At 53.5% G+C, this 56,966-nt stretch carries 64 protein-coding genes and 1 riboswitch (2 of these 65 only partly in view); of the genes, 55 read left to right on the plus strand and 9 right to left on the minus strand.

All coding sequences use genetic code 11. From position 1 onward, the window contains the following. A protein-coding gene (locus tag E308F_RS14355) for a hypothetical protein (protein ID WP_062283200.1) crosses the window boundary here: on the minus strand, positions 1–236 show its 5' portion. 82 nt of this gene lie to the left of the window's left edge; the window shows 236 of its 318 coding nt (coding positions 1–236); its start codon is at positions 234–236; its stop codon lies off the left edge, out of view. A gap of 222 nt (positions 237–458) precedes the next feature. Between E308F_RS14355 and E308F_RS16010 the strand changes: the two genes are divergently transcribed. Together E308F_RS16010 and E308F_RS14360 are read left to right on the plus strand one after the other, a co-directional pair. Continuing rightward, positions 459–689, plus strand: a complete 231-nt coding sequence (locus E308F_RS16010) for a hypothetical protein (protein WP_216364565.1) — start codon at positions 459–461, stop codon at positions 687–689. 347 nt (positions 690–1,036) lie between these two features. Then, on the plus strand, positions 1,037–2,494 hold the full coding sequence (locus tag E308F_RS14360) for a hypothetical protein (RefSeq protein ID WP_141265583.1): 1,458 nt from the start codon (positions 1,037–1,039) through the stop codon (positions 2,492–2,494). 133 nt (positions 2,495–2,627) lie between these two features. Here E308F_RS14360 and E308F_RS14365 read toward each other — a convergent pair whose 3' ends face one another. Continuing rightward, entirely contained in the window at positions 2,628–3,584 is a 957-nt protein-coding gene (locus E308F_RS14365) for a DUF4351 domain-containing protein (protein ID WP_141265584.1), read from the minus strand. Between the two features lie 144 nt (positions 3,585–3,728). Between E308F_RS14365 and E308F_RS14370 the strand changes: the two genes are divergently transcribed. The 3 genes from E308F_RS14370 to E308F_RS14380 all read left to right on the plus strand — a co-directional run bounded on the left by E308F_RS14370 (position 3,729) and on the right by E308F_RS14380 (position 4,690). Continuing rightward, positions 3,729–3,950: a hypothetical protein gene (locus tag E308F_RS14370; protein ID WP_172613391.1), complete on the plus strand. Its 222-nt coding sequence runs from the start codon at positions 3,729–3,731 to the stop codon at positions 3,948–3,950. Then, a complete protein-coding gene (locus E308F_RS14375) occupies positions 3,925–4,272 on the plus strand; it encodes a type II toxin-antitoxin system Phd/YefM family antitoxin (protein WP_253256377.1) in 348 nt (115 codons plus the stop codon). Before E308F_RS14370 ends, E308F_RS14375 begins: the two co-directional genes overlap by 26 nt. 79 nt (positions 4,273–4,351) lie before the next feature. Beyond that, positions 4,352–4,690 (plus strand): putative toxin-antitoxin system toxin component, PIN family, encoded by a 339-nt coding sequence (locus E308F_RS14380; RefSeq protein ID WP_253256524.1) that lies wholly within the window; start codon positions 4,352–4,354, stop codon positions 4,688–4,690. A gap of 286 nt (positions 4,691–4,976) precedes the next feature. Here the strand turns inward: E308F_RS14380 and E308F_RS16330 are convergent, their stop codons facing one another. Genes E308F_RS16330 through E308F_RS14390 form a run of 3 tightly spaced genes read right to left on the minus strand, consistent with a single transcriptional unit; the run spans position 4,977 to position 5,648 of the window. Then, the gene (locus E308F_RS16330; RefSeq protein ID WP_146127160.1) at positions 4,977–5,117 is read right to left on the minus strand and encodes a type II toxin-antitoxin system VapC family toxin; all 141 of its coding nucleotides are present in this window, start codon (positions 5,115–5,117) and stop codon (positions 4,977–4,979) included. Positions 5,118–5,163: 46 nt separating this feature from the next. Further along, on the minus strand, positions 5,164–5,388 hold the full coding sequence (locus E308F_RS16335) for a PIN domain-containing protein (RefSeq protein WP_216363809.1): 225 nt from the start codon (positions 5,386–5,388) through the stop codon (positions 5,164–5,166). Then, positions 5,376–5,648 carry a YlcI/YnfO family protein gene (locus E308F_RS14390; protein WP_141265586.1) on the minus strand — a complete coding sequence of 91 codons (273 nt, stop codon included), beginning with the start codon at positions 5,646–5,648 and terminating at the stop codon, positions 5,376–5,378. Before E308F_RS14390 ends, E308F_RS16335 begins: the two co-directional genes overlap by 13 nt. Before the next feature lie 131 nt (positions 5,649–5,779). On the opposite strand from E308F_RS14390, the gene E308F_RS14395 reads away from it, so the two are divergent. From E308F_RS14395 to E308F_RS14525, 26 genes are all read left to right on the plus strand, one after another. Next, positions 5,780–5,968 carry a hypothetical protein gene (locus E308F_RS14395; protein ID WP_141265587.1) on the plus strand — a complete coding sequence of 63 codons (189 nt, stop codon included), beginning with the start codon at positions 5,780–5,782 and terminating at the stop codon, positions 5,966–5,968. A 309-nt stretch (positions 5,969–6,277) separates the two neighbouring features. Next, complete coding sequence (locus tag E308F_RS14405; RefSeq protein ID WP_141265588.1) at positions 6,278–6,550, plus strand: AbrB/MazE/SpoVT family DNA-binding domain-containing protein; 273 nt, start codon at positions 6,278–6,280, stop codon at positions 6,548–6,550. Next, entirely contained in the window at positions 6,538–6,936 is a 399-nt protein-coding gene (locus E308F_RS14410) for a type II toxin-antitoxin system VapC family toxin (RefSeq protein ID WP_141265589.1), read from the plus strand. The genes E308F_RS14405 and E308F_RS14410 overlap by 13 nt, the downstream gene beginning before the upstream one ends. Further along, on the plus strand, positions 6,926–7,123 hold the full coding sequence (locus E308F_RS16340) for a hypothetical protein (RefSeq protein WP_141304191.1): 198 nt from the start codon (positions 6,926–6,928) through the stop codon (positions 7,121–7,123). Before E308F_RS14410 ends, E308F_RS16340 begins: the two co-directional genes overlap by 11 nt. 174 nt (positions 7,124–7,297) lie before the next feature. Next, on the plus strand, positions 7,298–7,675 hold the full coding sequence (locus tag E308F_RS14415) for a hypothetical protein (RefSeq protein ID WP_141265590.1): 378 nt from the start codon (positions 7,298–7,300) through the stop codon (positions 7,673–7,675). Positions 7,676–7,801: 126 nt separating this feature from the next. Beyond that, positions 7,802–8,038 (plus strand): FitA-like ribbon-helix-helix domain-containing protein, encoded by a 237-nt coding sequence (locus E308F_RS14420; protein ID WP_141265591.1) that lies wholly within the window; start codon positions 7,802–7,804, stop codon positions 8,036–8,038. Further along, a complete protein-coding gene (locus tag E308F_RS14425; RefSeq protein ID WP_141265592.1) occupies positions 8,035–8,478 on the plus strand; it encodes a type II toxin-antitoxin system VapC family toxin in 444 nt (147 codons plus the stop codon). The genes E308F_RS14420 and E308F_RS14425 overlap by 4 nt, the downstream gene beginning before the upstream one ends. 91 nt (positions 8,479–8,569) lie before the next feature. Beyond that, positions 8,570–9,817, plus strand: a complete 1,248-nt coding sequence (locus tag E308F_RS14430; RefSeq protein WP_172613976.1) for an SEC-C domain-containing protein — start codon at positions 8,570–8,572, stop codon at positions 9,815–9,817. Between the two features lie 127 nt (positions 9,818–9,944). Then, positions 9,945–10,997: a GNVR domain-containing protein gene (locus E308F_RS14435; RefSeq protein WP_141265594.1), complete on the plus strand. Its 1,053-nt coding sequence runs from the start codon at positions 9,945–9,947 to the stop codon at positions 10,995–10,997. A gap of 64 nt (positions 10,998–11,061) precedes the next feature. Further along, complete coding sequence (locus tag E308F_RS14440; RefSeq protein WP_253260488.1) at positions 11,062–12,255, plus strand: uridine kinase family protein; 1,194 nt, start codon at positions 11,062–11,064, stop codon at positions 12,253–12,255. A 100-nt stretch (positions 12,256–12,355) separates the two neighbouring features. After that, on the plus strand, positions 12,356–13,234 hold the full coding sequence (gene flgL, locus E308F_RS14445) for a flagellar hook-associated protein FlgL (protein WP_141265596.1): 879 nt from the start codon (positions 12,356–12,358) through the stop codon (positions 13,232–13,234). A gap of 54 nt (positions 13,235–13,288) precedes the next feature. Then, entirely contained in the window at positions 13,289–19,324 is a 6,036-nt protein-coding gene (locus E308F_RS14450; RefSeq protein WP_141265597.1) for an IPT/TIG domain-containing protein, read from the plus strand. A 3-nt stretch (positions 19,325–19,327) separates the two neighbouring features. Then, entirely contained in the window at positions 19,328–21,856 is a 2,529-nt protein-coding gene (locus E308F_RS14455) for an S-layer homology domain-containing protein (RefSeq protein WP_141265598.1), read from the plus strand. 83 nt (positions 21,857–21,939) lie between these two features. Next, positions 21,940–23,589, plus strand: a complete 1,650-nt coding sequence (locus tag E308F_RS14460; RefSeq protein ID WP_172613389.1) for an S-layer homology domain-containing protein — start codon at positions 21,940–21,942, stop codon at positions 23,587–23,589. 18 nt (positions 23,590–23,607) lie between these two features. Beyond that, positions 23,608–24,033: a flagellar assembly protein FliW gene (fliW, locus tag E308F_RS14465; protein WP_141265600.1), complete on the plus strand. Its 426-nt coding sequence runs from the start codon at positions 23,608–23,610 to the stop codon at positions 24,031–24,033. A gap of 159 nt (positions 24,034–24,192) precedes the next feature. Further along, positions 24,193–24,432 carry a carbon storage regulator CsrA gene (gene csrA, locus E308F_RS14470; protein WP_141265601.1) on the plus strand — a complete coding sequence of 80 codons (240 nt, stop codon included), beginning with the start codon at positions 24,193–24,195 and terminating at the stop codon, positions 24,430–24,432. A gap of 76 nt (positions 24,433–24,508) precedes the next feature. Further along, on the plus strand, positions 24,509–25,156 hold the full coding sequence (locus E308F_RS14475; RefSeq protein ID WP_216364566.1) for a Uma2 family endonuclease: 648 nt from the start codon (positions 24,509–24,511) through the stop codon (positions 25,154–25,156). Between the two features lie 277 nt (positions 25,157–25,433). Next, a complete protein-coding gene (locus tag E308F_RS14480) occupies positions 25,434–26,405 on the plus strand; it encodes an NAD-dependent 4,6-dehydratase LegB (RefSeq protein WP_141265603.1) in 972 nt (323 codons plus the stop codon). A gap of 282 nt (positions 26,406–26,687) precedes the next feature. Further along, positions 26,688–27,719, plus strand: coding sequence for a UDP-N-acetylglucosamine 4,6-dehydratase (inverting) (gene pseB / locus E308F_RS14490; RefSeq protein WP_141265604.1), 1,032 nt, complete (start codon positions 26,688–26,690; stop codon positions 27,717–27,719). Further along, a complete protein-coding gene (gene pseC, locus E308F_RS14495; RefSeq protein ID WP_141265605.1) occupies positions 27,716–28,945 on the plus strand; it encodes a UDP-4-amino-4,6-dideoxy-N-acetyl-beta-L-altrosamine transaminase in 1,230 nt (409 codons plus the stop codon). Before pseB ends, pseC begins: the two co-directional genes overlap by 4 nt. Further along, complete coding sequence (locus E308F_RS14500; RefSeq protein ID WP_141265606.1) at positions 28,936–29,667, plus strand: cytidylyltransferase domain-containing protein; 732 nt, start codon at positions 28,936–28,938, stop codon at positions 29,665–29,667. Before pseC ends, E308F_RS14500 begins: the two co-directional genes overlap by 10 nt. Then, positions 29,664–31,220 carry a UDP-2,4-diacetamido-2,4,6-trideoxy-beta-L-altropyranose hydrolase gene (gene pseG, locus E308F_RS14505; protein ID WP_141304188.1) on the plus strand — a complete coding sequence of 519 codons (1,557 nt, stop codon included), beginning with the start codon at positions 29,664–29,666 and terminating at the stop codon, positions 31,218–31,220. The genes E308F_RS14500 and pseG overlap by 4 nt, the downstream gene beginning before the upstream one ends. Before the next feature lie 34 nt (positions 31,221–31,254). Further along, complete coding sequence (pseI, locus tag E308F_RS14510) at positions 31,255–32,307, plus strand: pseudaminic acid synthase (protein ID WP_141265607.1); 1,053 nt, start codon at positions 31,255–31,257, stop codon at positions 32,305–32,307. Positions 32,308–32,664: 357 nt separating this feature from the next. Then, positions 32,665–33,777 (plus strand): flagellin, encoded by a 1,113-nt coding sequence (locus E308F_RS14515; protein WP_141265608.1) that lies wholly within the window; start codon positions 32,665–32,667, stop codon positions 33,775–33,777. Positions 33,778–33,779: 2 nt separating this feature from the next. Next, positions 33,780–34,448 (plus strand): hypothetical protein, encoded by a 669-nt coding sequence (locus E308F_RS14520; RefSeq protein WP_216364567.1) that lies wholly within the window; start codon positions 33,780–33,782, stop codon positions 34,446–34,448. Further along, positions 34,445–36,361, plus strand: coding sequence for a motility associated factor glycosyltransferase family protein (locus E308F_RS14525; RefSeq protein ID WP_141265610.1), 1,917 nt, complete (start codon positions 34,445–34,447; stop codon positions 36,359–36,361). Before E308F_RS14520 ends, E308F_RS14525 begins: the two co-directional genes overlap by 4 nt. On the opposite strand, the gene E308F_RS14530 is transcribed toward E308F_RS14525, so the two are convergent. From E308F_RS14530 to E308F_RS14540, 3 genes are all read right to left on the minus strand, one after another. Next, a complete protein-coding gene (locus E308F_RS14530) occupies positions 36,342–37,232 on the minus strand; it encodes an endonuclease (RefSeq protein WP_141265611.1) in 891 nt (296 codons plus the stop codon). The two genes, E308F_RS14525 and E308F_RS14530, sit on opposite strands and share 20 nt — an antisense overlap. A 210-nt stretch (positions 37,233–37,442) precedes the next feature. Continuing rightward, on the minus strand, positions 37,443–37,700 hold the full coding sequence (locus tag E308F_RS14535; protein ID WP_141265612.1) for a type II toxin-antitoxin system VapC family toxin: 258 nt from the start codon (positions 37,698–37,700) through the stop codon (positions 37,443–37,445). Positions 37,701–37,873: 173 nt separating this feature from the next. Further along, complete coding sequence (locus E308F_RS14540) at positions 37,874–38,128, minus strand: type II toxin-antitoxin system Phd/YefM family antitoxin (protein ID WP_141265613.1); 255 nt, start codon at positions 38,126–38,128, stop codon at positions 37,874–37,876. A 150-nt stretch (positions 38,129–38,278) separates the two neighbouring features. Between E308F_RS14540 and E308F_RS14545 the strand changes: the two genes are divergently transcribed. From E308F_RS14545 to E308F_RS14565, 5 genes are all read left to right on the plus strand, one after another. Further along, the gene (locus E308F_RS14545; protein WP_141265614.1) at positions 38,279–38,641 is read left to right on the plus strand and encodes a flagellar protein FlaG; all 363 of its coding nucleotides are present in this window, start codon (positions 38,279–38,281) and stop codon (positions 38,639–38,641) included. A gap of 13 nt (positions 38,642–38,654) precedes the next feature. Continuing rightward, entirely contained in the window at positions 38,655–40,103 is a 1,449-nt protein-coding gene (gene fliD / locus E308F_RS14550; protein WP_141265615.1) for a flagellar filament capping protein FliD, read from the plus strand. A gap of 117 nt (positions 40,104–40,220) precedes the next feature. Next, positions 40,221–40,637 (plus strand): flagellar export chaperone FliS, encoded by a 417-nt coding sequence (gene fliS / locus E308F_RS14555; RefSeq protein ID WP_141265616.1) that lies wholly within the window; start codon positions 40,221–40,223, stop codon positions 40,635–40,637. Positions 40,638–40,639: 2 nt separating this feature from the next. Beyond that, positions 40,640–41,128: a flagellar export chaperone FlgN gene (gene flgN, locus E308F_RS14560; RefSeq protein ID WP_141265617.1), complete on the plus strand. Its 489-nt coding sequence runs from the start codon at positions 40,640–40,642 to the stop codon at positions 41,126–41,128. A 41-nt stretch (positions 41,129–41,169) separates the two neighbouring features. Further along, positions 41,170–41,373, plus strand: coding sequence for an AbrB/MazE/SpoVT family DNA-binding domain-containing protein (locus tag E308F_RS14565; RefSeq protein ID WP_141265618.1), 204 nt, complete (start codon positions 41,170–41,172; stop codon positions 41,371–41,373). A 40-nt stretch (positions 41,374–41,413) separates the two neighbouring features. Here the strand turns inward: E308F_RS14565 and E308F_RS14570 are convergent, their stop codons facing one another. After that, positions 41,414–41,983, minus strand: coding sequence for a Uma2 family endonuclease (locus E308F_RS14570; RefSeq protein WP_141265619.1), 570 nt, complete (start codon positions 41,981–41,983; stop codon positions 41,414–41,416). 283 nt (positions 41,984–42,266) lie between these two features. Continuing rightward, positions 42,267–42,402: riboswitch (cyclic di-GMP riboswitch) on the plus strand. A 161-nt stretch (positions 42,403–42,563) separates the two neighbouring features. Here E308F_RS14570 and flgB point away from each other — a divergent pair. The 19 genes from flgB to fliP form a co-directional block, all read left to right on the plus strand. Beyond that, positions 42,564–42,962: a flagellar basal body rod protein FlgB gene (gene flgB / locus E308F_RS14575; protein ID WP_141265620.1), complete on the plus strand. Its 399-nt coding sequence runs from the start codon at positions 42,564–42,566 to the stop codon at positions 42,960–42,962. Between the two features lie 2 nt (positions 42,963–42,964). After that, complete coding sequence (flgC, locus tag E308F_RS14580) at positions 42,965–43,390, plus strand: flagellar basal body rod protein FlgC (protein ID WP_141265621.1); 426 nt, start codon at positions 42,965–42,967, stop codon at positions 43,388–43,390. A gap of 338 nt (positions 43,391–43,728) precedes the next feature. Continuing rightward, on the plus strand, positions 43,729–44,040 hold the full coding sequence (gene fliE, locus E308F_RS14585; RefSeq protein ID WP_141265622.1) for a flagellar hook-basal body complex protein FliE: 312 nt from the start codon (positions 43,729–43,731) through the stop codon (positions 44,038–44,040). A gap of 177 nt (positions 44,041–44,217) precedes the next feature. Next, complete coding sequence (fliF, locus tag E308F_RS14590) at positions 44,218–45,795, plus strand: flagellar basal-body MS-ring/collar protein FliF (RefSeq protein WP_141265623.1); 1,578 nt, start codon at positions 44,218–44,220, stop codon at positions 45,793–45,795. An 11-nt stretch (positions 45,796–45,806) separates the two neighbouring features. Beyond that, positions 45,807–46,817 carry a flagellar motor switch protein FliG gene (fliG, locus tag E308F_RS14595; protein ID WP_141265624.1) on the plus strand — a complete coding sequence of 337 codons (1,011 nt, stop codon included), beginning with the start codon at positions 45,807–45,809 and terminating at the stop codon, positions 46,815–46,817. Continuing rightward, entirely contained in the window at positions 46,807–47,631 is an 825-nt protein-coding gene (locus E308F_RS14600; RefSeq protein WP_172613977.1) for a FliH/SctL family protein, read from the plus strand. Before fliG ends, E308F_RS14600 begins: the two co-directional genes overlap by 11 nt. Then, positions 47,628–48,938 (plus strand): flagellar protein export ATPase FliI, encoded by a 1,311-nt coding sequence (gene fliI / locus E308F_RS14605; protein WP_141265625.1) that lies wholly within the window; start codon positions 47,628–47,630, stop codon positions 48,936–48,938. Before E308F_RS14600 ends, fliI begins: the two co-directional genes overlap by 4 nt. A 61-nt stretch (positions 48,939–48,999) precedes the next feature. Continuing rightward, a complete protein-coding gene (fliJ, locus tag E308F_RS14610) occupies positions 49,000–49,434 on the plus strand; it encodes a flagellar export protein FliJ (RefSeq protein ID WP_141265626.1) in 435 nt (144 codons plus the stop codon). A 39-nt stretch (positions 49,435–49,473) separates the two neighbouring features. Continuing rightward, positions 49,474–51,015, plus strand: a complete 1,542-nt coding sequence (locus E308F_RS14615) for a flagellar hook-length control protein FliK (protein ID WP_141265627.1) — start codon at positions 49,474–49,476, stop codon at positions 51,013–51,015. Positions 51,016–51,079: 64 nt separating this feature from the next. Then, complete coding sequence (locus tag E308F_RS14620) at positions 51,080–51,517, plus strand: flagellar hook capping FlgD N-terminal domain-containing protein (protein WP_253260489.1); 438 nt, start codon at positions 51,080–51,082, stop codon at positions 51,515–51,517. Between the two features lie 56 nt (positions 51,518–51,573). Continuing rightward, complete coding sequence (locus E308F_RS14625; RefSeq protein ID WP_141265629.1) at positions 51,574–51,942, plus strand: TIGR02530 family flagellar biosynthesis protein; 369 nt, start codon at positions 51,574–51,576, stop codon at positions 51,940–51,942. A gap of 74 nt (positions 51,943–52,016) precedes the next feature. Next, positions 52,017–52,847 carry a flagellar hook-basal body complex protein gene (locus E308F_RS14630; protein WP_141265630.1) on the plus strand — a complete coding sequence of 277 codons (831 nt, stop codon included), beginning with the start codon at positions 52,017–52,019 and terminating at the stop codon, positions 52,845–52,847. Between the two features lie 397 nt (positions 52,848–53,244). After that, the gene (locus E308F_RS14635) at positions 53,245–53,460 is read left to right on the plus strand and encodes a flagellar FlbD family protein (RefSeq protein WP_277997536.1); all 216 of its coding nucleotides are present in this window, start codon (positions 53,245–53,247) and stop codon (positions 53,458–53,460) included. A gap of 3 nt (positions 53,461–53,463) precedes the next feature. Then, a complete protein-coding gene (locus tag E308F_RS14640; protein WP_141265631.1) occupies positions 53,464–54,279 on the plus strand; it encodes a motility protein A in 816 nt (271 codons plus the stop codon). A gap of 27 nt (positions 54,280–54,306) precedes the next feature. Continuing rightward, positions 54,307–55,035: an OmpA family protein gene (locus E308F_RS14645; protein WP_141265632.1), complete on the plus strand. Its 729-nt coding sequence runs from the start codon at positions 54,307–54,309 to the stop codon at positions 55,033–55,035. 48 nt (positions 55,036–55,083) lie between these two features. Then, complete coding sequence (locus tag E308F_RS14650) at positions 55,084–55,548, plus strand: flagellar basal body-associated FliL family protein (RefSeq protein WP_141265633.1); 465 nt, start codon at positions 55,084–55,086, stop codon at positions 55,546–55,548. A 12-nt stretch (positions 55,549–55,560) separates the two neighbouring features. Beyond that, entirely contained in the window at positions 55,561–55,935 is a 375-nt protein-coding gene (fliN, locus tag E308F_RS14655; RefSeq protein WP_141265634.1) for a flagellar motor switch protein FliN, read from the plus strand. 2 nt (positions 55,936–55,937) lie between these two features. Then, on the plus strand, positions 55,938–56,348 hold the full coding sequence (locus E308F_RS14660; protein WP_141265635.1) for a FliO/MopB family protein: 411 nt from the start codon (positions 55,938–55,940) through the stop codon (positions 56,346–56,348). Next, positions 56,338–56,966: the 5' portion of a flagellar type III secretion system pore protein FliP gene (gene fliP, locus E308F_RS14665; protein WP_141265636.1), read on the plus strand. It continues 34 nt past the right edge of the window; 629 of the gene's 663 nt are visible here — the first part of the coding sequence; the start codon lies at positions 56,338–56,340; the stop codon falls past the right edge of the window. Before E308F_RS14660 ends, fliP begins: the two co-directional genes overlap by 11 nt.

A 56,966-nucleotide genomic window follows, 5' to 3' on the forward strand; every position in this document is an offset into this window, starting at 1 on the left:
CTGTGGGTTTCGAAGTCTGTCATAGTAGGAACTACTTTTTTTTGGAATTCTTCATAGTTCATGTTATATTTTGCTTCTAGCCTTTTGATTTGTTCCTCGGCCTCTTTGATTTGATGTTTTAATTGGATGGTTTTCCTTTTAGCTGTAAGGTCAATGGCGTCCACGATTAAAGCTTCGCGTTCCCGAGGAGGTAGTTTTACCAACCACTCGGGTGCTCGTATTTCTATCCGTTCCACTGGTAACCACCTCAATTATTTAGGTATATTCAGTTTAAAGTAGCTTTATCATTAAGTCAAGTAAGGTCACGATTTAGATTAGCCACTTCCTTTAGCCCCTGGTAGAATGAGGGGCGAAAGAGGTGGGCATCATGGCCAAAGTGACGGCGCCCCTGATGTCCCTGGATGCCAGCGGCGCCCTGGGGAAGGCCCTGGTTTTTTGCCCGGCGTTATTTTGTGCCCGTGAACCCCAATACGGAGAACCAGGAAAGGGTCCGCAGCTACTTCACTAAGGGGGTGACCAGCTGGCAGGGAGAGAGCCCTGAGACCAGGGCCATGTGGAACGCGGCCGTGCGCGGCCGGCCGCTGACGGGGCTTAATTACTACCTGGCCCAGTATATCAAGTACCTTTCCGGCCATAACGGCCAGGCCCCGGCCATGTACTTTTTACCTTCGGGCCAGCAGCAGTCCTAAAAGATTAAGCTATGGAAGCGGCAGGGCCGGAGGCTTTGCCGCTTCTCCCCTCTGCAGGCTAAAGCCTTCCTTGTGCAGGAGCGCCTGTCATTGCCTTTACCAGCAGGATATCAAGCCACATTTTCCATTCGTATGGAAACCGCCACGAAGGAACTTTCTATAATTTGTCGAATATCCCATTATAGCCTTGATAGGGGGGCATCATGAATAGTGCTCTTGCTAAAACCGGCACCTTTCATGGAGCAAACAAGTTGTAAAAACGTGGGATCAGTTTGTAGTAGTATCTTTGTACGACCGCTTTTGGCCAGTGTGGCACCCTTTTTTTGATATTCCCGAGGGGGGTACTGATGGGCATCTATCTGGGGCTGAGGGTTTTGCCAGATGAAATCGGGGCGGTGGAATGGGAGCGTTTTTATGACGCAGCCAAACAAGTGATCCAGGCCTTTGAACCGCAGCCGGTGCGCCTTACCGAAGAAGAAAAGTTTGGCTTTACGCGGCTGGTTCTTACGCGTAGCCCGGAGGGCCAGGATCACAAAGGCCGTTTTCTGGCCGTAGTCGGTGATGCCCAGACATGGGAGTGTGCTGAGCAATTTCATATCTACCGCGACATCAGGGTCTACCGGGAGATGCGAAAACGCCGAGCGGCTTCCGCCGCGTTGTCAAGGAATGCGCGTCATATTCTCCTGCGTGAAGAAGAAGGGGTTGATGTATTTTTTGCCAAAACCCAGTCCCACCCCTATCATGATTTGGTTTGGTGCCTCGCTACCTTGGCTGAGAATGAATTCGCCGGCTTGGCCCTGGCCCGAGGCGATCTCAACGCGCGCAACTGGCTAACCGTACATGCCTGGCTGAGGCAGGTTAGCGGCAGGCCTCTCGTCCCGCCCTTGCTTCTGGATGTACAAAGACTTTGGGATATCCTGGGTACTGAGCTGGATGGGATAGACCTGGCCCGAGCCGTGTCCGAGCGTATGGTAGACAAGGCACCCCTTTACAGACTCCTGCGAGATAAGGACCCCGACCTTCTGGGCAAGTTTTTGGCCGAAAGTCTACGTGAGTATCCTGCACACACCATGGGTGCCCTGCGTACTTGTATGGATTTTCTCGACAGCGTCGGGGATCTGGCCCTTTTAGTGAAGGTGGCCAGTGTGGATCCGGCGGGACCTCGATGGGAAGTGGATGAGGTCTTGCGTATTGTCGTTGCCCTGGGGGCCTTTACACCCCAGGGACGGGCTCCGGAAAGCAGTCTGGCCGCCGGTTTTCTCCCGGCCGAGTTTCGTCCGGACTTCTATTGCACTAACTTTTACGTGCAGCCGGAAGAAGCCGCGCGCCAGGTGGCCGGTATCATCGGGCGCCCGGTAATCGACATTGAGGAGATCATTTTCCGAATACAACGCGAAGAAGCGGCGCGGATGATCCCTGGACAGGTACGGGGAGGTAAGACAGGGAGGAATGCCGGGGAGGAACTTCCCCTGGAAGAGGCAAAGGTGGAGATACCCTACCCTGAGCAACTAATCAGCGGACTAAGGGAGGAGATGATTCGCAAGGGTTTCAGTTGGGACGAGACGCACCTGAGGCGCCTGATGCTGGCCATGATGGCCAAAGCAGGCATTATGCTTCCCGAAGAAGCGTGGGCGGCATTGGATTCTGAAACTGATCCGGACATCCTGGGCTTCTTGCCATTTCTTCTCCATGGTTATCAGGGTTCGGCAGCGGAGAGAGAAATGTTATGCCATCTTTTTGCCAATCTGGGCGAGATCAAGCAGTGCTGGAAGAGTGGACGACCATGGATTTACAACGTGGATTAACGGTACCAGACAGGTGGTTAACTATACGTTGATTATATGTTATGATATATGATTCTAAAGTCTCTGGCTTACTCTTTTTGCTATCTTTGGGGAGGAAGCAACCTGCAATAACTTCAGTGGAATAAAGGACCTTTTACTGCAGGTAGTCTTCCAATTCGGACAGGTCGTTGATGTCGAAGATGTTGTCGATCACCTGCTGTAGTACGTACGCGTCCTGCTCCTTGATCCTGGCCACGTACTCCCTGGGAAGCCTGCGGAACTTTTTGCTCAAGAGTCTGATGGCTACGTCTACCAGAGACTCCTGCCGGCCCTCTTGCCGGCCCTCTTGTCGACCTTCTTGCCGGCCTTCTTGCCGGCCTTCTTGCCAACCCTCCTGCCGGCCTTTTATCAGGCCCTTTTCAAATATCCTCTGGTAACCGGCGGACTCTTCGATGTTCAGCACTTGTTCCACCTCCCGGAAAATAAGCTCGATCACCTGCCGGTCGTAAACCAGGCCGGCGAATATCTCTGCCCGCAGGAGCACGGCCTTTTTGGTCTCCCGGTCCAGGTCGCTGTTTAAAATATCCTCTGCGCACTGCCGGAGAAATTTCTCCCCCTCTTTCTTGCGCCTCTCCCTGTCCGCCAGGGGCAGCAAGGAACGCAGCTGCTGATGCGGGTGGTTTTTTAGCTCCTCATAGGTTATTTTACCCAGGTCGACCAGGCGGTAACGGTAGTCCAGCATGTTTTCGTTTCCCAGGCGGTAGTGCAGTTGGCCGGCCATGTTCATTTCCCACTGGCCGAAGTAGATAACCATCTGGTAGACCGGCAGGCGGTAGGTTTTGTGGATTTCCAGGGCGTAGCGCAACATGCGGTAGGGCATCTCGTCGTCGTTGCGGCTCTGGAACTCCAGGTGGATGACCATAGCACCCTGATCGCTTTTGGCCTTTACCACCAGGTCGGAAACCCTGGTTTCCACCTGGGGGAACTCGATTTTCAAGTCGCTGACTACCGTTGCTGGGATGTCGCTGAAGAAGTTGATGAGTTCCTCCGTCCCGCCGGCAAACAGGTCTTTAATTATGGTATCGTACTGGTTACCGCTTTTTTGTTGCAAACAAACCACCGCCTGATTTAATTTTACCAGTGGATTATCGCGGGGGCAAGAGCGCTTTTTTGTAGCTGGCAGGGAGAGAGCTGGGGCATGCGGTGTCCTAGGTCATTGGGAGATGGGCGCAGCGCTTGGCATGCAGAAAAAGCGATGAAACGTTACCTGGCAGGGGTTAGCATCGGCGAGCAGGCTCTGCCGCCAGGCTTTAACGGCCTGCTTCCTTGGAGCTGGATAGATAATCGTCCTTTTCTGCACGCCCTGCACGGATTGAATAACGTCGGCGGCTTGACTCTCCTCCAGGCGGCTCTACACTGCGGCGTACCCTACTTCGTTTTTTCCTCCAGCCTTGACCGGATTAAAAATATATACTAAGCTTAAAGAAAATGTTAATGTAACCATTAATGGGGGTGTTAAAATGGAACGCATTGCCGGCATAAATGAAGTCCGCCCGAAATTAACTTCCTTCATTGAATCTCTAAAAAATGATTCCCCGGTAGTTATTACAATCAACAGTGAACCTAAAGCTGTACTCCTGGATTACGAGAAATACCGGCTCTTGCAAAAAACCGCCGAAGAAAACAAAAGGTTGGCCTTAAAAACAGCCCTGGCTAAGATTAGATCCAGAGCAGCTACAAATGGTCTTACCCAGGCGGATATAGAAAAAGAAATTAAGGAGTACAGAGAGGGCAAATGAAAGTAGTTTTAGATACGAATGTAGTTATATCAGGCCTGTTGGCACCGGTAGGGCCGCCGACCTTTGGGCAGACGGGAAAATCGAAGTTGTAGTCAGCCCCGCGGTTATAACGGAGTATATGGGGGTTTTTCTCAGACCAAAGTTTGCCAAGGCCGGCACCGTGGAAGAAAGGCAGCAATTATTAGAAGGTTTTATTAACCTTGATAACACAATTTTGGTATTGCCTGATGTAGAAGTTAACGCTATTAACGCAGATCCAAGTGATAACCGTTTTTTAGAGTGCGCCAAGTCGGGGAAAACCAACTGCCTCATCTCTGGTGACAGCCATCTGCTTGCCCTGGGGGAATATGAAGGGATCCCCATAATCACCCCGAAGCAGTTTATAGAAACATTTTCTTTTGAAGAGTTGGCAACATAAAGGGGAAAGAGCGGAGGAATTTCTCGCTGCTACCGGCCTAACCGCAGAAGAATTGGCCCATATGGAAGATAAGCATCTACTGATGCCTCTTGAGAATAATGTGTACAATGACGATGACTTGATGGCCGCTAACGCACCCGGTATTTAGCGCGGATTTCTGCCCCCAGAACGGCCATTTCCGCTGACGAAAGGTTGGTCAACGCCCTGCTGCCCACTTCGCTTGGCCCATTTGTCCGGTCAACAACGTCCATCGCCTGGCAGTGGGAGCGGAAGCGGTAAAACTGGACTATATTTCTGGAGCAGAGATTTGTATCGCTTTTTCAAGGCTTAAGGTTAAAGAGGGAGGGAAATCTTTAAGGTTTGATGTGATTACCTTCACACCTTTTATTGCTGCAGTGGCCGCGATAAGACTATCAGCCATACTCATTGTTTTTCCTTCTGCGGCCCATTCCCGCCTTAGCGTTGCTGCGAATTCAGCAATTGTACTGTCGACGGGGAAGTTCCCAATTTTCAAGAAGAGTTTTCACGATTTTTTGGGCTTTAGGCGTTCGTGCTCCTGTTAAAAGCTCATGATAGACTATCACACTGCTAACCGCTGCGCCTGATAAAATTATTTTTTCCAACCAGTTACTGACTTTCGCGGCAAGTCTGCCGGTAAGATGATCGATTAAAACACAGGTGTCTATCAAATATTCCATAGAGACGTCTCCTTATCTTTACCGCGCAAGCCTTGAACCCATTTTGTTCCTCCAGTTTTCGTCCATTCGGGAGCATCCTCATGCGCCAAAGCGCCCCGGGTTTCTCTGAAGGCTTTAACTTGCATTTCCCGACGCAGTTTTTCGGTTACAGCTTCGACGATAAAGCTGTTGCGGTTTAGGCCGCGCTCTTTAAGATAGACCGTCATTTTATCTATCACTGTTGCGGGAAACCTTATATGGATCATTTTTGTTTCGGGCATTTTATAACACCTCCTGTTATTATACAATATAACAGATTATAGAAATAGAGACAACATGTAATTTAGCCTGTCTGGCTTAAGGATTACCATATAATAATGCTAGCAAAATGATAGCACAGGGGGTGCTGGTTTTGCCCGTCATCCTTATCCGTTTATGTTGGTTACCTGAAGGAAAAAGACCGGGAAAGGGAAGGGGAGCCGTCTGGCGGCAGTTCCAGGCGCAGGCCAGGGTGGAAGAGCTTTTGTTCCTGGCGCTGTCGGGCTTCCGGGCGAAGAAGGAAAATCCGCGTGCGCCTCGGCTGGGTGCCGGTCCACGATGACCTGGAGGGCATCATCTACTCCGCCTGGCAGTGGGAGCGGAAGAGGAATAGCGTCCCGGCTAGGCCCGCGACTATTTCACCCAGGCGGTGACCAGCGAGTAAGAGACCAGCGTGTAAGAGGATAGTCCTAAGATTAGGATCATGTAGAAAGCGACCGTGTGAAGCCTGTCGCTCCCGGCCTGCTAGGCCCTGTAGTATTTTTTGGAGATGCCCTCCACAGTAAACTTGGATTTTGCTTGTAATTATAGTGCTAGTAATGGTATACTTCTGGTAAGAAAATCTTTCTGGAAGTAAGGAGAAGGATGCTTCATGTCCAACCCCTTAGTGCGCTTAACTAGTAAAGGGCAGATGACTATTCCCCAAAGTATCAGAGAAACTTTGGGCCTGAAGGCAGGCGATTATTTGACCATCGTGGTTGATGAAGATGAGATACGTTTGAAAAAAGTCCAGCCAGTGAAGCCCTTGAGTAAAGAAGACCCTATATGGAAATTAGTTGGTGCCGGTAACAGTGGCCTTAAAGATGTCGCTGCCAAACATGATCATTACCTGGCTGAAGGTGAAGTAGAAAGATGGAAAAAATAATGGTAGATACCAGTGCTGTTTATGCCCTTATTGACCGTTCGGACGATTTGCATGAGAAGGCTAAGAATCTCTTTAAGAAATTAAGCGAAAAGGATGTTGATTTAATATTAACAAACTTTATTTTGGCTGAAACCCATGCTTTAATTTTGAGCCGTATAGGTCATGAACTGGCCCGTGAATGGGTAAAAAATTTGGTTTGGAAAATTGAACGTGTTAAAGAAGAAGATGAGAAGCGAGCCAGGGAAATCATAATTGCATATAAAGATAAGTCTTTTTCTTATACCGATGCTACTACCTTTGCTGTTATGGAACGACTAAAGCTGAATGTAGCTCTGGCCTTTGATAACCATTTTACCCAGTTTGGCTGGCAGTGTCTTGACGTTTGAGGAAGAGCCAGAACTCATATGTAAGTATGCGGCTTTCCAGCAAGTCGGTGACCAGGAAAGCGTTGGAGTGGTATGTAGAAAGAACGTTGATTGGACGGATGCCTTTATTGCCGACGGAATGGAAGCTGGAAACCGGATGGAGATATATTCTTACGATCGTCATTTTGATAAGTTTCCGGAAATTTAGAGGATTGAGCCCTGATACCTTGTTATATTTATTGCCTTGAGTTGGATATAACCGGCACCTTTCATGGAGCAAACAAGCTGTAAAAACGTAGGATCAGTTTGTAGTAGCTATCTTTGTACGACCGCTTTTAGCCAGTGTGGCACCCGTTTTTTGATATTCCCGAGGGGGGTACTGATGGGCATCTATCTGGGGCTGAGGGTTTTGCCAGATGCAATCGGGGCGGTGGAATGGGAGCGTTTTTATGACGCAGCCAAACAAGTGATCCAGGCCTTTAAACCGCAGCCGGTGCGCCTCACCGAGGAAGAAAAGTTTGGCTTTACGCGGCTTGTTCTTACGCGTAGCCCGGAGGGCCAGGATCACAAAGGCCGTTTTCTGGCCGTAGTCGGTGATGCCCAGACGTGGGAGTGTGCTGAGCAATTTCATATCTACCGCGGATTTACAACGTGGATTAACGGTATCAGACAGGTGGTTAACTATACGTTATCATTATCGAGCAAGCAAATTAAATTAAGTCATGGAGGAATACAGGCAGTTTCTGGCCCAGCCGCGTAGCGTAAAACAGTTAAATGCCGAGCTGGAAGCAAAAGTCCAGTTGTTGACATAAAAGCTTATGTTAGACTATTACATTGCTTAATGTTATAATGATGCTATCAGAATGATAGCAGAGGGGTGTTGGCTTTGCCTGACGTCCTTATCCGTAATGTTTCCAAAGAGGTTTTGGCAACTTTGAAGCAGCGAGCAGCGGCAAAAGGCAGGTCTTTGCAGGTGGAACTGCATAAAATTCTGGAAGAGGCTGCAGGTGAAAATGATTTGGATGGGGTGAAAATGGCGGCCGATATAAGGAAAAAGCTTTTGGCGGGAGGAAAAAGTTACAGCGACAGCGTTGAGCTGATCAGAGAGGACAGGGAAAGGTGAAAATCTTTGTCGTAGACGCCAGCGTCGCCGTAAAGTGGTATATCCCGGAACCTCACTGGGAGGCGGCTGTTGAGCTTTTGGAGAGAGCGGGTAAAGGCGAATGCCGTTTGTGGGCGCCGGAATTGATTTTTGCGGAAATAGGGAATGTCCTCTGGAAAAAGTGCACGCGCGGCGAGATCGACACGGAAGACGCACGCAGGATATTGGCGGCGATAACTCAAAAATTCCCTGCAAGGGTCGCTGAGATCCAGCCTCTTCTTCCTGCCGCTTTTGAGATCGCTAATGGCTACAGGCGTTCTTTATACGACAGCCTCTACATCGCCCTGGCCGTGGCCAAAAATGCGGTGTTTATTACGGTAGATAAAAAGCTGGCCAACGCTTTGTTACCCATTTCCCTGGGGCCGTATGTCCGGCTTTTGCAGGATAATGGACTATTATAGAGCGATAATATCAGTTATAATTTCCTGGGTGATCATAGCAGTTTGCACCAGCAGCGGCTTGAAAAGACGTTGTAGGAAAAGGGGTATTGGAATGCAGATTTATCAGGTTGAAAGAAATGATTTTTGCCCCTGCGGCAGCGGGCGCAAGTACAAGAAATGCTGCCTTCCGGCTGTAGAGGAAGCCACGCGGGCTGTCGGCCGCGAAGTAGGTCAGGGCCTTACTGCTCACGGCCAAGAGGTTTTGGCTACTGTTGGATTTATCTGCGGCTTAAAATGGAGCGAAGAGACAAAACCCCTTGAACTCTCACGAGTGGGACGGCTTCTGAAAGAAGCCTGGGAAGAAGAGGATAATGCTTCGGAAAAAGCTTTTGGAGATTTTCTGGAAAACATCAGAAATAATTATATACGCCTGCTGCAGGAAAAGCCGCGGTTACGCATGACGCGCATCCCTCCCGACATCCTCCTTGAAATCGAAGCCCATCAGGAATCGGAGGAAGAACTAAAGGAGTGTTTGGCGCAAGTCGTAGCGGAAATGGTTAATGACGATGATTTTATAAGCGGTTGCATCATCGACATAGCCTATTCGCTGCACTACGACAGTTATACGGACGAGGAAATGAAAACCCTCCTTTCCGGTTTAGGCATGATTATTAACAAAGATACCCGTGAGGGATTTATCGAGGCTATCATGAGCGTCACTATGGAAGAATTTGATGCAACTATGGAGAAAATAAAGGCCCTGCAGGATTCTACCAGCGAAGAAGATCCGGAGTTTATAAAGAAACTGATGGAGATTTTAGAAGATCATATAGCCTTTGGCGATTATTTTTACACCAAACTCCTCAGGGGTTCCATAACGGCCATGGAGGCCATTATAAAAAAAGAGATAAAGTTAAACGTTCCTTTTTATGCTCTGGCCCGCGGTGTCTATACTCTAAAAAAGATTCCTGGCCTGTTTGAAAACGATTGGATAGCAGAGTGCCTGTGGGAAGAGAATGAGGCCGAACACTTTTTGCCCGCTATTTACCAGGTATTAGAAGAAAACAGGGCGAGTTTAAAAGATGAAGCCCTAGCGGAATCTCTAGAAAAATTCATCTTTGCTTCGCAGGTTGGCGTGGTCATAAATAATCCGGAATTAATCGAAAAACTTTATCATCTGTGCGTGTATAATTTCCTCAAGAATCCCCTTGAAACAGCTCCGGATACAGGCGGGGTATTTACCAGTATTGAAGATTTGTACCAGGAAGAAAAGGTTATCCGCTACGCGGAAGCCCTAAAAGCGAGGGGATTAGAAAAGGAAGCGGATTACGTGTTGGCCCAGTTTAGGACTTATTTATAATCAGGCAGGACCCTTGTACAGGGGTGAGGACAAGCGGGTGAGTCTCAAGCCTTTTATCCAGTTGCAAGGAAAAACAGCCCAGGAACGCCGGGCTGAGTGGCGCCAGTGGAAAAAGCTGGGGTACCGGGTGGCTGAACCCGACGGAATTACCATCTTCCATGAAAAAGAGGCTATCCGTCGGCTGGTGCTGGAAGCTTTTAAAAACATCGACGCGGACGTTTTTCTTTTTGGCTCTCAAGTAAGTGGCGCTGCCGATCCTTACTCTGATTATGATGTAGGGTATAATACCAATATGCCTGTACAGGGATCTATTCTAGCAACTTTAAAACATGAATTAGAAGAATTGCCTATACCTGGGAAGCAAAATATGCAAGCTCAGAGGCTAAACCAGGTGAGTTCCACCATTGAAGCCCAGCAAAATAAAGAAGAAGAAAAGCTAAATCAAGTCATGGAGGAATACAGGCAGTTTCTGGCCCAGCCGCGTAGCGTAAAACAGTTAAATGCCGAGCTGGAAGCAAAAGTCCAGTTGTTGACAGATTTCAAAACAAATCTGAGCAAAACCCAGGTGGAGCTGGAAGGCACACGCCGTGCCCTGGAAGCTGCAGAAAAGGAGTTGGCAGAAACGCCTACCACTTTGAAGACCGTAAAGGTGGTAGGTGATGATCCGTTACTGTTGAATATAACTGAAAGTAAAACCGGCCGTCCGTCTCAAGAAGTAGCCGGTCTTAAGCTGGAAGATGAAGAACCCAATCCAATTTATCTCTCTTTGGCGACGCAGGCCAATACATATAGGATGCAGGTAGCCCAATTACAGGAAAAAATTGCTTCGCTGCAGGAACAAATCAGAAAAACGGAAAAGGAGTTACAAGAACTGCATGGCGAATTGGCCGAAAAACAATTGATAGATGATAAGTACCAGGTTCAAATCAAAAACTTGCAGGAAAATTATCGTTCCCTAATGGTTCGCAGTGAAGATGCACGTGTAGCCGGTTCTTTGGATACCAGCGTCCAAACACGTTTAATTGCTCCCGCGGTCGCACCCACAAGTCCTGTAAAGCCGAGAAAATTGTTGAATACAGCAATAGCCGTAGTATTGGGCCTTATGGTAGGAGTTTTTACCGCCTTTTTCTTGGAAGCGTGGAATGCACCGGTCTACAGGAAAGGGGAAATTGTTGAATAAAGCCGCCCGTGTGATGGTAGATACTGAGAATTGCTTTAGTGTAAGGATATTTACTTTGCAGGGCATGACCGATAAGCTCAGGTTATTAAAGTATATAAATCTTCCCCGCATCAATCTTTATCGATGCGGCGATTTATATGATTATTTTTACGGGCCTATGGTGCCGTCCATGGGTTATTTAAAAGTATTCGACCTGCTTTATTATGACCCCGGCTTTATTTTGATGTATCCCCAGGCCGGAGACCCTTTTCACATACCACCCTTTCATGACCTCCCCAAGCTCGCCAGGATTTTTAAAGAGGCCGAGGAATGGGCTAACATCCTAGACGTTGGCGATGTTGGAGCGTTGAACGATAAAGTTGTGTCGGGAGAAATCAATGAAATAATCCTGGTAAATGAAGGCCTGCATGAAAAAAAGATTGCCAATATCGCCGACATGATATACGCGGGCAAAGATAAAATAAAAATTGTGCTTATTGCCGGCCCGTCTTCTTCAGGTAAGACTACTTTTGCCAGGAGGTTGTCAATACAGCTAAGAGTTTTAGGATTAAAACCTTACCCGCTGTCTTTGGACGATTACTTTGTCGACAGGGAACATACGCCAAAAGATGAAAGCGGGAATTACGATTTTGAGTCTATCAGGGCGCTGCACCTGGAGCTCTTTAACCAGCACCTTGCGGCCCTTTTAAATGGCGAAGAAGTAGAAATACCGCGGTTTAATTTTCGCACGGGATTGAGGGAATGGATCGGCAGGAAATATAAAATGGAAAAGGATGCCGTACTTGTGATTGAAGGCATTCACGGGCTAAATGAAATTTTGACTTCATCCGTGCCGCGCGAAAACAAATATAAAATCTATATCAGCGCCCTGACCCAGTTAAATATAGATAACCATAACCGCATACCCACTACTGACAGCAGGCTGATGAGGAGAATTGTTAGGGATTACCTGTACCGGGGCCGTGATGCCGCAACAACCATCCTTACCTGGCCGCAGGTCAGGGCAGGGGAAGAGAAAAATATTTTTCCTTACCAGGAAGAAGCCGACATTATGTTTAATTCTGCCCTGGTATATGAAATGTGTATTTTAAAGAAATATGCTGCACCTCTCCTGAGGGAGATACCCGTGAGCAGCCCGGCCTATCTGGAGGCTAAAAGGTTATTGACTTTTTTAAGTTATTTCCTGGAAGCCGAAGAAAATGCGATACCTAACAACTCAATTATAAGGGAGTTTATCGGTGGAAGCTGTTTTGAGTAACGTAAGGGGCTTTGTGCGTAACGGTTCATTGCACGGCCGGTAAAGTTCACCCCCTTGGTGCCGATATATTGGGATGAGGATATTTTATGGGGTGAATTAGGTGCGCATCACCAACCGCATGCTCGGGCAGAACGTCATCCGCAACATCAACCGCAACCTGGAGATCATGTCCCGCACCCAGGAACAGATGGCTTCCGGTAAGAGGGTTAACCGCCCCTCCGATGATCCCATCGTCGTCGCCCGGGTACTGGCCTTTAAAACCGCTATCGCCGCCAATGAGCAGTATAAAAAGAATATGGAAGACGCCAGGGGGTGGCTTGATGCCTCGGAAAGGGCTCTGGACATGGCCACTTCGACCCTTCAGCGCGCCCGTGAGCTGGCCGTCTATGGTGCCAACGGGACCATGCCGGAAGAATCCATGAAAGCCCTGGCAGAAGAAGTAGATCAGCTCATCGGTGAGATGGTGCAGATAGCCAACACTTCCTACGGTGGTCGTTTCCTTTTCGGCGGTAGCGTGACAACGGAGGCACCCTTTGATAGCGCGGGCAGTTATAAGGGGAATACTGACGCCCTTGAGTGGGAAGTTGCCCCCCAGGTGGTGTTGACGGTAAATGAAAACGGTGCGGCAGTCTTCAAGCAAAACGGCAACGATGTCTTCCAGTTGCTGGCAGATTTACGCGATTACCTGAAGGCTAACGATAATAATGCCGTCTCCGATACCCTCGACCGCTTCGACAGGGCCATCGACCACATCCTGGACATCCGCGCCGTCCTGGGTGCCAAAAGCAACCGCCTGGAGATGGCCACTGCGCGCCTGGATGATACCCAGATCAACCTTACCAAAACCATGTCCAAGCTGGCAGATATCGACCTGGCCGAAACCGTTATGAATTATAAAAACCAGGAAAACGTCTACCTGGCTTCCCTGGCCACAGGCGCCATGGTCCTGCAGCCAAGCTTGATTGATTACCTGCGGTAAAACCTGCCTTTAGCCCTTGCTTTTAGTCGCGTAAAACGGGAAGGAGAACCGGCGTTGAATTATAGACGAAGGACCGGTCTTATATTGCTGCTGGCAGCGGTAGCAATATTTTTTTCCTGCGGGAGGGCCATGGCTGCCGCAGCACCACAGATAACCGCTATTTCCCCGGCCAACGGACCTATTACTGGCGGCACCTGGATTAGCGTCAGCGGATCCGATTTTGCCGTTGGCGCTTATGTTTATTTCGGCTCCAACCCGGCTGCGGAAGTAATTTTTCGCAGCTCAAGCAAACTCGATGTTAAGACCCCTTCCAGTCCAACCTCCGGCCCGGTAGATGTCAAGGTAGTCAATCCTGACGGCCAGGAAAATATAAAAGTGGCAGGTTTTCGCTACGACCCGGTTATAACCGAAGTAACAACAGCGGAAGGCCGCACAGGCAGTACCGTCGGCGGCCAGGCAGTTACCGTCAAGGGCAGCGGTTTTCAAAATAACCTGGCCCTTTACATTGGTAACAACCAGGCAACGGAAGTGACTGTTTCTTCCGACGGCACAACCATCACCGCCCTGACGCCGCCGGGAACGGTGGGGAAAGTAGCAGTTAAAGTGGTCAATCCTGACGGCGGTACCGGGATTTTACCGGAAACCGACGAGAAAACCTTCGCCTACCGCTTGAGCCAGCCGGCCGTCACCAGTGTTTCTCCCGGCAGGGGCACCTGGATGGGCGGTACGGAGGTAATTATCCGGGGCCAGGAATTAAGCCCGGCAGGTGTTGTCCGTTTTGGCGGCACACCGGCTGTTGTTAAACAGGCCAACGGCATTACAGAGCTGGTGGTGGTGACGCCTCGCGGTTCGGTGGGCATCCAGGATGTCACTGTTACCAATCCCGACGGCCAGACAAGTGCCGTTACCGGCGATACAAAATTCGAATTTATCATCACCCCGGTTGTTGACGCAATTACACCAAACTACGGCAGCCCCCTGGGGGGGACGGAAGTAACCATTACCGGCAGCAATTTCCCGCCGGCAGGGCAGGTCGGCGTTACCTTCGGAGGCATAGAGGCCACGGTAACCGAGGTGGCTGATGGATATATTAAAGTGACCACCCCCGCCGGCGCCCCGGGTGCGGTGGATGTAGTGGTATATGACACGGCGGATATAGATAAGGCTTACAGGGTATTCCAGGGTTTTACCTATGTGACGGAAACGAGCAGCCCGGTTATTACCGGCATCACTCCCAGCGCGGGCAGTAAAGACGGGGGTACGGCGGTTACCATTACCGGCAGCGACTTTCGCGCCGGCGTTGACGTCCCCCTGAAGGTTAAGTTCGGCAATATCTATGCGGAACAGGTGACGGTAAAAAGTACTACCGAACTTCTGGTTATTGCCCCTCCCAGCCCGGTAACCGGGCCCGTAGATGTTACGGTAGAGAACCCTGATGGAGGAAAGTTCACCCAGCCCGACGGGTTTACCTACCTGGCGCCGGAACGGGTGCTGCTGATAACCAGCATAACGCCGAACCAGGGTTCCATGGAAGGTAATACACCGGTTATCGTTAACGGAGCCAACTTTATCGATCCCGCCGATCCTGCCGTCGAAAGCATTGAGCTCACTATTGGCGGCAACGCGGTAAAAAGTCTGACCTGGGACCCGGAAAACAAAGCGTATCAAGCCGTTACTCCTCCAGGCTATGGTACCCAGGACGTTATTTTAATAATCAAACGCTGGCAGGACGCCAATTTAATAACAGAAAAGGCTGTTTTGCCCGGCGGCTTTACCTATAAGGTGCCGGAAAGCCACCCGCGTATTACTAAAGTAGAACCTGCCGGGGGCCCCCTGTCGGGCGGCACCTTGATTACCATTTACGGCAGTGATTTCCGGGCGCCGCAGGCAGGGGAAACGGTCCAGGTTTATATCGGCAATCTGCCGGCCACCAATGTCCAGGTGATCGATAATACCCGGATTACCGCTGTCACACCGGCATCACCGGCAACGGGCATCAGAAATGTTACCGTAATCAACCCGGATTTAGCCACAGCGGTTTTACTCAACGGCTTTACCTACGTCGCTAACGCCATGACGATTGTCAGCGTTACCCCCGACAGGGGGCCGGTAGACAGACCGACTTTGATTACTATTACCGGCGCCAACTTCAATCAGGATAAGGACGAGCTGGGCAATATTAACATAGTGGTAGAAATAGGTACCCAGGAAGAAGGCTTTTTACCTGCTACCAATATCAACGTCAGCCAGGACGGCTCTACCATCACGGCAGAGACGCCCATTGCCACCGCCGGCACCAAGGACGTGGTGGTGCGCAACCGTTTTGGCAGCGCCACCCTGCCCCAATCCTTTACTTATTATGTGCCGCCCAGCACGCCGGTGATAGCAGGAATAAATCCATCCCTGGGGCCGACCACCGGGGGCACGCCCATCACCATCTATGGCGATAGATTCCAGGCGAAGGCTACCGTTACTATCGGCGGGCAGGCGGCAACCGGGGTAGAGGTAGTCAGTCCTATGGAAATTCGCGCTCTGGCGCCACCAGGCCTGCCCGGGAAACAAGATGTTGTTGTCACCAACCCCGACGGCGGCGTGGCCGTACTGCCCGGGGGATTTACTTACATCAGCCACCCGGTGCTGGACGGCGTCTCACCCGGCCGCGGCAGTGTCGCCGGCGGCACCATTGTCACCCTGCACGGCGCCGATTTTTATCCCGGCATGCAGGTGTATTTCGGCAGCATCACCGAAGTAGTTTACGGTACGGTAAGCGGCGGTGTGTTCCAGCAGGTACCGGAGGCGGACGTCCAGGTTATCGACCAACAAACGGCAAAGGTCCGCCTCCCGGCATGGCCGGAGGGCGTCGATCCGCAAGACGGCTTAAAGGTAGACATAGCAGTAGTTAACAGCGATGCCAGTTTGAGCAGCGACGGCGGGAGCTTTATAGCCGGGGATATCTTCACTTACTTCCAGCCCTTAACCTCCCCCCGGGTGGACCAGGTTACGCCCAATTTTGGTCCTGCCCAGGGCGGCAACGAAGTCCTGCTTACAGGCAGCGGTTTCCAGCCGGATGTAAAAGTCTATTTCGGCTGGGAAGAAGCCCGGGTCCTGGAGGTGACTCCCAATCAGGTCCGGGTCATCGCCCCGGCCAACGCCCCGGGCTTATACGATGTCACGGTAGTCAATGTTTACGATACAGGTATTTTTATCAAAGAAGATGCCTACGAATACCGCCAGCCCCTGACCTCACCCAGGATTACCGGAGTTTTTCCATCCCAGGGGCCGGCCCAGGGCGGGACCCTTTTGACCATCAGCGGGGAATATTTCTGGCCGGGAGTGCGGGTGTTTGTCGGGACTAACGAAGCCTTCCTTTATGTAAATAACGAAGGGCAGATAGTACCAAAAGAGATGGGGACACAAATTATTAGTCCCCTGGTGGCTTCCGGCGGCAAGGCCATTTATGTCCACACCCCTGAAGGACCGAAAGCAGGGGATAACTACCTTGTCGGGCCAGTAGACGTAACTATTGTCAATCCCGACGGGGGTAGCGCTACCCTGCGGGGCGGGTTTACCTACAAACTCCCCGATAGCCAGCCGGTCATAACCGGCGTCAGCCCGGCAGCAGGGACGACTAAGGGAGGCACCCCGGTGACCATCAGCGGCAGCGATTTCCGGGAGGGCCTGCAGGTATATTTTGGGGGTGCCGTCGCTACTGTCAAAAAGATTACCGCCGGCACCATCGAGGTGGTGACACCGGCCCATGATCCCGGCGCCGTGGACGTGACGGTGGTCAACAAGGACGGCGGCGTGGCCGTGGCTTACAGGGCTTTTGAGTACCTTGTACCGGGCAGTGAGCCGGTGATAAAAAGCGTAGAACCCCAGGCCGGCAGCGTCCTGGGCGGCACGGCGGTGACCATCAGGGGCGAGGATTTTCGTAACGGGGTCAGAGTCTTCTTTGGCGGCGTTGAAGCTGCCAGCGTTATGCGGGTTGATTACCAGACCATTACGGCCGTCACCCCGCCTTCCGCCGCCGGGACTGTGGACGTTACGGTGGTCAATCCCGATGCCGGTTCATATACCCTGCGTCAGGCCTTTACCTACCAGAGTTCGGTACCCCGGATCGATGCCGTGGTGCCGGAGCGCGGCCCGAGGGAAGGCGGCATTAGAGTAGTCATCCGCGGCGCCGATTTTATAGCGCCGGTGCAGGTCTATTTTGGCACGGTAGCGGCGGCAGATGCCGTGGTAAGCGAAGGCGGCAGCATGATTGCGGCGACCCTGCCGCCGGCGGCCCAGGGGCGGCTGGGTTCAGTAGATGTCAGGGTCGTAAACGGCGACGGCGCCGAGGTAGTGCTGCCGGAAGCCTTTACTTATGTAGTTCCAGACAGCCGGCCGGTCATTACCGGCATTGAACCTGCCAGCGGCAGCACCCTGGGCGGCAACTGGGTCACTATTACCGGCGAGGACTTCCGCGAGGACCCGGAAGTTTTCATCGGCGGCCAGCCGGCCCTGGAGGTAAAGCTTGTTGACGGGCAGACCCTGCGGGTGAAAACGCCGCCTCACAGCGAAGGACCCAAAGATGTTACCGTAACCAATTATGACGGCGGTACTGCTACCCTGGCGGCGGCTTATACCTACAAAGTGCCGGAAAGCCAGCCGGTGATTAAAAAGGTGGAGCCCAACCGGGGGCCTCAGATGGGCGGCACGGCCATCACCGTTACCGGCCTGGATTTCCGCGAGGGATTAAAGCTTTATATCGGCGGGGCGCCGGCCCAGGAAGTACGCCTGGTGGACTACAAAACCATCACGGCGGTGACCCCGCCCGGGACCGAAGGACCGGCCGACGTGACGGTTGTCAATCCCGATGCAGGCACCTATACCCTGCCGAAAGGCTTTACCTATTATCACGTGGAAGCCCCGGTTATTGACTCCATTACCCCCAGCGAAGGGCCGGCCACCGGCGGGACGGTCATTAGCATCAGCGGGAGCAAGTTCGCCCGGGGGGCCACCGTCCTCATCGGCGGTACTGCGGCCCTGGTTGTTGAATGGGTGAGCGATACCCTGATTAAAGCCACCACCCCTCCTGGAAACGCCGGGTGGCAGGAGGTGCGGGTGGTTAATTCCGACGGGGGCTGGGGTGCCCTGGAGCAGGGCTTTCGCTACCTCAAACCCAGGGGGGTGCCGGACGCGCCCTCGGGGTTCAGGGCCAGGGAGGTTGACGGCGGGAAGACCATAAAACTGACCTGGAGCGAGGTGGAATTTGCCGACTACTATGAGATCTGGGCCAGCAAGACACCAGGCGGCCCCTATGAATTTTTAACCCGCACCAGGGAGACGACCTTTTATAGCGAGGCCCTGCCGGAGGAAGCCGGCTATTTCTTCCGGGTGAGGGCGGTCAATGAGCTCGGCTATTCGGATTTTACCGAAGAAGAGTACGCCGAGGCTGAGGAAGAAGATGATGCCGACGAAGAAAATGATGGCGAACAATCGTACCCCGGAGAGGTAGACAGCGTAAAAATTATTACCGGCCGGGGCACCGTGGAAGCCACTTTAAACCGGGAGGGGCTTTTATCCCGGGACTACCGGCTGGACCTGGCTGCTGACGGGTCAAGGAACAGCCGGCTGTACATCGTCAGGGTAGCTGCCGCGGTGGCCGGGGAGGCCAGGGGCAGTTTGAGCATTAACACCGGGGAGATTAGCATGGCTTTGCCGGGTACGGCCCTCACTGAGGTCTACCGGAGCACCCTGGCAGGCTCCGATGAACAGGATGCTTGGGTGGAAATTATCCTGGAGGACAAGGGTCAGGGAGAAGCCGAAGCCCTCCTGAAAGGATTGCCGCCGGGAGCGCGGGTTGTGTCCCGCGTCTGGAGCATCAAGCTCCAGGGGCGGGTCGGGCGCCACCTTTATCCTCTGCTTTATTTCCCGGCGGGAACCCTTCTCTCCTTTACGTTACTGCCGGCGGCAGCCGGCAAACCCGTCATGTATTTCTGTACTCCCTATAACGTCAACTGGCAGCCCGTGAGCACTTTGTATGCGCCGCGCGTTGCCCGGCTGCATTTACCGGGGAAATATGCCCTGGTTGATTTGGGGGAGTAAACGATGCCATACCATAAATATCTTGCCGCAGTCCTATGCCTGCTGATATTGTTTGCCGCCGCCGTGCCGGCGGCCGCGGCCCAGGAAATAACCGGGGCAGGTTCCCAGGGGACATATTTAACGGGACAGGGCTCAGATGTAACGGCGGAATTGGTTACCGGCCAGACCTTTCGCGGCCTACCCTACCCGCAAAAGCGGCTGGCGGCGGTGCGCTTTACCGATACCCGGGGCCACTGGGCCTTTTTGCCCATTTTACGCCTGGCGGCCCAGGGCATTGTCCACGGCCGCGGCGGCGGGCTGTTTGCCCCCGAGGCGGCGGTGACCCGCGCGGAGGCTCTGATACTGCTGGCGCGGGCGGCGGGGTGGGAAGGTTCGGCCGCCACGGCGGCAGGTCAGGCAGTTGCCGCCGTGGTCCCGGCCGCGACCTGGAACCTGTTAACGGACCGGGAAAAGGCCTTTACGGCGGAAGAATGGCAGCAGCCGGCCCCACGCCAGGAGGTGGCGGCCTGGGTGGGACGGGCCCTGGGCGTGAGCCCGGCAGCATCTGGATTATATCCCTGCCTGGGCGCCTTTAGCGACGGGGATGAAGTCGACGATGAGCTAGCTCCCATGGTGGAAGCCGTCCTGCAGCGGGGCCTGATGACGGGTGTACGGGCAGGTGCCTTTGCCCCCCGGCAGGCAATGACCAGGGGGGAAATGGCAGCCCTCCTGGACCGCCTCGACAACGAGCTGGCTGCCGGCAGGGGTTCCCGGCGGGTAGAAGGCCAGGTAATGGACCGGGTGGAAACCTGGTCGGGCAACGGGGAGAAGATCATCACCCTGCGGGTAGCTACCTTTGCCGGCCCCGTCATCAACCTGGAGATCAAAAAAGATGCCGGCGGGAACTCCCTGTCAGATTTTATACTCTATAAAGCCGGACGTTTAACCCTGGGGCAAGAGCTGTCCGGGGGCGAGGCCGTCCGGCTCATCCTCCAGGGGGAATACGTCCTCCTGGCGGAAAGCACTGCCATGGCCGGGTCCCTGCGGGGTATGGTCCTGGCAGCCGGGGAAAAAGAACTGCTCCTGGTGGACGACCAGGGCCGGCAGTACCGCTATGCCGTCAGCCCCCACCTGGCGGTAGAAAGCAGGGGGTACAGCAGCGACCTCCCCCTGCCGGGCCAGGTAGTCAGCCTCACGGTCCAGGACGGCACCGTTACCCGGATAGTCCCCCTGGATGGAACAGGTACACCGGCATACATCCCGGGCGACACCAGGGTTGTTACCGGTTACGTGCGGGAAGCAGAGGCCGGTGCGATAGTAATAGTCGATGCGACCGGAAACGAAGAAACGTTCAAAATAACGGGGTCTACGACCATTAGCCGGGCCGGGCGCGCGATAATGCTCGCCGACCTGAAGACCGGTGACCCGGTCAAAGTGCAGGTTGATGCCGCCGGGCAGGCTCTTGGGATCCAGGTAGGGAACAGTACCGGCCGTCTGGGTAAGATATTGAAAGGAAAACTGGACCGGATAAATTCCTTTGACAACAAGATTGTCCTCCGGGATACCAGTGAGTTTTACTACGGTGCCTGGCTGCCCGGTGAGCCCCTACGGGTGGTGAGCCTGACCCGGGAAGCGGCAGCTTCCCTGGCCGGGACTTCCCGCGACCTGCTGGTACCCTACGGCCCCTATACCGGTGAAGTGATTGTAGTCCTGGCGGGAGGTCCCCAGGGTGAGGTTGGCGTTAAGGCCGTAAAGGTGGATGCTTCTACCAGGTTATTGGAAGGCTATCTGGATTATCTTTCCCTGGGGGGCAGGGAAATGCTGCTGGCCGGTGCCGTAGACCCTGTTGCCTTTACCCGGGAGAGTATAATCATTAAAAACGGCCGGCAGGTTGAGGCAGCCGACTTGGAGCTTGGCGATTACCTGTTTACGGTAGCGGCAGCGGTTCCCGGCGGTCGCCAGGCAGTGCTGATCTTCAGTGAAGATATTTTACCTTCCTCCTGGCGGCTCTACCGTGGGCGGGTAGAAGCCGTATCCAAAGAGGGCTTTGAGCTGGAAGACGTGGAAGAGATGGGCGGCCAGGACGACCGGCTTTACGACTGGGAAGAAACCGAGGATTACAGCATGGAGTTCCAGCTGGACTGGGAACCGGTTATCATGGACGAAAGCGGGACTTTGAGCCTGGACGAGTTTGTTGAGGCCCGATTTACCGGGAAGTATGATGGCTACCAGGCCTATACCCTGGTCCGGGAAGAAGAGGCCCGGGGTCTCCTGGTCCTGCCCCGGAGTGCCGTAGGCCCCACCATGACCAGCCTGGGCCGCCTGCAGGAAATAGACCCGGATAATGGAACTTTGACCTTGACGGCCGTCCGGGATTGGAGCCCGGGCTACAGCCAGTGGCAGGATCGTGATTATTCCCTGGAGCTGGATGCCCGGACGGCCCTGGTAGTGAAGGGGAGGGCCATGGCGGCCCTGGAAGACTTGCTCCCCGGCGATAACGTCTATGTCATCCACGACCAGAAGCAGGCCCTGGTGGTAGTGGCAATGGATTAGGTATGGAAATAGCCGTCTATGCGTCCGGCGACTTCCTGGGAAAAAGAAGGTACCAGCCGTAATATTTTCAGGTGAGGGTAGAGGTGGTTGGTGTGGTTGAAAACCGGCTGAGGGACAAATTTTGCTGGCTCATCTTTTGGGGTGCATTCTTCACTATATATTTACTGCATGCCCTCCCGGCCGCTGCCGTCGATTTTTACCGTTTCCAGGGCGGCATCAAGAACGAAAAGGAATATGCCGAAGTCCTTTACCTTACCGGCGAGCCGGTACTCCTGAAGGGTACGGTGCAGGAAAATACCAGCCCGGCCAGGAACGGTAAAATCACCAGCAGGGTTACCTTTAAACTGGAAAACAAAGAAAAGGGCATCAAGCTGAACCGGAGCTTGAACTTTGCTACGGAAGTAGAAAAAAATGGAAGGCAGGAAGTAAACACTACCACCCTGGAACGCTTCAACGAAACAATCACTGTGGGAAAGGACAGGTACACCCTGCATGACTTTCAATTCTCCCGGTCAGAGCTTTTGGACCACCAGCCGGCGGTTGATTATAAAAGCGGCAACTGGACGGCCCGGAAAGTCTACAGCCTTAATAACGACCAGGCCAGGGTGACTGTGGAAACCTGGGGGCAAACAGTAGGTTACAGCCATGCCTGGGGAAGCACCGAGACCAGCCAGGAAGAAGGCACGGTGTTTTTCAGCGGCAAGGTGGCTCTGGATAAGGAAACCCTTGTTTCCACTACGTGGAGCAGCAGTTTCCACCAGGACCTTTCTTACCGGCGCACCCGCTACCTGGAATACCAGGCCAACGAGCCCCTGGCCATCAGCTTTGCGGGGGGCTACGTCGAGAATACCCGGACCACCGAAACCCTGCATTACCGGGGCAGTTTTCCCGACCTGGAGAACGGCGTACTGGCCAGCAGCCGCTGGCTGAAGAAAGAGGGCAGTTACGAATTAAATGGCCTTGCCGGCAAAAACTGGTTGTGGGTGGCGGACCTGGCCGACATCCGCGGCCACTGGGCCGAGGCGGATATTCGCCAGATCTACGGTTTAGGCGCCTTTGAGGAAGAAGGGGATTATTTCCGGCCGTCGCTGCCCTTCTTCCGCGGCCAGTTTGCCCGGGCCCTGGTCGCAGTGCTGGACCTGCCCCTGCCGGACGAAGATTCGGGAGCAGCCCGGCTGCCGGGTGCCAGGGGGTTGACCACCGGCCGCATCCTGACGGGTCAGGGCGGCACGACTTACACCCGGCCGAACCTTACGGGCCGGGCCGGGCAATCGTCCCTGTTAGCCGGCAGGCTGGGCCAGGCCGCCCAGCCCCAGGAAAAACCCCTCTTTGCCGATGTCGCCACGACTGATCCGGCCTATAAGTATTACAAAGCCGTCTATGAAGCCGGAGTAATGACCGGTACGGGGCCGGGCCTTTTTGGCCCTACCGAGCCCCTGACCAGGGCCGAAGCCCTGGTCATCCTGGTACGGGCCCTGGGCCTGGAAGGCCTGGCGCCGGCAGGCTATGTGCGGACTCCCTTCCAGGATGACTGGGATATACCTGCCTGGGCACGAGCTGCCGTCTACGTGGCCAGTAAAATCGGCCTGATCCAGGGTGACGAGTACGGCTTCCTGAAGCCCAACGAAACCCTTACCCGGGCCGAAGCGGCAGTATTTCTCAACCGTTTTATCCACTATCTCCAGGAGGAAATGACCGCCGATTACCGGGAGCGGGTGCTGAATTTTAACTAGTGAAAGGCGGGTTTACCTGTGAGGGTACAGACGTCACGTTTTGGGGTAGTAGAGATCGATCCGGCGGAAGTGTTGACCTTTCCTAACGGCATCCCGGCCTTTGAACACCTGAGAGAGTTTTTCTTTCACCCCATCCCGGAAAACCCGGCCTTTACCTGGCTCCAGGCCGTAAGGGATCCGGAAGTAGCCTTCCTGCTGGTCGACCCCTTTCTCTTTTTCCCCGGCTATGAAGTGGAGATCCCGGATGGCCTGCAGAGAGAGCTGGAGATTAAAGCCGCTGCCGACGTCCTGGTCCTGGCCGTAGTGACCGTCCCCAACGGCGACGTCCGGCGCATGACGGCCAACCTGGTGGCTCCAATGATCATCAACAGGGCCGCCCGCCTGGGCCGGCAGTTTGTCATGGAGGGCACCAGATATACCACCCGGCACCCTCTGTTCCGGTGAGCTGCGGCCAGGTAACGTTGCCGGGAAGGCAAGACGGAACAAAGCAGGTGCTGTGGCGGGCGCGCCGGTGGAAAGGAGTTCGTCTTTTAAGGGAAATAATAAAGACGGGGGCCGGGAGCCATTATCCCTGACTGGCCCCGGCGAAGGAGCGGGTAAGCCGTGCTTGTCTTGACCCGGCGGGTTAACGAAACCATCGTTATCGACAACAGGATCAAAATAACCGTTGTTGGCATTGAAGACGATAAAATCCGCATCGGCATCGACGCCCCGCCGGAGGTGCCCATTGTCCGCGAGGAGCTGCTTGCTGCCGTCCGCGATGAGAATAAAGCCGCCGCCAGGATGCCGGCCATAGCGATCGGGGAGCTGCCCATGAAAACAAAGCCGGGTGAGCAGCAGTAACATTGAGAACCAACCTTTTGTATGATATGATCAATTCAGCAAATTGGTGTAAAGCGGCAGTCATGTCAACTACGTAATGACGGCAGGTGAAACTGAAATGAGCCGACAGGATAACCATAACCTGCTCAAAGAGGCCTGTACCCGGTACGCCGTCGCCGATGCCCGCCCTCTCCCGCCCGGCAAAATGACCTTTGAACAATTCCTTACCTGGGCCGATGAAGACACCCTGGCCGAATGGGTAGAGGGAGAGGTCGTCCTGATGACGCCGGCATCACTGAACCACCAAAGGTTGGCGGGCTTTCTTTATATGCTTATCAGGGAATTTGTCATCCAACATGATTTGGGGGAAGTGCTTTTTGCACCTTTCTTAGTACGCCTGCCGGACCCATTAAAAAGTGCACGTGAACCTGACTTAATCTTTGTAGCCAGGGAGCGCCTGCACTTGCTTAAGCCTGCTTACCTGAACGGGGCGCCTGATTTAATAATCGAGATAACCTCACCGGAAAGCCTTGAACGCGACCGGAACATTAAATTTAAGGAATACGAACAAGCAGGCGTGAAAGAATACTGGCTTATTCACCCCGATACTCGCCAGGCCGAGTTTTTCCAGCTCCAGGATGGCCGGTATCAACAGATACGGCCGGATGAAGACGGGATTTATACCTCCCGGGTGCTGCCGGGTTTGAGGCTTAACTTAAACAAATTGTGGGAAGAGGTACAGTGACCAGTGTTCGTGACCCTGTTCACTTCTCCCTGCTACAAACGGGGGTATTTTTGTGTCTATCGGAAATCCCAGGGTCATTATTGCCGGCCCTCTAATGCTGTTAAAAGCATTTTAGACGAAGTTAAAGGGTCATAATCTTGAAAGAAAATCTTACTTTAACCCCTCCAGCCTGGCGGTAAAATGTCGATATAATGTCATGGAAAGTAAATAGAAGTGAAGAAATAATATATAAGGCACCCAAAATAACTTAATATGGATCAAAGGAAGGTATATCCCATTGCACATTTTAGTAACCGGTGCCGGCGGTTTTATCGGTTCGCATCTTACGGAGAGGTTGGTTAGAGAGGGACATAAAGTCCGGGCCTTTGTCCATTATGATGCTCGCAATACATGGGGTTGGCTGGAGGAGAGTGAAGTCAAAGACGATGTTGAAGTCTTTGCGGGTGATATCCGCGATTATGACAGCGTCAGGGCCTCCTTAAGGGGGATAGAGGTAGTATTCCACCTGGCGGCCTTAATAGGGATTCCCTATTCTTATATCACGCCGGTTGCTTACATCAGGACGAACATCGAAGGCACGTATAATATTTGCCAGGCAGCGAGGGAAGAGGGTCTGAGAAGGGTAGTTCATACTTCTACGTCCGAAGTTTACGGAACGGCCCGGTATGTCCCTATCGATGAAAACCATCCCCTACAAGCCCAGTCACCTTACGCTGCCAGCAAGATTGGCGCCGACCAGCTGGCCCTGAGTTTTTACCGGTCTTTTGATTTACCGGTAACTATAATCCGGCCCTTTAACACCTACGGGCCACGCCAGTCAGCCCGGGCCGTTATCCCTACGATTATCACCCAGCTGTTAAGTGGCCGGGAGGAGATACGGCTGGGCAATTTGGCACCGACGCGGGACTTTAATTATATTGAAGATACGGTGAGCGGCTTTATCGCAGCCGGCCTTTCCCCCCATACCGTGGGTGAAGTGGTAAATATCGGCAGCGGCCGGGAAATAAGCATCGGCGAGCTGGTTGAGCTGATAGGACAATTGATCGGGATAAAGGTGAAAGACCGGGTTGATGCGGAACGTTACCGCCCTGAAGCGAGCGAAGTAGAGCGTTTATGCTGTGATAACCGCAAAGCGAACCGGCTGGCAGGCTGGCGGCCGGAATACTCGTTGAGGGAAGGACTGGCAATAACAATCGATTGGTTTAAAAATCACCTGGCTTTATATAAAGCCGGACAATATAACGTATAAGGCGGCGCCTTTTTGATGCAGGAAATTAAGATACCGTTGGACTGGCCTAATATCAGTGAGTTAGAGCGTGACTATATCTTAAAAGTTTTAGCAAGCGGCTATGTCTCTTCGGCCGGGCCCATGGTGAGGGAATTTGAGCGAAGTTGTGCTGGGAATTTTTAGAGGAGAAATCTGTTTCCTACTTATCCTCTGAAAACGATATTTACCCATCTATCCTTAACTGTTGGAGAAAAATAGTGCTAGAAAAATTGTAATCTTTTTACTAAAGGACGTGAGTTATAGGTGGAGTGGCATGGCTTAAGCGTTTTAGTCACTGGCGCTACAGGCTCTTTTGGACGGAAATTTGTAGAAATTGTTTTAAGGGAGTATAAACCTAGGCGGTTAATCATTTTTAGTCGCGATGAGCTAAAGCAACACGAAATGCGTCAGATTTATGATGACAAGGCAGCCGGTTCCCCGATCAGGTACTTCATTGGAGACGTGCGGGACCGGGAGCGACTATACAGAGCTTTTGCTGGAGTAGATATTGTTGTACACGCCGCAGCGCTGAAACAGGTTCCCGCCTGTGAATATAACCCATTTGAAGCGGTAAAAACAAATGTTTTAGGTGCCCAGAATGTTATCGAAGCGGCTATAGACAGGGGCGTAAAGAAAGTTATAGCCATCAGTACCGATAAGGCTGTAAACCCAGTTAATCTATATGGAGCAACCAAGCTTTGTGCGGAAAAAATGTTTATTCAGGCGAATGCATATGCCGGGGCAGGTGGGACACGATTTGCGGTTTGTCGATACGGCAACGTGGTAGCCAGCAGGGGTAGTGTTATTCCGCTTTTTGCACGCCAGCGTGAAAACGGTGTGGTTACCGTCACGGACCCCCGTATGACACGCTTTTGGATCACGCTGGAACAGGGTGTACGCTTTGTTTTGCGCTGTCTAGAGCTAATGCGTGGCGGGGAGATTTTTGTGCCCAAGATCCCGAGCATGAACATCATGGATCTTGTAGAGGCAGTGGCCCCTGGGTGTCGAGTTGAGTATATCGGGATAAGGCCGGGAGAAAAATTGCACGAAGTGTTGATTTCCGAAGATGAGGCCCGCCATACTGTAGATGTGGGCGATATGTACGTAATTAAACCACTACACCCATGGTGGCAAACAGGCAACTGGTCGGAAGGCACACCCTTACCAGATGGTTTCCGTTTCTCGAGTGATAAGAATGAGTGGTGGCTTAGGGTGGAACAGCTGCAAGACTTAATCGCAACATATGGATTTGCACCAGATGTTGAAAGAACGCCTCACGGAGGCAAACTGGAATGAAAGACGGTTTACAGCAATTTGACGGAACAAAAGTAAATGATGGGAAGCTTCAAGGAGATCGCTTTCTTCCCTATGCGCGGCATTGGGTAGACGCACAAGACATAGAGGCTGTATTAGAGGTGTTATCCTCCGAGTGGTTGACTACGGGACCAATGGTGGGGCGTTTTGAGGAAGCGGTTGCAGATTTTGTAGGTGCGAGAGAAGCCGTAGCGGTGTCGAGTGGAACGGCGGCGCTTCACGCGGCAATGTACGCCCTTGGCATAGGGCCGGGAGATGAGGTTATTGTCCCTCCGATGACTTTTGCGGCTACCGCTAACTGCGTCGTTTTCCAGGGTGGGACCCCGGTGTTTGCCGATGTGAACCCGGAAACCCTGTTGCTTGATCCCGAGCAGGTCCGCGCCAAAATTACGCCACGTACCAAGGCCGTGATAGCGGTGGATTATGCGGGACAGCCGTGTGATTACGATGCTCTGCGGCAGGTATGCGATAAATATGGGCTGGCCCTGGTGGCCGACGCCTGTCATGCTTTGGGAGCCACCTATAAGGGCCGAAAGGTTGGAACACTGGCTGACCTCACAGTGTTTAGCTTCCACCCTGCAAAGCACATAACCACAGGCGAGGGGGGCATGATTGTCACCAGCGACGCCGCTATGGCGCGGCGGATGCGTATTTTCCGTAACCACGGCATAACCGCCGATCACCACCAGCGAGCAACCCGGGGCACCTGGTACTACGAAGTGGTCGACCTGGGTTATAACTACCGCATCACGGATTTTCAGTGTGCTCTTGGCATAAGCCAGTTGCGCAAACTTCCGGCCTGGCTTGCCAGGCGGCGGGAATTGGCGCGCCAGTACGACGAAGCCCTCGCCGCTATACAAGGCGTTAGCCCGCTTAAAGTACGCCCGGAAGTTTCGCATGCTTACCACCTATATGTTGTGCGTTTAGATCGCGAGTATCTCCGCGTCGAGCGCGCCGGAGTTTTCAGGGCCCTGCGAGAGCGAGGTATCGGAGTAAACGTGCATTACATCCCGGTTCACTTACACCCATTTTACCGGGAAAAATTCGGTACGGGCCCGGGCCTTTGCCCGGTGGCAGAAGCCGCGTATGAAGAAATTCTTTCACTGCCCCTATTTCCGCAGATGATTGAAGACGATGTCAATACTGTAGTTAGATGTTTGGTGGAAGTAATTAATAAACGTGCTGGAGAGAAAGTGGAATGCGAATAGTGGCCATTATCCAGGCTCGGGTAGGATCAACCCGGCTCCCTGGAAAGGTACTAATGAATATTTTAGACAAGCCAGTGCTTTGGCATGTAGTTCAAAGAACTTCCCAATCCAAGCTAGTAGAGGAAGTGGTTGTCGCTACGACCACGAACGAGGCGGATCAAGCCATCGTTTCCTTATGCCAGGCGCAAGGCTGGCTTTATTTCCGGGGCAGTGAAGGAGATGTTTTAGACCGGTATTATCAAACCGCAAAGCAATATCACGCTGATGTTATTGTGCGCATCACCTCGGATTGCCCGTTAATCGATTCCGAAGTGATCGATCAGGTTATAAAGACGTTCATAGAAGGACAACCAAAGCTGGATTACTCCAGCAATACATTGCCCCCGCGAACTTTCCCGCGCGGCTTGGATACAGAGGTTTTTTCTCTATCTACTCTTGAACGCGCGTGGAGGGAAGATGCCAACCCGGCCACGAGAGAACACGTAACTCCCTACGTTTATCGCCATCCGGAGAAATTCCAGCTTCAAGGTATAACCAATAATGTAGATTATTCGTATATGCGCTGGACGGTGGATACTCTAGAGGATTTGACTTTTGTTCGCAAGATTTTCGAGTATTTCGGGAACAATGGGTTTACCTGGCGAGATGTGCTCTATGTGCTCAATGAACATCCGGAGTGGTTAAAAATCAACAGGCACGTTCAACAGAAGGTGGTGCCGTGAGCACTGAGAACCGAACGCTAATAATTCGTGCCGACGCTAATACCCGGATTGGCACCGGCCATCTAATGCGCTGCCTGGCTCTAGCGCAAGCCTGGCAGGAGCATGGCGGGAAGGCAGTCTTTATTACTGCTTGTAACAGCTCTGCTTTGAAGCAGCGGCTTCGGAATGAAGGGTTTGACGTAGTGGAATTGCAGTGCGCGCATCCGGATCCTGCAGACCTAAAAACAACAATGAGCGTGCTGGCAGCGCATCCCGAAGCCTGGCTGGTGCTGGACGGCTATCACTTTGATTCTACCTATCAGCGACTGGTTAAAGAAGCAGGCCATCGGTTGCTGGTCATTGATGACATGGCCCATCTTGACCGTTATTATGCTGACATCGTTCTGAATCAGAACATTCATGCTCATAAACTGCATTATATCTGCGAACCTTACACCCGGCTGCTTTTGGGTACGAAGTACGTGCTGTTACGGCGAGAGTTTTGGCCATGGCGGAATTACAAGAGAGAGGTTCCCGAAGTAGCGAAAAAGGTTCTGGTGACAATGGGCGGAAGTGACCCTGATAATATCACCCTGAAGGTCATCCGGGCTCTAGCTCAGATAGATATACCCGATTTGGAAGCGGTGGTTGTCGTCGGCCCGTCCAACCTACACAGGGAGACGCTGCACCGGGCGGCCGAATCCAGCCCGCTCTCGATCAGTCTGATTGAGAATGCTGCAAATATGCCTGAACTGATGGCGTGGGCAGATATAGCTATTTCGGCAGGGGGAACTACTGTATGGGAACTCTTGTTTTTGGGTGTTCCTACACTTACTTTGCCAATCGCTAATAATCAACGGGAAATTACGAGGGTATTGAACGAGTGGGGTTTCGTGGAGAGTTTAAAGGGTTTAAATTGGTTTCAAGATGCAATCGGTATAGACGTAGGTCGCCTAATTTACGAAAGACTGCAACGCATTATTTTGGATAATGATATTCGTATTCTCCTGTCACTGCGTGGTAGACAACTAGTAGATGGGTGTGGTGTACTGCGCATTGCAAATGTTCTTTTGGGGCAAGCAGTAGAAGATATCCATCTTCGTCCGGTCTTTCCTGAGGATTGTTCTCTTTTATGGGAGTGGGCAAATGATCCTGTAGTACGTACCTGTTCTTTCTCGTCTGAGCCTATACCCTGGATTCAGCATCTCAAATGGTTCCAAAGTAGAAGGAAAGATCCTAATACCGTGCATTTTATCGCCACAAATGAGGAATCTTGCCCTATTGGGCAAGTAAGATTCGATATACATGGAACAGAAGCTGAGATTTCATTGAGTTTATGTGAATCTTTTCGGGGACGAGGCTTTGGAACCAAATTGATCCGTTTAGCTGTTGGCGAGCTTTTTCGAATCACCCCGTCTGTGGTAACTGTTCATGCCTACGTAAAACCTACAAATCAGGCATCTATTCGTGCCTTTGAAAAGGCTGGATTTAAGATACATGGTGTAGAGGTAGTCCGTGGTGGACACGTGGCGATACATCTGAGTTTAGCAATAGACAATAATGTTACGCATTAAACATGCATTGTCAATAACTTAGGGGAGATATTTTTTGAAATCCTACATTGAGATTAATAGCCGAAAGATTGGTACTGATCATCCGGTATATATTGTGGCGGAGATATCTGCCAACCACAACCAAAAATTCGATCAGGCTGTCGAACTCATCAAAGCTGCTAAGGAAGCCGGTGCGGATGCGGTCAAGTTCCAAACATATACACCTGATACCATGACCATCAAGAGCGACAGGCCGGAATTCCGCATTGGGGGCGGAACGTTATGGGATGGCAAAACCCTCTACGACCTCTACGCCGAAGCGTACACTCCCTGGGAATGGCAACCTAAACTCAAGGAAGTGGCCGCAAACCTGGGGCTTGATTTCTTTTCTACCGCTTTTGATCCCACGGCTGTAGACTTTCTAGAAGAAATAGGAGTACTAGTGCATAAGATCGCCTCTTTTGAGATTGTGGATATCCCCCTCATAGAAAAGATGGCTCGTACCGGCAAGCCCCTGATTATCTCTACAGGCATGGCCACCCTGGGAGAGATCAAAGAAGCTGTCCAAGCTGCCCGTAATGCCGGGGCGGTCCAGATTGCTTTGCTTAAATGTACCAGTGCCTATCCTTCTCCGCCTGAAGAAATGAACCTGCGTACCATTCCGCATTTAGCTGAGTCTTTCGGTGTTCCTGTAGGTCTTTCCGATCACACTCTTGGGATGGCCGTACCCGTGGCTGCGGTAGCCCTGGGTGCTTGCATCGTGGAGAAACACTTTACGCTCTCGAGGAACATACCGGGGCCTGACAGCGCTTTTTCACTAGGACCGCACGAGTTCAAGGCAATGGTGGAGGCTATCCGTACAGCAGAGAAGGCCCTGGGTAAAGTTCACTACGGCGTGAGCGAACGAGAAGCCAGGAGCAGAGTTTTCAGACGCTCGCTTTTTGTGGTGAAAGACATGAAGGCTGGCGAAGTATTTACCGAGGAAAATATACGTTCCATTCGTCCAGGACATGGCCTGCATCCGCGGTACTTAAAAGATGTACTGGGACGTAGGGCCACACAAGATATTCCTGCGGGCACCCCGCTAACCTGGAGTATGGTGGGTTGAACGGTGGTCAACCGTGGGTGCTAACCATTTTTCATTATTTACGCATATTTTGGCTATTGTTTAGATTTATTAACCATTTGGTTTTGGCATGCAAAAAATGCATAACTATTTAAATTTTATATAGACATATGAGTGAACATCTAAAACTCTGAAAGGAACTAAATAATTTTGTCCGATTGACGATATTAAAAGATGCGAGAACGGAAGTCATGAAAGATCCTTTTTAGGGGGTGGTAGGTGACCAAAAGCAAAAGGATACTTATTGTTAGAGCATTTTTTATCATGTATCCAGAAGTTATTGCTGAACTAAGGTAACGGCAGGGATGCCAAAATTAATGTCAAGGAGGATGACTTTAGGTGCGTATCAACCAAAACATTTCGGCCCTCAATGCTTACCGGAACTTGACAGTTACCAATAACGCCCTAACCAAATCCATGGAGAAGTTGTCTTCGGGCCTGCGGATCAACCGGGCCGCCGACGATGCCGCCGGGCTGGCCATCAGCGAGAAGATGCGCGGCCAGATAAGGGGCCTAAACCAGGCGGTGCGCAATGCCCAGGATGGTATCTCCTTGATCCAGACGGCTGAAGGGGCATTAAATGAGACCCATAGTATTTTACAACGTATGCGGGAACTGGCGGTGCAGTCGGCCAACGATACCAACACTGCTACTGACCGCTGGGAGATCCAGAAGGAGATAAACCAACTTTCCGAAGAATTGACCCGTATTGCCAATACGACTGAATTCAACACCAAGAACCTTTTAGGCGGCAATTTTAATGGTACATTCCAAATTGGGGCCAATCAAGGGCAGAGTATAACGCTTCAGATCAACGGGATGACGTCAGAAAAACTAAATACACAGAATAGAGCGGCTGCATTAGCTCTGGACGGCGGCGTAACCAAGCTAGCAAGCGCTACAGTTGCTAGTGGCTTCGCTGATGGTGCCTATCAGTTAGAAGTAAGTATCGGAACTTCCGGGACCTATACTTTTAAGTTGTTGGATAGCGAAGGAACTCTTAAGACAAGCGCGAATGTCACTGGCACTGCCAGTTCAGTTAATTTAGTTGTTAGTGGTGCAACTTTAACTATTAAAGCCTCCGGCGGATTTAGTAATGCCGGAATTGCTGAAGGTACAGCAAAAGTATATGTTGTAGGGAAGAATAAAGGAATCAGTGTCATCACCCAGGAAAATGCCAATGATGCTATTACAATTATAAATAACGCCATCGAAGCTGTCTCTGCCGAGCGTGCCAAACTTGGTGCCTATCAGAACCGCCTGGAGCATACCATCGCCAATCTTAGTGTAGCCGCGGAAAACCTGACGGCGGCCGAGTCCCGCATCCGCGATCTAGATATGGCCCAGGAAATGATGGCTTTCACTAGGAACCAGATCCTCTCCCAGGCTGGTACGGCTATGCTGGCCCAGGCCAACGCCCAGCCGCAGACCGTACTGCAACTGTTACGGTAATCTTGAAGCAAAATTATATAATAAAGAAAGCCGGCCTGCAGGGCCGGCTTTCTTTGAAAGCCGGGGGAAAGATGCGGTTAATATTTGATGATGCGGAAATAACCCTAACAGAAGCGACCATTGAAGAAGTGTTACAAGAGGTGGCCCTTCTTACTCGCCAGGCTAATGAAGGGGGCCGTGTTGTGGCCCGTACCCTGGTGGACGGCCAGGAAGTAGCCGATCTGGAGGCTTTCCTCCGGGGGCGCATATACCCGCCGCCGGAAGTTATTAAGATTACCACCCTTACCCCCACCGCCCTGGTAAGCGAGGCGATAAATACTGCCCTTACATTTCTTCCGTCTCTGCACGAGGATATACTGCAGAAGGCCACAAAACTAGTTCAAGGGCAAAATATCGGCGGCGATTCCTGGGCGCGATTCCTGGAGGGGCTGGACTGGCTGAACTCTTTGCTTGCTGGCGTGCTGCAGCACCATCATTTAAGTGAGCCGAAAAAGAAAGAAGTTTCTTTCCTGGCGGAAGAATTGCGGCAGTCTCTAAGGGAAATGGCGGCTGCCTGGGAACAGGGGGATGTGGTAGGGTTGGCTGATGCGCTGGAGTACCGGCTGGCACCATTAATAGATGACTGCCTGGCATTTTTTACCTCATTAAGCAGCGAGGGGGAGCGCCGGTGAATCCAACAGCCAGCCTGATTTATCGCAAAAACGCTCGCCTGTTACAAAGGTATAGCCCGGAGCTGTTTCGCGACCTTGAAAAGGCAAGTTTACCTGACAAATGGCAAGTCATTCTGTCCCGCAGCGGGGAACCCACGGTGATAGTTATTACCCCGGACCAGGAATTCGCCCTGCATAGCCGCTATGATCCGAAACGGGAGGCTGAAACCTGGGCCGGGAGTATTAACGCCGATGCTGAGATGCTGGTCATCCTGGGCCTTGGCCTGGGCTATCACCTGGAGGCATTGCGGCGGTTGCATCCCCGGAAAACCATTCTGGTGCTGGAACCGCAGCTGGAGGCTGTCAAGCTCGCTTTTGCCACCCGAGATATGAGCAGCCTTCTTAAAAGCGGCCAGTTCTATCTCTTGGTTGTACCTGACCCGGGGGATGCAGCGGCCCAACTAGCCGCCATCCTGGCTGAAAACGCCGGTAAAAAGATATCTTTAGAGGCCCTGCCGGCTTACCAGAGGATTTATAAAGAATACTGGCACCGTGTTTGCCAGGAGGTCACCGACAGGCTGCGGCAGCGTCGGGTCAACTGGGCCACTACGGAAAACTTTATGTACCAGTGGTTGTATAATTATCGCCATAATTTTTTCTCCTATATAAATGCACCGGGAGTGAACCGCCTTTTTGATTCTTTTGCCGGCAGGCCGGCGATAATCGTTGCTGCCGGGCCATCGCTGGAAAAAAATATCCACCTCCTGCCGTCACTCAAGGAAAAAGCCCTTATCCTGGCAGCCGGGTCAGCTATCAGGGTTCTGGAGAAAAACGGTATTAAGCCCCACCTCCTGGTTTCTTTTGATCCAGGAGAAGCTAATTACCAGCACTTTGCCGGTTTCGATGGGAGCGATATACCCCTGGTTTACGCGCCGGTCATCTACCCCCGTATTATCCAGGAGTACCCGGGGCCGCTTTTAAGCTGCGAACTAAATGTATCCCCTTTTATTGAGTGGTTTGACGAGAAAATAGGCGACAGAAAAGGCATCCTCATCAGCGGGCCTTCGGTAGCCAACGTTTGCCTCGACCTGGCAGTGAAACTGGGAGCCAACCCTATTATCCTTGTGGGGCAGGACCTGGCCTTTACCAATAATAAAACCCATGCCGACGGCGCCAGGCATCAAAAGAGCATCGATCCTGAAAAGGGTAAGTATATCTGGGTAGAAGATATTTACGGTGGCAAGGTGCCTACCACTACGGCTTTTTATTCTATGCTGGTTTGGTTTGAGCAGTATTTGCGGGCTCTAGAGGGGAAAAGGCTGGTGATTGATGCTACCGAAGGGGGCGCCCGCATCCGAGGGACAGAAGTTATGCCCCTCCAGGAGGTTGCCGGTCGTTACTTGCAACAGGAGTTTGCCCCAGCAAAAATAATCGCGGAAAGGATTGCCGGTTACTCGCCGCCCGGGCCTGATCAAATGCGCCGGTTACGGGAGGCGCTGGATGAACTCGGGACCTCCCGGAAAGACCTGCGGTCCTGTTTTGAAGAGGGGATAAAGGTAGCCCAAAGCTTGCTGGAAAAATGCCAGAAGAGAACGGTAAAACCAGCCAATTATGAGAGGGCAAGGAGAAAATTTGCGAGCTTAGACCGACGCATAACGCAAAATACTTTTTACCGCTTATTTATTATCCAGGGCCTGGCCGCCCGTATCGATGCCATTAACCGGGTCCTTAGTGAAAGGCTGAACGAAGAAAAGGATTTGCCCGCCAAAGGAGGAAAGTTAGCTTCTTTATATTTAACATTCTTCACCGAGGTCGAACGTTACGCCGGCTATACTGAGGCTTTGTTAAAAGAAATAGCAGCAGGACTTGAAGAACGGGAACCAAGACTGTCAGAGGGTGAGACGGGGGACCGGGTTAATCAAAATCAGCGATAGTGTTCTGGCAGTTTGCCCCAAAACGCCTGCGCAGTTCCGCGTCCTTGGCTAAGAGCCGCCGGGTTATGTCCAGCCGCTTTGCTTTGGAGGGTATCATATCGGTATAAGGTTTAATCAAAGCGATTAATTGTTTAATCGTCGCCTGCCGCCCGCTGTCAAGGCCGTATCCATGGCCGTAAGGGAAGGGTTTTAAGCGTAAAGTCAGGCCAAATATCTTTTCCAGATGCTGGCGTAGTAAATCGTTTTCTTGTGCTGTAAAGGCAAAGGTATAAAAAGTAAGGCGCGGGAAGATATAAAAGCCGTCTTTTTTACGGCTATAGTTTATAACCAGGCTGCCATCATCCATAAAAAGGCAGGCCAGGCCTACTGGATGGGTAAGTAATTTTATATTTTCTGGTGTGAGGCATTTGCGATTATTGATGTAGAAGATGTTGTATAACCGGGTAAGAACAGGCAGGGATGGGCTACGCAAATGGTTGTCCTTTGAAATTTTAAAACCCAGTCCTTTCAGCTGTCTGGCTTTCCAAACCCGGTAGTCCCGTTGGGATGGGGCAAAATGTTCGCGATAAAATGCCTGGCGGCTACGCGGTGCGAAACTTAGGCAGCCATCGCCCATTAAGCTACCGACGATGATATTTAGTTCATACGAGTTTAGCTCAAGGTCCGGTAGATTATTTAAATATTTTTCTTCCTTGGCTTGCATCAGTTTTTTATGTAGCTCTTTCTTATAGCTATCGCTTTTTTTAATACCATAACGAGAGGCGAGTTTGCGCAACTTATTTTCGGTTATTCCCAGCTTTTCTGCCAAGAGCTTATTATCGGTATCGGGGTAATGTTGGGCTAAATAGGCTTGCAAGTCTTCATTTGACATCCTCGCACCTACTTTTATCAGGTAGAGAAAGGCTATTTTTAATATACCATACGAACTAATGTGCGTCAATACTCTTGTAGTCTAGAAAAAACGTAATAATCATCTCACAGCTTGACCAGCATCGAGGCGGGTTAAAGTTCCGCAAGGTAAGACTAGCTTTTGCAGATGAAAAGGCAGCTTAATTGTATTGCTTATATTATGGAAGATTCATTATTGGTACTCACTCAATAAGCGTACAAAATTAAGGTCATGCTTTACGGCATTGTACAAACGCTGATCAGCAGTAAAAAACTCGCATCCTTTCAACTGGGCCGCAACGATATAAGCGGCATCATAGGCGGTAATCTGATATTTGCGGCTTAAAGAAAAAACTTTTTCCGCCTCTTTTTCAATATCTATCCATATGATTTGCAAGGAAAAAAAATTCCTTTGCTGTTTTAAATAAAATTTCCTCGCTAATCCTGCCACGTCTGGCAGCTACCAAACAAGCATTGATTAGCTCGAGGACCAGCAATCTTGGCTCGCAAAGGCTGATCCGGCCTAAAGCGTAGTCCAGCATTAATTTCTTGGCCCTGGGGAAAGCTCGTCAGGAAAATAGGCGCAGAGAATAGCGCTGGCATCTGCTACGATGTCCAATGTTCCTACCTCGTTTCCAACTCTTTGCGCGAGTCTTGATATATTTCTCTAGCTGTTATACCCGCATCCTCCATGGCCGCGTAGAGTTCCTGCATAGCAAGAAAATTTTTAATGCGGCGCAGGCTGGCATATTCTTCGTAAGGAAGGAGGGCAGCTACCGGCTTACCACTTTTTTCCAATACCACGTTTTCCCGATCTTCCACTTGACGTATTACTTCAAGAAACTGTTCTTTAGCCTGGCTCACATTCATAGTCAGCATGATTGGACACCTCCACTAACCATATTATGTGACTATTAGAAAATGAAATCAAGCTGTAATTAGTTTTAGTTCAAATTTAAACCTCAAGCAGGACACTTATCTGTCGATATAATCCTCTAGGAGTTATTTTTACCCGCGGGGGTGGCAGTATTGCGGATCGAAGGAGTCGATCCTTTAATCCTAAACCAGGTCCAGAGCCAGACACAGAAACCGGCAGTGCAGGATGCTAAAAAGATTAATGTAGACAGCGAGCAGGAAAAGCGCCGGCAAGAGGGGCAGGCCGGGTATTCCCAGGGTAATTTAGAGCAGGCAGTAGAAAAGCTAAACGCTGCCACGGAGCTTTTCAACATTAAACTGCGCTTTAAGCTTGACCACGAGAAGGGCGAAATATATGTTTTGGTGATAGATGCCAAAGAAGGCAAGATTATCCGCCGCATTCCACCGGAAAACGTTCTGAAAGTAGCCAGCCAGATGCAACAGCTGGTGGGACTGCTCCTGGATGAGCTGATATAAGGGGTGTTCTAATATGGTGGGAAGCCTTTATATTTCCGGCCTGGCTTCGGGGCTGGATACAGACTCTATCATCAACCAGTTAATGGACATCGAAAGAATACCCCTGACCAGGCTGCAGCAGCGCAAAGACCAGTATAACGTGGAGAAAAACGCCTGGCACGATATTTATACACGGTTAAGCAACTTGCAGAGCAAACTCACCGATCTTAAACTTGCCTCCACCTTTACTGGCATGAAAGCCACCTCCAGCAATACCTCTGCATTGACGGCTTCTGCAGCCAGCAACGCTGTGGCCGGAAGTTATAAAGTAGGTATTATCCGGTTAGCCCAGGCCCATAAAGTGGCGAGCGTGGAGCAGTTAACGGCGGACGATAATAACAGCCTGGGTTTTAGTGGTACCTTTACCATTAAAGTAAATGGAATTGTAAGGACGATTACCGTCGATGCCGGTGATAGCCTGAACTCTATCAGCGCTAAAATCAATAAGAGCCCTGATGAAGGGGGAGCGGGGGACATTGTGACGGCCAGCGTCATTGACCACCGGCTTGTCATTGCGAGTAAAACAAGCGGCGCTAATGGGGGAATACAGTTTAATGATGATGCTACGACCCATATATTGAATAGCCTTAAAATAATAGATGCAACCGATACTACCAAGCTCCTGGCAGGTGCAGAGATTGCACGCGCCCAGGATGCCGAATTTACCATCGATGGCCTCACTATAACCCGCTCCTCCAATACCATTACTGATGTCATCCAGGGGGTTACCCTGAACCTCCTGGCTGTAACTGACACCGATGGTAATGGTACCATTGAAGCGGCGGAAACTTTGAGTTTGGATATAGGCAAAGATACCCAAAAAGCCGTCGATGCTGTTAAAGCTATGGTGGATCAATATAACTCGGTTATGGATTTTATCAGTACCAAAGCCGGGGATGAAGGCGATTTACAGGGTGATCCTACCCTGGCGCGGGTGCAGAGTTATTTATGGCAACTGATGACAGCTGAAATAGCAGGCATAACGGGTCCTTACCAGACCCCCTGGAGCATCGGCATTTCCACCGGGGCCACGGTGGGCAGTGCTTCGTTAACATTCGACCGCAGCGGTAAATTAACCCTGGATACGGAAAAACTGACGGCCGCTCTGGAAGATGACCCGGCAGCCGTCATGGCTGTCTTTACCAATGACAGCGGCACCGGGCTGGTTGACAGGCTGGATGATTATCTTACTTCCCTTGTCCGCTCCGGAGATGGCATTATTCCCTCTCGGGAAAAGTCTTTGCAAGATATTATGGACGACCTTGACGACCAGATCGCCCGCATGGAAGACCGGCTTGCTATAAAGGAAGAGCAGCTCCGGCGGCAGTTTACGGCTATGGAGCAGGCCCTGGCGGCTTTGCAGAGCCAGGGGAACTGGCTGGCCGGGCAGATTGCGTCCCTGAGCGCTTACCAGGTAAGGTAGTGTTTTTATTGAAGTAAAAGATACGGATAAGAGAAGGCTCTGCAACCCTGCCCGCAGAGATGACAGGCTTGAACAGCAGTATACGCCGAAATGCGGATAGAGAACGAGGTGCAACTTATGGCTGTAAATAATCCGTACCAGACTTATCAACAAAACCTTGTCCAAACCTTGTCCCAGGAAAAGCTGGTGCTGATGCTTTATGATGGAGCCTTGCGCTTTTGCCGCCAGGGGCTGGTTGCTATGGAAAAAAAGGATTATGCCGGAGTAAGCAATAGCCTGGGCCGGGCCCAGGATATCCTGAGCGAACTGATGGCGACCTTAAACAGGGATGTAGGAGAAATTGCAGAGAACCTCTATAAGCTTTACGACTTCATGTATCGTCACCTGGTCCAGGCTAACGTAAAAAAGAGCGCAACTATGATTAATGAAGTAATCGACCTGTTACAGCAGCTGCGCGACACCTGGGAAGAAGCGACAAAAAAATACCAGTCCCACGATTATCGCACCAGAGTTGGGATGAACTGGCAGGGCTGATAATGAGCGAGATAGAAATAGTGGCCAGGCGGCTTTTGCAGGCGTATTATCAGGAAATAGAACTGATGCAGGTATGGCAGCAAAACTTAGAGCAACAACAGCAAGCCATTCAAGCCGGCGTCTGGGATGAATTAAATAATCTCATAGCAGAAGCCGCTTCCTGGAGGGAAAGGCTGACCCGGGCGCGGCAGGCTACCCGGCAGCTTGAAGAATTCCTGGTATTAGTTTCAGGGTGTGAAGCTCTGGAGTGGGAAAAGATTGAGTTCCTGCCAGAGGCAACCCGCCAGGAGCTGGCCGGGGCTACCCGGCAGGTGCGATCCCTTTGGGAGGAATGCCGGCATTTGCAGGAAGCTAATCTAAAAAATATACAAAAAGCTATGGCAGCGATTAAGTTGGAATTGGAGCAGGTACAAACAGCCCGGCAAATGGCCCGGGCCTACAGACGGGAAAATAAAACCGCTGTACCCCGGTGTCTGGACCGGCGGCTATGAGTTAAGAAGGGGCAGCGAGCGGGGGCAGGAGAAGGAAGACCATGAGCAAGCAGATTGAAATAACAAAACTATCAAGCCGGGGGCAGGTAGTTATCCCGAAAGAGATCCGGCAGCAGCTGGGATGGGAAACGGGCGATCACGTGGCTGTGGAAGTGCAGGGGGATATGGTAATCCTGCGGCGCCTGCAGCTGGAAAGCTGCCGGCAAGAAAGGCACCAGCAGGTGAGGATGAGTTTAATCAAGTAGATGAAGAAACGGGTGCGGGGAAAGCGGTAAAAGCCCGGGGCTAATCTCCCGGTAAAATATCCTGGACGGGAATGTTTAGCCCCGGGAAAGCCAGCGGTGAAATATGGTCGCCGCGCCCGTATTCTTTAACCTCTCTATACCCGGAGGGCGAAGGCAGGCGATAGGCAGTCACCTGCTGCGCCTGCAGGTTAACCAGCCATACTTCCTTAACCCCACCCTTTGCATAGAGGTTTGCCTTTACTTCGCGGTCATAAGCCATCGAAGTGTCGGACACCTCGACTAACAACAATACGTCCTCCGGCCGGGGGTGGAAAGAAGCATAATAATCATCACGGGCCTTAAGCAACATCAAGTCAGGCTGGGGTTCCGAGTGTTGGTCCAGGCGTAAAGGGTTGTTGGTGTCTACCAGGGCATTATCGCCTATTTTGGTGCTAAAGATATGAAGCAGCCGTCTGACACACGCGGCGTGCCTGGTCCCTATCGGCACCATCTCTATAATCTCCCCCTCGATCAGCTCTACCCGGTCGTCTTCTCCCAGGATGCCTGCCCGGGCCATCTGGTAAAACTCCTCAACAGTAAAACGTCGGCGAGGAACCTCGACTGCCGCCATTCTTTAGACCCCCCTTTCTTCTGTCCTTCCCTTAATGTTATATATTATAGCCCTATATCCTTTCCAGGATGATTGTCGTATCTATACCGAATCCCAGGCCGGTTGGGATGGCTATATTATACCACAGTTGGAAGCGAAATCTTTAGAGGAAAGAAAAATAGGAAGCTGTTCCCGGAGGGGTGGAACGGCTCATTTTTTTGGTTGATTTTCTCCCGACATGCAGGAATTTGGCAAATCGTGTTGAATAAATATCGAAAATACAACGGTAAAATTTTCTTACTCCGGGCGTCAAGGGCAAGCTCTCCGAAAGGGGATGCGCGCAAAGCCATGGGTCTAAGGTCCGTGTCTTCCGGGGCAGGGCTTGTACGCTTCTTGTTTCTAGCCCCGGGGTGAAGGACTATGACTGCCAGGCCGCCGTTCCCGGTTCCTTTGAGACGCCCGGTAAACGGGCTTTTCTTTTAGGACTAAAGTCCCAGACTAATTTGGGCCTTAAGCCCGATACCCAAATTCCCATAGAAATGCTAAAGTGGTAACCGCTGGAGAAAAATATCGTTTTTCCGGGAAAGAGGGGGAAACCTGGATGTTTATGACGCCGGCTTTATATGTCCTGGAAAAGGCCCTGGACACGGCGGCTTTACGCCAGCGGGTCATCGCCCACAACATCGCCAACGTCAATACCCCGGGCTTCAAGCGCTATGATGTCTCCTTTGAAGAGAAACTCGGCCAGGCCCTGGGACTGGAGCCGGGTCTAACCCTGTACCGTACGAACCCCTATCATCTGCCGTCAGCCAGTCTGGATCTTACCCCGGAGGTTAATCAGGATAACAGCACCACGATGCGTCAGGACGGCAATAACGTAGATATCGACCGGGAGATGGTCGACCTGGCCCAGAACAGCTTGAACTTTAACTTTGCCGTCCAGCAGCTAAACGGCCGGCTGGCCATGCTGCGCTATGTGATTAACGAAGGGAGGCGGTAGGGGTGGAATTATTGCCGGCCCTGGCTATCAGCGCTTCCGGCCTTACGGCCGAGCGCCTGCGCCTGGACCTAATTGCCAACAATCTAGCCAATATCAATACCACCAGGACACCCCGGGGCGGCCCCTACCGGCGGCAGGTGCCGGTTTTTGCGGAGAAACTGCGGGAAGCGCTGGGACAGTCGCCGGACCAGGCTCCGGGCAGGGGAGTGGAGGTCGCGGCTATTGTTGAGGATAACACGCCGCCCCGCCTGGTATACGACCCGTCGCACCCGGATGCCGACCCTGATGGTTATGTGGCATTGCCCAATATCAATATCGTTAATGAAATGGTGGACATGATCACCGCCACCAGGGCCTATGAGGCCAACGTCACCGTCCTTAATGCGGCCAAGGCCATGACCATGAAGGCCCTGGAGATCGGGCGTTAGAGGTATGGTATGGCTGCCGCCCCAGCCATGAAGTATGAAAATATATGGCTGGGAAAAGGGGCTGGAGGGTACAGGCGGAGGGCGACTTGGTTCGAGGCGTCAGCAAACTCAGCGAAGCCGTAGCGAGGCGGCGGTGAACGGGATGGGGATCGTAACGTGGCTTAGGAATAAGAAGTAGCACACCCCGTGATGCATGATTGAAACGCCAAAAGTTTAGCCACCCCCGCCGCCGAGCAAGGCTGAGCGCTAAGTTTGCTAGCTGAGAACCACCGGAGCCCGGAGGCTGTACCCTCCAGCCTGAAGGAAGCTGGGTTATAACTTTCAGGAGGAAAATGCACATGCTCCTTTCACCTGTATCCCTTTTAATGCCGGCTCCCCTTCAGGAGAGCCAGCAGTCCCGGCCCGTTCCCCAGGGTACAGGAGCCGTAGCCGGGTCTTTTGCAGAAATCCTGATGGAAAAACTGGGGGAAATCAATACCCTGCAGCAGCAGGCCGATGCCCTCACCCAGGAGTACCTGGCCGGTAAAATCGAGGACGTTCACCAGGTCATGCTGGCCCTGGAACAGGCCAACCTTTCCCTCCAGCTGGCCGTGCAGGTGCGCAATAAGGTCGTGGAGGCTTACCAGGAAATCTCCCGCATGCAGTTCTAGTGCCGTCCTTGAGCCGGGTCGGCAGCAGCGCGGCACTTGAGGGGAGAGCAGTTGCTTGCCCTGGACCGGCAGGGGGCGGTGCGGCAGGCGGTGAAAGTTAGGTGCAGGGGAGGCATTTTTCCTGGTAGTGATATTAATTATGGTTAGCAAAGCAATATTGCCTTCCGGGAGCTCAAAATGAAGCTTAAACAAATTCTGGACAGGATAAAAAATTTCTGGCAGGGTTTAACTCCCGGGCGGCGTTCGGCCCTCCTGGCCATCAGTATAGCCGCTCTGCTGGGTGGCGCCTTTTTGCTGCAGTGGCTGCTGAAGCCCCAGTACGCACCACTGTTTACCAATTTGCAGCAGCGTGATGCGGCGGCGGTAGTGGAAAAGTTGAAAGAAATGAAGGTGCCCTACCGGCTGGCCGGCGAGGGGACGACCATCCTGGTGCCCAAGGACCAGCTCTACCAGCTGCGCCTGGACCTGGCCAGTGCCGGGGTTTTAAACAGCGGCCAGGGGTTTGAACTCTTTGACCAGAACAAGCTGGGGATGACCGATTTTGAGCGCAATCTAGATTACCAGCGCGCCCTCCAGGAAGAGCTGCGGCGGACCATCGTTGCCCTGGACGAAGTGGAAGACGCCAGGGTGCACCTGGTCATTCCCCAGCCCAGCGTCTTTCTACAGGAACAGCAGCCGCCTTCGGCGGCGGTAATGCTAAAACTTAAACCCCTGGCCCGTTTAAAACCGGAACAGGTCAAGGGCATCATGGAGCTGGTGGCGGCCAGCGTAGCGGGCCTCAAGCTCGAGAATATCCGCGTTATTGATATGTACGGCAACGTCTTGAGTGACGGCCTGGCCGGCAGCGACGCGGCGCCCTTAAGCCAGAAGCAACAAATCCAGATGGAACTGAAGAGACAGTATGAAAGGGACCTGGAACAGCGATTGCAAGCCATGCTGACCCAGATCCTGGGTCCAGGTAAAGCTGTGGCCATGGTCACCGCCGACCTGAACTTCGACCAGCAGGAAATTAAGCAGACGGTGTGGGGCAAGGAAGGCGCTTTGAGGAGCGAGCAAGTTAAAACGGAGCAGGGCAGTACCGGCGGCACCGGTGGACCGGCGGGGACGCCGGCCAACACCCAGCCTCCGGTATACCAGGCCCTTAACCCGGCAACGGGGAATTATAATAAATCCGATACTGTTCATAACTATGAGCTTGACCAGACCCAGACCCATACCATCGTGGCTCCCGGCCAGGTAAGGCGGCTTTCTACGGCGGTGGCTGTCAACGGCCCGGTGACCCCGGCCCTGAGAACCCAAATACAAAATATCGTCGCCGCTGCTATAGGCTTCGACCAGGCCCGGGGCGATCAGATTAACGTTGAACCAATACCCTTTGACAACTCCCTGCAGCAGCAGATGGCGGCGGAGATGGAGGCCCGGCAGCAGCGCCAGCAACTGCTCCAGCAGTACCTTCTCTGGGGAGCGGCAGGGCTGGGGGGCTTGCTCTTACTGGTGGTGCTGGTCATGCTTCTGTTACGCCGCCGGCGACAGAAGACTTTACAAGCGGGGCTCCCCGGCGCGGCATTAACAGCTGGCATGCAGGCTGGTGTACCGGTAGAACCCCTGGTAGTTGAGCCGGTAGAACCGGTGGATGTGGAAAAAGAACGCCAGGAAGCCGAACGCAAGGCCAAACTGGAGCGCTTACGGGAAATCATCCGCCAGCGGCCGGAGGATGCAGCCTTACTTATCAGGGCCTGGCTGGCGGAGGACTAGGGGTGGCTTGATTGGCGAAGCAGAAAGCTCTTTCCGGCCTGGAAAAGGCAGCGATTTTTTTGATTACCATCGGGCCGGAGTTATCATCTTTAATTTTAAAACAAATGGCCCAGGAAGATATTGAGCGCATTACTTACCAGATTGCCAACACTACCTCTATCGACCCGGCAACCATGCAGCAGATTGTCGATGAGTTCCTGCAGCTAAGCGATGCCCATACGTTCATCCTCCAGGGAGGGATGAAATATGCCCGCGAGGTGCTGGAAAAAACCCTGGGGCCGGCGCGGGCTTCGGAAATTATAAAAAAACTTATGGCCACTTCCAAAATCCGGCCTTTCAATATGATCCGCAAGGCCGACCCCAAGCAGCTGGTGAACTTTATTTACAACGAGCATCCCCAGACTATAGCCCTGATCCTGGCCTACCTGGAACCCGAGCAGGCAGCGATAGTGTTGGGTGCCCTGCCGGACCAGGTACAGGCCGACGTGGCCAAAAGGATTGCCCTCATGGAGCGGGCTTCCCCGGAAACGCTGCGGGAGCTGGAGAGCATCATGGAACAGCGTTTGTCCTCCCTGGTGGAGCAGGACTTTGCCGTGGCCGGCGGTTTAAAAAGCCTGGTGGACATCTTGAACCGGGCCGACCGCAGCACTGAGCGGACCATCCTGGAAGCTCTGGAACAGGATGACCCTGAACTGGCCGACGAGATCCGCAAGCGCATGTTTGTCTTTGAAGACATCCTGACCCTGGATGATACCTCAATCCGCAGGGTTCTCAGGGAAGTCGATCTCAAAGACCTGGCCCTGGCCCTCAAGGCGGCCAGCGAAGAAGTGGCCAACCGCATTTACCGCAACCTCTCCAAGCGGGCCGGCGAGATGCTCAGAGAGGATATCGAGTACATGGGGCCGGCGCGCCTGCGGGATGTGGAAGAAGCCCAGCAGCGTATTGTCCAGATTATCCGGCGTCTAGACGAAGCCGGCGAGATTATCATCGCCCGGGGAGGCGAAGACGCCATTGTTGTCTAGGATACTCAAAAAAGCTGGAACTGATGGGGGTGAAAGAGAGATCCCCCTGCGCACCCTGCAGGTGGATTCAGCTATAGATTTAACCGGAGAGCAAGAGACAGGTAGTCCCGAAGACCGGACCGTAGTGGAAGCTGCCGCCCAGGAAGTGACTGCTGCCCGGGAAAAGGCGGCCGCCATCCTGGAGCAGGCCCGCCGGGAGGCGGCGGCCATTAGGGAGGCAGCCTTGGAGGAGAGGCAGAAAGCCCTGGAAGAGGGGCGTGCTGCCGGGGAGGCCAAGGGCTATCAGGAGGGCCTGTCCCGGGCGGAGGAGGAAGCTCTTAGTATCCGCCGGGAGGCCGAAGCCGCCCGGGAAGAAGCCCGGCAGGTTCTGGCAGAAGCGCAGAGGGCTTATCAGGAAACAATCAGCGCCGCTGAGGGTGACATTATCGAACTGGCCCTGGCCATTGCCAGTAAAATAATAGGCCAGGAAATAGAACTGCGGCCGGACCTGGTGGTAGAAATGGCCCGCCAGGCAATCCGCCAGGTGGCCGAGGGGCAGAATTACATAATTTACGCCTCCCCGGAGGCAGCCGGGACTATCCGGCAGCGCCGGGCCGAACTCCTGGCGGAAGCAGCGCCGGGGGCGCGGCTCCAGGTAATTGCCGACCCGAGCTTTAAGGCTGGGGGATGCCGGGTAGAGACGGAAAACGGCTTTATCGACGCCGGCGTCGACAGCCAGCTGGAAGAACTGAAAAAGATCTTCCGGTTGGACGCCCGTGCTGCTCATGCAGCACCTGCAGGAGAGGCCTTTTTCCGGGCGGGTGGTCGGCCGTGAGCCTGGCCATCGACTTCACTACCTACCGGCAGCGCCTGGCATCAGCTAGCCTCTGGCGCCGGGGAGGCAAAGTTACCCGGGTGACGGGCCTCACCATCGAAGCCCGGGGCCTCAAGGCTGCCGTAGGTGAGCTTTGCTATATTTATAACAACGGTGCGGCCCCTGTCGTGGCCGAGGTGGTCGGCTTCCGGGAAGAAGTGACCCTCCTCATGCCCCTGGGGGAGCTGGAGGGCATTGGACCCGGCTGTCGGGTGATGGCTGCCGGCCACGGTCACCTCATCCCGGCGGGTAGGGAGCTGATGGGCCGGGTCCTGGACGGCCTCGGACGGCCGATGGATGGGAGGCCCCTTGCAGGGGACGCTCTCCAGCCGGTCAACAATTCTCCGCCCCATCCCCTGGCGCGGCGGCGGATTAAAGAGGTCCTGGCCACCGGGATCAAGGCTATCGACGGCCTCCTCACCTGCGGCTGCGGCCAGCGGGTGGGCATCTTTGCCGGCAGCGGGGTGGGCAAGAGCACCCTGCTGGGGATGATTGCCCGCCACAGCACTGCCGATATCAATGTCATTGCCCTTATCGGCGAGCGGGGCCGGGAGGTACGGGACTTTATCGAAGGCGACCTGGGACCGGAAGGCCTGTCCCGTTCTGTGGTAGTGGTCGCTACTTCCGACCAGCCGGCCCTGGTACGCATTAAAGGTGCCTTTACAGCGACGGCCATTGCCGAGTATTTCCGCGACCAGGGGCAAAACGTCCTCTTGATGATGGACTCTCTCACCCGCTTTGCCATTGCCCAGCGGGAGGTGGGGCTGGCCATTGGCGAGCCGCCAGCCACCAGGGGATATACCCCTTCCGTCTTTGCTTCCCTGCCCCGGCTGGTGGAAAGGGCCGGCAACGGGGCCAAAGGTTCCATTACCGGCCTGTACACGGTGCTGGTGGAAGGCGATGATATGAACGAGCCGGTGGCTGATGCTGTGCGCGGCCTCCTGGACGGCCACATCGTCCTTTCCCGGAAGCTGGCGGCCAGGAACCACTACCCGGCCATTGACGTCCTGCAGAGCATCAGCCGCCTTATGCCGGAAATTACTTCCAGAGAACAGCAGGATAAAGCGGGATACCTGCGGGAGTTGCTGGCTGCCTACCAGGAGGCGGAGGATTTAATTGAGATAGGGGCTTACCAGCACGGGTCAAACCCGAAGGTAGACGCGGCGCTGCAATATTATGATGCCATCCAGTCTTTTCTGCGCCAGGACGTAGATGAATACTATGATTTTAACGCCACCCTGGCCGGGCTGTCATCTATATTTACTTAAAGAATAATATCCCAGCTCTAACTTCTCATTTTCTCCATTTCATTTTCGGAGGCGTTACCCGGTGGCCGGTTTTCGCTTTTCCCTGGAAAGGGTACGTTCCTACAAGGCATCCCTGGAGGAACAGCTAAAACTGCAGCTGGCCGCGGCCCGCCGCCGCCAGGAAGAAGAAGAGAAGCGCCTGGAACATTACCGCCGGCTGCGGGCCTGCCGCCAGGCCCTTCAGGGGGAGTTAACGGCAGGTGATTTACTCCAGGAAGCAGCGCTGCTGGAAGCCCTGGACAGCCGCATTGCCGGCCAGCAGGAAAAGGTGGCCCGGGCTCGGCTGGCAGTGAGGGAGAAATGCGACCAGGTGCAGGTGGCCATGCGGGAGAGGAAAGTCCTGGACCGCCTGCGCGACCGCCAGCTGGCTATCTACCGCTACGACCTGGCCCGGGAGGAACAAAAACAAATAGATGAGGTGGCAGGAAGCCGCTGCCATCGCTGCTCGGGTGAATAACCTTTCAATAATATACATCGCCGGAAGGGGGTGAAAAAAATGACCGTACAGGCTGTAACAAGAACTGCCGGCTGGGAAGCCCCGGTCCGGGAACGGGATTGGCGTTCAGGCGCAGGAAGCGATTTTGCCCTTTACCTGGCCGGCCTGCTGCACCGGCCTGGCTTAACCCAGTTTGCCGGCAGGCAGGAACTGTCCGGGCAAGATGAGGGCTGGCAAGAAACGGCCGGTAAAGAGGTCGATGCTGTAAGACCCGGGGGCGCCGGCAGGGGCAAAGCCGCTACCATGCCGGAGGACCGGGCGGGCCACAAGGTTCGCGAAACAGGACCGGAGGGTGCCGGTGAAGACCGGACACCGTCCGGGGTGAAATCCCGGCAAGGCGAAAACCAGTCTGTTGCTTTGAAGCAGGAGGAAGCCCCGGCGGGACAGCAGGGAGCTAAAAAGGCGGCAGGAGATCCTGTCGCGTCAGGCGAGCCTGATGCAGCTGCTGGTAAAGCGTCCGCTGCCACCGCCAGGGCCGGCAACTCGCACCGGAGCAACATGCCGGCGGGTAACGGGGCACCGGCAGGTGAGGTTAATCTCTTAAACAAGGAGGGACCCGGTATCCTTTTTCCCGGCCGGAAAGCAGCCGGCTCTGAGGCTGTCACCGGCAAGTTCGCTGCGTCGGCGGCCACAGCTGCCCAGGGCAAAAAAGTGGCTGCGCTGGCGGCCGGGGAAGGAGCGGCGGTCTTGGCTGCCGCCGGTACCTCCGGAGCAGCGGGGGAAGAGGCAAGCCTTGCGCCGGAAGGTGTACTCATGGCCAGGGGAGATGGCGCGCCGGACTATGGCTCTAAAATAGAGGCCGCGCGCGGCTCAAAGGTCCCTGGCAGCAGGGAGGGTTTCCCGCAACCGCAGGGGATAACCGAAGGACAGGGCCAGGTAAAAGGTGGCGGCGCGTCATTTGCCCGGGCCGCCGGGGACTGGGCCGGTGCTCCATATGTGCAAGATGCCTTTAACCCTGCTAATCGCGACCTCGGAAGCAGCCCTGCCAGGGGGCAGAGGGGAACCGGGACTGCCGGTGGGCCGGGGATAACCGGTAACGACAGCATAGGGGCCGGACAGGGAAGCTTTCCAGCCCTTTTCCCGGGGAACGGCCAGCAGGCCGGTGGGGTTGTATTACCTGTAAGCAACCTGCCGGGGGTTTTGGCCACTATCATGGCTTCAGCCCGGATGAGCCGGTCCGGCAGCCAGCAGGAATTAGAAATCCAGCTCCAGCCGGAAAGCCTGGGGAATATGAAGCTTAAGGCCACCCTGGAAGGAGGTCGGCTGGTCCTGCACCTGCTGGTAGAAAACAGCGAAGCCGCCCGGGCCCTGCAGGCGGCGGTGCCGGAAATGCGCCAGGCTGTTGCCCAGCAAGGTTTACGCCTGGACCAGGTCCAGGTCCAGGTGGGCGGTGAAGGACCCGGCAGCGGTTCTCAGGCCGGGGATAGCGGCGAACAGAGCCGGGGATCACCGGGCTGGTACCGGGGAATGCCGGGCTGGGCAGGACATGAGGAAAAGGAAACAGTTTCTGCCTCCTGGTACCGCCTGGATTACCTGGCGTAGCTATTATCACCAACCCATCCAGCTCGTTTTAAATAACACCTTGAAGCAGTAGGAGGGACCAGTGGTGATCACCAGCAGTGTGACGGCCGCCGGCACGGAGACAGTTACCAGTGTAACTTCCCATGGCTTGAGCAAAGATGATTTCCTGAAGCTCCTGGCAGCCCAACTGACCAACCAGGATCCTCTAAATCCCGTGAGCGACACCGAGTTTATCGCCCAGATGGCCCAATTCAGTGCCCTGGAGCAAATGTATAATCTTAACGAGAATTTCAACCTGCTGCGGCAGGACCTGCAGGAGAGCATGATGCTCCAGGCGGTAAGCATGATGGGCAAAGAGGTAACGGCCGTAGTTGACGACCAGACCTTTACCGGAACGGTCAGTAAAATTAGCTGGACAGCAGAGGGGATCATGCTCCTGGTCGGGGGGCAGCAGGTACCTTTAGAGGCCGTTGCGGAAGTAGCGATGCCCGCAGCCCAGGCGGATACCGCGCCTGCCGGTTAAGTGGCCGCCCGGGGCCGGTTGCAGGGTTCAATAAAGTGCAGGGCGGGTGAGCGCTTTTGAACCGCATCGAGGGGCAGGCTTTAAAACCGTCGGTCGCCCAGGTAGGCAAGGTGCCGGCAGCCGGGAAGAGACCAGGTCAGGATTTCCAGGCCATCCTTAATGAAAAACTGGCGGGCCTGAAGTTTTCCCGCCACGCCAGCGAGCGCCTGGAAAGCCGGAAGATAAATCTCTCACCGGAGCAAATGGCCCGCCTGGAGCAAGGTGTGAACAAGGCCGCCGGTAAAGGTGCCCGGGAGTCCCTGGTCTTGCTGGATGACCTGGCCCTGGTGGTCAGCATTAAGAACCGTACGGTCATCACGGCGGCCAGCAGGCAGGAATTGCGGGAGAATGTTTTTACCAATATTGACAGCGCCGTTTTATTGTAGGGCCGGACCCCGGCGGGGAGGCCCGGGGCCGCCGACTGACAGAGGCGGCCCATGCAAGAAAGGGGGAATTTACCATGATGCGTTCGCTTTATTCCGGTGTTTCTGGATTACGTACCCACCAGCTGCGCATGGACGTCATCGGCGACAACATCGCCAATGTTAATACGGTAGGTTTCAAGCGGAGCACAGTGACTTTTAAAGACGTCTTCTACCAGACTCTCAGGGGCGGGGCGGCAAGCGATGCCAGCGGCCTGGGCGGTACCAACCCCCAGCAGATCGGCCTTGGCGTCGCCCTGAACAGTATTGACGTCGTCCATACCCAGGGCGCCGCCGCGTCCACCAACAACGGGACGGATTTGATGATCCAGGGGGACGGCTTCTTCAGGGTTACTCCCGATGACGGAACGACTATATATTACACCCGGGCCGGCGCCTTTCATTTTGACAATGAAGGCTTCCTGGTAAATGGTGACGGGTTAAAAGTGCTGGATACAGGTGGCAGTCCGATACAGATTGCGGACATGGCCGATCCAGATACCATGCCCCGGAGTTTCAGCATTGACAATAAGGGCTACGTCCATTATGTAGACAACACTGGAACAGCCCAGACACTTGCCAACCCTATTAGTATAGCCAAGTTTTCCAATCCGGGGGGATTAGAGAAAGTCGGGCAAAACCTATACGCTCGAACGGATAGCTCAGGCGATCCGAGTAATGATCTTGCCCCCGGTACAGGCTCCCTGGCTAACACCACCATCATCCCCTCGGCCCTGGAGATGTCCAACGTTGACCTGGCCCAGGAGTTTACCGACATGATCATTACCGAGCGCGGCTTCCAGGCCAACGCCCGGACCATCACTATCTCCGACCAGATGCTCCAGGAGCTGGTGAACCTGAAGCGCTAGTCTTTTCGCCTTAGAGACAGTAGTGACTGTAAAGCGTTATTTTCGAAGGAGCCACTCATGGCGGGGAGCTGCAACCATCGAGAGCATGAAAATTCCGGGCTGGCATTTGTCTGAAGCGAGCGACTTGGTCTGAGCGGCTAAGCGGCCGCAGGCTGTGCCGAGGGATGATAAGCGGGGCCGAGGACAGGAGGTCCGAGGCCGGATTCTAAAGGCAAAAATGCCGAATAGGCCGGGAACCCCGCCTTAAGCCCTGGCTGACCCAGCACTCAACTCGCAACGGTTTTGTTGCGAAGAGACACCTATTACAAACGAGTTGAGTGCTGGGCGCTCCGCGAGGACCACGGAGCGAGCCAGACAAAGCCAGCCGGTGATAAGTTCTTTTCGAAGGAGGGCGGCAATGCATATGATCAAGGTTACCACCCTGGATAAGCGGGAGATAATCCTCAATGCCGAACTCATCGAGCGCATCGAGAGTGTTCCCGAAACAGTTATTACCCTTACCAGCGGTAAAAAGGTTTTAGTAAATCAGACGGCAGATGAAGTAATAGCCCGGGTTATTGCCTACCGGCGCCAGATCCTCCAGCCGGCGAGCACCCAGGATGAGGTGGAATAAAGGTTGCGGCGCATTGATTTCATGACCGTGATAGGAATTATTGCTGGAATCGGCCTTATGGGTGGAGCCCTGGTCCTGGGTGGTAACCTCAGGATCTTTTGGAGTGTCCCTTCCCTGATGGTGACGGTGGGGGGATCCTTTGCCGCCGTCCTGATTAATTTCAGCTTCCAGGATGTGAAAAACGTCTTTGCTACGGTAAAACAGGCCTTTACCACCGATCTCATGGAACCCGAGGAACTCATTGAGCTTTTTGGCGAGCTGGCCCGCAAGGCCCGGCGGGAAGGGCTGCTCGCTCTGGAGGATGATGCCAATCGGCTGGATGATCCCTTTTTCAGCAAGGGGATCCAGATGATGGTTGACGCCATGGAACCGGAGATGATCCGGGAGATCCTGGAAACGGACATGGCCTATATGGCCCGCCGCCACGAGAACGGTCAGGCCATCTTTAAAACCTGGGGGAATCTCGCCCCGGCCTTTGGTATGATCGGTACCCTTATGGGCCTGGTGCAGATGCTGGCCAAACTGGATAAACCGGAGGCCCTGGGGCCCAGCATGGCCCTGGCCCTGATCACCACCTTTTACGGCGCCATCATGGCATACATGATTTTCATCCCGCTGGCAGGCAAACTCAGCCTGCGCAGCGAGCAGGAGATGATGCTGCATCAGATGATGCTGGAAGGTATCATCTCCATCCAGTCCGGCGTCAACCCGCGCATCCTGGAAGAGCGATTGCGTTCCTTCCTGCCAGCCAAACCCCGGCAGCGGCAGGCCAGTGCAGGGGAAATAACCCGGGAAGAAGTCACCGGCAGGCAAATTTAAGAATATGAGGAAGGAACTGACCTGACCATGGCCATCAAAAAGGAGCGAAAGAAGGTAGAAGAAGGCGCGCCGGCATGGATGACTACATACTCCGACCTCATGACCCAGCTAGTGGTCTTTTTCGTCCTCCTTTTTTCCTTTTCCGTTTTAAACCAGCAAAAATTCCAGCAGTTTATTGCTTCCTACCAGGGAATAGGGATTTTGGACGGGGGTGTGTCGCCTATCGTCGAAACGGAGCCGGCGCCCCTTGATTACCCGCAGAATATTGATACGCCGGAGGCAGCTGCCGCTCTGGCCAGGGCCAGGGAGATGATGGAGACCTACCAGACGGTCAAAAACTTCCTAGCGGCCAGCGGCCTGGAGTCTATGGTTGAAGTGCGCTACGAGGAACAGGGCATTGCCCTGGACATCAAAGAGCGTATCCTCTTTGATTCCGGCAAGGCGGATTTAAAGCCCGAGGCTGCCAGGTTGCTGGACAAACTGGCGGAACTTTTAGTACGGATACCCAATGAGGTGCGCGTCGAAGGCCATACGGACAACCGTCCCATCCATACCCTCCAGTTTCCTACCAACTGGGAGTTGTCCACAGCCCGGGCCGCCCGGGTGGTGCGCTATTTTATTGAGGAACATCATTTAAAACCGGAGCGTTTTGTAGCCGTAGGCTACGGTGAATACCGTCCCCTTTATCCCAACGACACTCCGGAGCATATGGCGGAAAACCGGCGCGTAGTATTGCTGATAGGGGCCACTCAGTAGCTCCGGTAAGATGCGGGACACAGCTGCAGTGAAGAAAGAGGTGGAGAAATGCCCCCCAGAGACGAAGCAGAAAAAAAAGAGAAGCAGGGCCGGCCATGGTTAACCATTGCTTTGCTTCTGGTAATCCTCCTTTTGAGCGGGGGTTACTTTTACTACTTTTTTTTCGGCGGCAGCAAGGGCGTGACAGCAGCGGCACCGGCCGGCAAACAGGCGTCGGTAATTATGCAGAAAATGAGCCTGGAGCCCATTGTTGTCAACCTGGCCGATCCGGGCCTGCGCCGCTACCTGCGGGCGAAGATTACCCTGGAGTATAGTGATGCAAGATTGACTACAGAACTCAATGAAAAACTCTACCGCATCCGCGATACCCTTATTTCGGTGCTGCGCAGCAAAAAGACCGATGACCTGCAAAATGAGGACGCCCTGAAGCGGGAACTTTTGACGGCCATTAATGCGCAGCTTATTGGCGGACAGGTTCAGGGTCTTTATTTTGAGGAATTTATCATCCAGTAGGAGAGTCTGTTTATGCCTTTGACGGACGAGGAGATCCAGAAACTTTTAGAGGCCATGGCTGCCGGCGAGGACCGGCCGCGCATTGAAAAGGCCCGCTTTGCCCCCCTGCAGCCGGCCCCGGTAGCCAGGGTAAAGGCCAGCTTTGACCGCATCGCTGATGTTCCTTTACGCCTGGTGGCGGAACTGGGCCGGACGCGCCTGGCGGTTAAAGAGATCCTTGAGCTGAAGGAAGGGTCCGTTATCACCCTCAACAAGCTGGCCGGCGAGGCGGTGGAGGTCCGGGTCAATGGTATCCCGCTGGCCACGGGAGAGGTGGTGGTGATTAACGATGCCTTTGGCGTCAGGATCAACAACCTGGCAGACGTAAAGGAAGAAGGGCAGGACTAGGTATGGATCGCGATTTTGTCCTGGCTTTGCTGCGGTTGGTAATCTTTTTACCCCTGGTCCTGGGCCTGGCCTATGCCACGGTCCGCTTGGGCCTGGGCCGGGCTGCGGGAAGGGCCGTGGGGCCGGGACAGCTGGAACTGGTTGAAAGACTCCCTTTAAACAGTAAAAGCGGCCTGGCGGTAGTCCGCTGCGGCGACAGGCATTTCCTGGTCGGCCTGGGGGAAGGCGCCCCGGTTTTACTGGCAGAGCTGCCTGATTACCCGACGGTGACAGCGACGGCGGGGGAAGTAGCGGTGTACCCCCTTCAGTCCCTGGTGGAAAAGGAAAAGGAAACTTTTAACCCACCGGGTCCAAGGGGATTATTAACCACATGGTTGTCAACCTGGCAGAGGTTCAGGGGCCATGGAGATTAACAGTTTAATCCAGGCCACCGATCCCCGGCAGCTGGTGGATACCGTCAGAATCCTGGTCCTGCTGACGGTACTGGCCCTGGTGCCGGCCATCCTGCTGCTCATGACCTCTTTTACCCGGATTATCATTGTCCTGTCTTTCGTGCGCAGCGCCCTGGCCACCCAGCAAACACCGCCCAACCAGGTGCTGATCGGCCTGGCCCTGTTCTTGACCTTCTTTATCATGGCGCCGGTATATAACCAGGTCAAGACCCAGGCTATTGACCCGTACCTGGCCGGGCAGATCACCCAGGAGCAGGCCCTGGCAGCCGGGGCCAAACCGGTGCGGGAATTCATGTACCGCCAAACGCGGGAAAAAGACCTGGCCTTATTTGTCCGTATGTCGGGCATGCCCCAGCCCCGCACCCGTGACGACGTGCCCATGCACGTCCTTATCCCGGCCTTTATCATCAGCGAGCTGAAGACAGCCTTCCAGATGGGCTTTTTGATCTACATCCCTTTTCTGATTATCGACCTGGTAATTGCCAGCACCCTGATGGCCATGGGTATGTTTATGGTACCGCCGGTGATGATCTCCTTACCCTTTAAACTCATGCTTTTTGTCCTGGTCGACGGCTGGTA

The organism is Moorella sp. E308F, from assembly GCF_006538365.1.
Lineage (GTDB): Bacteria > Bacillota > DSM-521 > Neomoorellales > Neomoorellaceae > Neomoorella.

What these genes read in the sequence shown, in the direction of transcription:
- E308F_RS14430 (WP_172613976.1), top strand. Translation starts at nt 8,570, where the DNA reads ATGCAGATTTATCAGGTTGAAAGAAATGATTTTTGCCCCTGCGGCAGC.
- E308F_RS14370 (WP_172613391.1), top strand. Translation starts at nt 3,729, where the DNA reads ATGAAACGTTACCTGGCAGGGGTTAGCATCGGCGAGCAGGCTCTGCCG.
- E308F_RS14645 (WP_141265632.1), top strand. Translation starts at nt 54,307, where the DNA reads ATGGCCATCAAAAAGGAGCGAAAGAAGGTAGAAGAAGGCGCGCCGGCA.
- E308F_RS14475 (WP_216364566.1), top strand. Translation starts at nt 24,509, where the DNA reads ATGACGGCAGGTGAAACTGAAATGAGCCGACAGGATAACCATAACCTG.
- E308F_RS14565 (WP_141265618.1), top strand. Translation starts at nt 41,170, where the DNA reads ATGAGCAAGCAGATTGAAATAACAAAACTATCAAGCCGGGGGCAGGTA.
- E308F_RS14650 (WP_141265633.1), top strand. Translation starts at nt 55,084, where the DNA reads ATGCCCCCCAGAGACGAAGCAGAAAAAAAAGAGAAGCAGGGCCGGCCA.
- E308F_RS14440 (WP_253260488.1), top strand. Translation starts at nt 11,062, where the DNA reads ATGACCGATAAGCTCAGGTTATTAAAGTATATAAATCTTCCCCGCATC.
- E308F_RS14405 (WP_141265588.1), top strand. Translation starts at nt 6,278, where the DNA reads ATGTCCAACCCCTTAGTGCGCTTAACTAGTAAAGGGCAGATGACTATT.
- E308F_RS14540 (WP_141265613.1), bottom strand. Translation starts at nt 38,128, where the DNA reads ATGCTGACTATGAATGTGAGCCAGGCTAAAGAACAGTTTCTTGAAGTA.
- flgN (WP_141265617.1), top strand. Translation starts at nt 40,640, where the DNA reads ATGAGCGAGATAGAAATAGTGGCCAGGCGGCTTTTGCAGGCGTATTAT.
- E308F_RS14360 (WP_141265583.1), top strand. Translation starts at nt 1,037, where the DNA reads ATGGGCATCTATCTGGGGCTGAGGGTTTTGCCAGATGAAATCGGGGCG.
- E308F_RS14660 (WP_141265635.1), top strand. Translation starts at nt 55,938, where the DNA reads ATGGATCGCGATTTTGTCCTGGCTTTGCTGCGGTTGGTAATCTTTTTA.
- E308F_RS16335 (WP_216363809.1), bottom strand. Translation starts at nt 5,388, where the DNA reads ATGGAATATTTGATAGACACCTGTGTTTTAATCGATCATCTTACCGGC.
- fliD (WP_141265615.1), top strand. Translation starts at nt 38,655, where the DNA reads ATGGTGGGAAGCCTTTATATTTCCGGCCTGGCTTCGGGGCTGGATACA.
- E308F_RS14390 (WP_141265586.1), bottom strand. Translation starts at nt 5,648, where the DNA reads ATGCCCGAAACAAAAATGATCCATATAAGGTTTCCCGCAACAGTGATA.
- fliF (WP_141265623.1), top strand. Translation starts at nt 44,218, where the DNA reads ATGAAGCTTAAACAAATTCTGGACAGGATAAAAAATTTCTGGCAGGGT.
- E308F_RS14615 (WP_141265627.1), top strand. Translation starts at nt 49,474, where the DNA reads ATGACCGTACAGGCTGTAACAAGAACTGCCGGCTGGGAAGCCCCGGTC.
- E308F_RS14530 (WP_141265611.1), bottom strand. Translation starts at nt 37,232, where the DNA reads ATGTCAAATGAAGACTTGCAAGCCTATTTAGCCCAACATTACCCCGAT.
- E308F_RS14570 (WP_141265619.1), bottom strand. Translation starts at nt 41,983, where the DNA reads ATGGCGGCAGTCGAGGTTCCTCGCCGACGTTTTACTGTTGAGGAGTTT.
- fliN (WP_141265634.1), top strand. Translation starts at nt 55,561, where the DNA reads ATGCCTTTGACGGACGAGGAGATCCAGAAACTTTTAGAGGCCATGGCT.
- E308F_RS14635 (WP_277997536.1), top strand. Translation starts at nt 53,245, where the DNA reads ATGCATATGATCAAGGTTACCACCCTGGATAAGCGGGAGATAATCCTC.
- pseC (WP_141265605.1), top strand. Translation starts at nt 27,716, where the DNA reads ATGAAAGACGGTTTACAGCAATTTGACGGAACAAAAGTAAATGATGGG.
- E308F_RS14455 (WP_141265598.1), top strand. Translation starts at nt 19,328, where the DNA reads ATGCCATACCATAAATATCTTGCCGCAGTCCTATGCCTGCTGATATTG.
- E308F_RS14500 (WP_141265606.1), top strand. Translation starts at nt 28,936, where the DNA reads ATGCGAATAGTGGCCATTATCCAGGCTCGGGTAGGATCAACCCGGCTC.
- flgB (WP_141265620.1), top strand. Translation starts at nt 42,564, where the DNA reads ATGTTTATGACGCCGGCTTTATATGTCCTGGAAAAGGCCCTGGACACG.
- fliE (WP_141265622.1), top strand. Translation starts at nt 43,729, where the DNA reads ATGCTCCTTTCACCTGTATCCCTTTTAATGCCGGCTCCCCTTCAGGAG.
- E308F_RS14410 (WP_141265589.1), top strand. Translation starts at nt 6,538, where the DNA reads ATGGAAAAAATAATGGTAGATACCAGTGCTGTTTATGCCCTTATTGAC.
- E308F_RS14415 (WP_141265590.1), top strand. Translation starts at nt 7,298, where the DNA reads ATGGGCATCTATCTGGGGCTGAGGGTTTTGCCAGATGCAATCGGGGCG.
- E308F_RS16330 (WP_146127160.1), bottom strand. Translation starts at nt 5,117, where the DNA reads ATGAGTATGGCTGATAGTCTTATCGCGGCCACTGCAGCAATAAAAGGT.
- E308F_RS14630 (WP_141265630.1), top strand. Translation starts at nt 52,017, where the DNA reads ATGATGCGTTCGCTTTATTCCGGTGTTTCTGGATTACGTACCCACCAG.
- fliS (WP_141265616.1), top strand. Translation starts at nt 40,221, where the DNA reads ATGGCTGTAAATAATCCGTACCAGACTTATCAACAAAACCTTGTCCAA.